This window comes from Mesorhizobium sp. M1328, from assembly GCF_040318075.1.
Classification (GTDB): domain Bacteria; phylum Pseudomonadota; class Alphaproteobacteria; order Rhizobiales; family Rhizobiaceae; genus Mesorhizobium.
On the sequence record NZ_JAMYLO010000003.1, the window covers coordinates 497,310 to 551,056 of the forward strand.

62 protein-coding genes and 1 pseudogene (1 of these 63 only partly in view) are annotated in these 53,747 nt (G+C 62.7%); 33 read left to right on the top strand and 30 right to left on the bottom strand.

What is annotated here, in order from left to right; genetic code table 11:
* Positions 1 to 2,511: the 3' portion of an alanine--tRNA ligase gene (alaS, locus tag NKH23_RS11010; RefSeq protein WP_353034662.1), read on the top strand. 156 nt of this gene lie to the left of the window's left edge; only the last 2,511 of its 2,667 coding nucleotides appear in the window; the start codon falls outside the window, past its left edge; the stop codon is at positions 2,509 to 2,511.
* A 64-nt stretch (positions 2,512 to 2,575) separates the two neighbouring features.
* Positions 2,576 to 3,370 (top strand): PhzF family phenazine biosynthesis protein, encoded by a 795-nt coding sequence (locus NKH23_RS11015; RefSeq protein WP_352714714.1) that lies wholly within the window; start codon positions 2,576 to 2,578, stop codon positions 3,368 to 3,370.
* 278 nt (positions 3,371 to 3,648) lie between these two features.
* On the opposite strand, the gene NKH23_RS11020 is transcribed toward NKH23_RS11015, so the two are convergent.
* A complete protein-coding gene (locus tag NKH23_RS11020; RefSeq protein ID WP_352910833.1) occupies positions 3,649 to 4,275 on the bottom strand; it encodes a glutathione S-transferase family protein in 627 nt (208 codons plus the stop codon).
* A gap of 9 nt (positions 4,276 to 4,284) precedes the next feature.
* Positions 4,285 to 5,496, bottom strand: a complete 1,212-nt coding sequence (locus NKH23_RS11025; protein WP_096445278.1) for an NADP-dependent isocitrate dehydrogenase — start codon at positions 5,494 to 5,496, stop codon at positions 4,285 to 4,287.
* Between the two features lie 206 nt (positions 5,497 to 5,702).
* Here NKH23_RS11025 and NKH23_RS11030 point away from each other — a divergent pair, with 206 nt between their 5' ends.
* The 4 genes from NKH23_RS11030 (at position 5,703) to NKH23_RS11045 (ending at position 8,527) form a co-directional block, all read left to right on the top strand.
* Positions 5,703 to 6,569 carry an RNA methyltransferase gene (locus tag NKH23_RS11030; RefSeq protein WP_352714712.1) on the top strand — a complete coding sequence of 289 codons (867 nt, stop codon included), beginning with the start codon at positions 5,703 to 5,705 and terminating at the stop codon, positions 6,567 to 6,569.
* A 79-nt stretch (positions 6,570 to 6,648) separates the two neighbouring features.
* Positions 6,649 to 7,293, top strand: a complete 645-nt coding sequence (locus NKH23_RS11035; protein WP_352714711.1) for a DUF805 domain-containing protein — start codon at positions 6,649 to 6,651, stop codon at positions 7,291 to 7,293.
* 156 nt (positions 7,294 to 7,449) lie between these two features.
* Positions 7,450 to 8,262 carry a glutamate racemase gene (gene murI / locus NKH23_RS11040; protein WP_352910830.1) on the top strand — a complete coding sequence of 271 codons (813 nt, stop codon included), beginning with the start codon at positions 7,450 to 7,452 and terminating at the stop codon, positions 8,260 to 8,262.
* Positions 8,263 to 8,338: 76 nt separating this feature from the next.
* Entirely contained in the window at positions 8,339 to 8,527 is a 189-nt protein-coding gene (locus NKH23_RS11045; RefSeq protein ID WP_023674705.1) for a DUF3008 family protein, read from the top strand.
* Between the two features lie 91 nt (positions 8,528 to 8,618).
* Here the strand turns inward: NKH23_RS11045 and NKH23_RS11050 are convergent, their stop codons facing one another.
* A complete protein-coding gene (locus NKH23_RS11050; protein ID WP_352714707.1) occupies positions 8,619 to 8,831 on the bottom strand; it encodes a hypothetical protein in 213 nt (70 codons plus the stop codon).
* A 380-nt stretch (positions 8,832 to 9,211) separates the two neighbouring features.
* Here NKH23_RS11050 and rpsD point away from each other — a divergent pair, with 380 nt between their 5' ends.
* The 4 genes from rpsD (at position 9,212) to NKH23_RS34560 (ending at position 12,145) form a co-directional block, all read left to right on the top strand.
* On the top strand, positions 9,212 to 9,829 hold the full coding sequence (gene rpsD, locus NKH23_RS11055; RefSeq protein ID WP_023717376.1) for a 30S ribosomal protein S4: 618 nt from the start codon (positions 9,212 to 9,214) through the stop codon (positions 9,827 to 9,829).
* Positions 9,830 to 9,983: 154 nt separating this feature from the next.
* A complete protein-coding gene (gene ttcA, locus NKH23_RS11060; RefSeq protein ID WP_352714705.1) occupies positions 9,984 to 10,871 on the top strand; it encodes a tRNA 2-thiocytidine(32) synthetase TtcA in 888 nt (295 codons plus the stop codon).
* A complete protein-coding gene (locus NKH23_RS11065) occupies positions 10,861 to 11,688 on the top strand; it encodes an inositol monophosphatase family protein (RefSeq protein WP_352714704.1) in 828 nt (275 codons plus the stop codon). The genes ttcA and NKH23_RS11065 overlap by 11 nt, the downstream gene beginning before the upstream one ends.
* A 49-nt stretch (positions 11,689 to 11,737) precedes the next feature.
* Entirely contained in the window at positions 11,738 to 12,145 is a 408-nt protein-coding gene (locus NKH23_RS34560; RefSeq protein ID WP_352467257.1) for a UCP034077 family protein, read from the top strand.
* Positions 12,146 to 12,164: 19 nt separating this feature from the next.
* Here the strand turns inward: NKH23_RS34560 and NKH23_RS11075 are convergent, their stop codons facing one another.
* Positions 12,165 to 13,364, bottom strand: coding sequence for a multidrug effflux MFS transporter (locus tag NKH23_RS11075; protein WP_502908380.1), 1,200 nt, complete (start codon positions 13,362 to 13,364; stop codon positions 12,165 to 12,167).
* A gap of 190 nt (positions 13,365 to 13,554) precedes the next feature.
* Complete coding sequence (grxD, locus tag NKH23_RS11080) at positions 13,555 to 13,890, bottom strand: Grx4 family monothiol glutaredoxin (protein ID WP_023674712.1); 336 nt, start codon at positions 13,888 to 13,890, stop codon at positions 13,555 to 13,557.
* A 162-nt stretch (positions 13,891 to 14,052) separates the two neighbouring features.
* On the opposite strand from grxD, the gene NKH23_RS11085 reads away from it, so the two are divergent.
* Positions 14,053 to 14,859 carry a phosphodiester glycosidase family protein gene (locus NKH23_RS11085; protein ID WP_352714698.1) on the top strand — a complete coding sequence of 269 codons (807 nt, stop codon included), beginning with the start codon at positions 14,053 to 14,055 and terminating at the stop codon, positions 14,857 to 14,859.
* Between the two features lie 12 nt (positions 14,860 to 14,871).
* Here the strand turns inward: NKH23_RS11085 and NKH23_RS11090 are convergent, their stop codons facing one another.
* The 3 genes from NKH23_RS11090 to NKH23_RS11100 all read right to left on the bottom strand — a co-directional run bounded on the left by NKH23_RS11090 (position 14,872) and on the right by NKH23_RS11100 (position 18,991).
* A complete protein-coding gene (locus NKH23_RS11090; RefSeq protein ID WP_023798252.1) occupies positions 14,872 to 15,105 on the bottom strand; it encodes a BolA/IbaG family iron-sulfur metabolism protein in 234 nt (77 codons plus the stop codon).
* A gap of 86 nt (positions 15,106 to 15,191) precedes the next feature.
* The gene (purL, locus tag NKH23_RS11095) at positions 15,192 to 17,429 is read right to left on the bottom strand and encodes a phosphoribosylformylglycinamidine synthase subunit PurL (protein ID WP_352715214.1); all 2,238 of its coding nucleotides are present in this window, start codon (positions 17,427 to 17,429) and stop codon (positions 15,192 to 15,194) included.
* Between the two features lie 149 nt (positions 17,430 to 17,578).
* On the bottom strand, positions 17,579 to 18,991 hold the full coding sequence (locus NKH23_RS11100) for an aminotransferase-like domain-containing protein (protein WP_352714696.1): 1,413 nt from the start codon (positions 18,989 to 18,991) through the stop codon (positions 17,579 to 17,581).
* 138 nt (positions 18,992 to 19,129) lie between these two features.
* On the opposite strand from NKH23_RS11100, the gene NKH23_RS11105 reads away from it, so the two are divergent.
* From NKH23_RS11105 to NKH23_RS11115, 3 genes are all read left to right on the top strand, one after another.
* Positions 19,130 to 19,336, top strand: a complete 207-nt coding sequence (locus NKH23_RS11105; RefSeq protein ID WP_502912339.1) for a DUF1127 domain-containing protein — start codon at positions 19,130 to 19,132, stop codon at positions 19,334 to 19,336.
* 165 nt (positions 19,337 to 19,501) lie between these two features.
* Entirely contained in the window at positions 19,502 to 19,753 is a 252-nt protein-coding gene (locus NKH23_RS11110; protein ID WP_352662547.1) for a type II toxin-antitoxin system prevent-host-death family antitoxin, read from the top strand.
* Positions 19,746 to 19,928 (top strand): hypothetical protein, encoded by a 183-nt coding sequence (locus tag NKH23_RS11115; RefSeq protein WP_352714693.1) that lies wholly within the window; start codon positions 19,746 to 19,748, stop codon positions 19,926 to 19,928. Before NKH23_RS11110 ends, NKH23_RS11115 begins: the two co-directional genes overlap by 8 nt.
* A 249-nt stretch (positions 19,929 to 20,177) precedes the next feature.
* On the opposite strand, the gene NKH23_RS11120 is transcribed toward NKH23_RS11115, so the two are convergent.
* The 7 genes from NKH23_RS11120 to purC are packed head-to-tail and all read right to left on the bottom strand — an operon-like array spanning position 20,178 to position 23,955.
* Positions 20,178 to 20,825, bottom strand: a complete 648-nt coding sequence (locus NKH23_RS11120) for a Pr6Pr family membrane protein (RefSeq protein WP_353034651.1) — start codon at positions 20,823 to 20,825, stop codon at positions 20,178 to 20,180.
* 4 nt (positions 20,826 to 20,829) lie between these two features.
* Complete coding sequence (locus NKH23_RS11125; RefSeq protein ID WP_352714689.1) at positions 20,830 to 21,240, bottom strand: hypothetical protein; 411 nt, start codon at positions 21,238 to 21,240, stop codon at positions 20,830 to 20,832.
* Between the two features lie 2 nt (positions 21,241 to 21,242).
* A complete protein-coding gene (locus tag NKH23_RS11130) occupies positions 21,243 to 21,908 on the bottom strand; it encodes a glutathione S-transferase family protein (protein ID WP_352714687.1) in 666 nt (221 codons plus the stop codon).
* Positions 21,909 to 21,939: 31 nt separating this feature from the next.
* Positions 21,940 to 22,608, bottom strand: coding sequence for a phosphoribosylformylglycinamidine synthase subunit PurQ (purQ, locus tag NKH23_RS11135; RefSeq protein WP_352714685.1), 669 nt, complete (start codon positions 22,606 to 22,608; stop codon positions 21,940 to 21,942).
* Positions 22,605 to 22,859 carry a hypothetical protein gene (locus NKH23_RS11140; protein WP_352467267.1) on the bottom strand — a complete coding sequence of 85 codons (255 nt, stop codon included), beginning with the start codon at positions 22,857 to 22,859 and terminating at the stop codon, positions 22,605 to 22,607. The genes purQ and NKH23_RS11140 overlap by 4 nt, the downstream gene beginning before the upstream one ends.
* A gap of 18 nt (positions 22,860 to 22,877) precedes the next feature.
* Positions 22,878 to 23,120 (bottom strand): phosphoribosylformylglycinamidine synthase subunit PurS, encoded by a 243-nt coding sequence (gene purS, locus NKH23_RS11145; protein ID WP_292659850.1) that lies wholly within the window; start codon positions 23,118 to 23,120, stop codon positions 22,878 to 22,880.
* Positions 23,121 to 23,160: 40 nt separating this feature from the next.
* Positions 23,161 to 23,955 carry a phosphoribosylaminoimidazolesuccinocarboxamide synthase gene (gene purC, locus NKH23_RS11150; RefSeq protein ID WP_023674725.1) on the bottom strand — a complete coding sequence of 265 codons (795 nt, stop codon included), beginning with the start codon at positions 23,953 to 23,955 and terminating at the stop codon, positions 23,161 to 23,163.
* 270 nt (positions 23,956 to 24,225) lie between these two features.
* On the opposite strand from purC, the gene NKH23_RS11155 reads away from it, so the two are divergent.
* Both NKH23_RS11155 and NKH23_RS11160 read left to right on the top strand, forming a co-directional pair.
* Positions 24,226 to 24,546 carry a DUF1476 domain-containing protein gene (locus NKH23_RS11155; protein WP_023674726.1) on the top strand — a complete coding sequence of 107 codons (321 nt, stop codon included), beginning with the start codon at positions 24,226 to 24,228 and terminating at the stop codon, positions 24,544 to 24,546.
* Between the two features lie 120 nt (positions 24,547 to 24,666).
* Entirely contained in the window at positions 24,667 to 25,440 is a 774-nt protein-coding gene (locus NKH23_RS11160) for an HpcH/HpaI aldolase family protein (RefSeq protein WP_352714683.1), read from the top strand.
* Here NKH23_RS11160 and NKH23_RS11165 read toward each other — a convergent pair.
* Positions 25,437 to 25,985 (bottom strand): RBBP9/YdeN family alpha/beta hydrolase, encoded by a 549-nt coding sequence (locus NKH23_RS11165; protein WP_352715211.1) that lies wholly within the window; start codon positions 25,983 to 25,985, stop codon positions 25,437 to 25,439. The genes NKH23_RS11160 and NKH23_RS11165 overlap by 4 nt on opposite strands.
* Positions 25,986 to 26,256: 271 nt before the next feature.
* Here NKH23_RS11165 and NKH23_RS11170 point away from each other — a divergent pair, with 271 nt between their 5' ends.
* Complete coding sequence (locus NKH23_RS11170; protein ID WP_352714681.1) at positions 26,257 to 27,069, top strand: VOC family protein; 813 nt, start codon at positions 26,257 to 26,259, stop codon at positions 27,067 to 27,069.
* 1 nt (position 27,070) lies between these two features.
* Here NKH23_RS11170 and NKH23_RS11175 read toward each other — a convergent pair whose 3' ends face one another.
* From NKH23_RS11175 to NKH23_RS11190, 4 genes are read right to left on the bottom strand one after another with little or no spacing between them, the layout of a single operon-like run.
* Positions 27,071 to 27,643 (bottom strand): RBBP9/YdeN family alpha/beta hydrolase, encoded by a 573-nt coding sequence (locus tag NKH23_RS11175; protein ID WP_352714679.1) that lies wholly within the window; start codon positions 27,641 to 27,643, stop codon positions 27,071 to 27,073.
* Positions 27,643 to 28,950: an adenylosuccinate lyase gene (purB, locus tag NKH23_RS11180; RefSeq protein WP_352714677.1), complete on the bottom strand. Its 1,308-nt coding sequence runs from the start codon at positions 28,948 to 28,950 to the stop codon at positions 27,643 to 27,645. The genes NKH23_RS11175 and purB overlap by 1 nt, the downstream gene beginning before the upstream one ends.
* Before the next feature lie 59 nt (positions 28,951 to 29,009).
* Positions 29,010 to 29,510, bottom strand: a complete 501-nt coding sequence (locus NKH23_RS11185) for a hypothetical protein (RefSeq protein ID WP_352714675.1) — start codon at positions 29,508 to 29,510, stop codon at positions 29,010 to 29,012.
* A gap of 11 nt (positions 29,511 to 29,521) precedes the next feature.
* Entirely contained in the window at positions 29,522 to 30,247 is a 726-nt protein-coding gene (locus NKH23_RS11190) for a DUF2259 domain-containing protein (protein WP_352714673.1), read from the bottom strand.
* A 247-nt stretch (positions 30,248 to 30,494) separates the two neighbouring features.
* Here NKH23_RS11190 and NKH23_RS11195 point away from each other — a divergent pair, with 247 nt between their 5' ends.
* Positions 30,495 to 30,749, top strand: coding sequence for a DUF2171 domain-containing protein (locus NKH23_RS11195; protein WP_023674734.1), 255 nt, complete (start codon positions 30,495 to 30,497; stop codon positions 30,747 to 30,749).
* A gap of 47 nt (positions 30,750 to 30,796) precedes the next feature.
* Here the strand turns inward: NKH23_RS11195 and NKH23_RS11200 are convergent, their stop codons facing one another.
* Entirely contained in the window at positions 30,797 to 31,816 is a 1,020-nt protein-coding gene (locus NKH23_RS11200; protein ID WP_352978934.1) for a P1 family peptidase, read from the bottom strand.
* A gap of 14 nt (positions 31,817 to 31,830) precedes the next feature.
* Complete coding sequence (locus NKH23_RS11205) at positions 31,831 to 32,904, bottom strand: branched-chain amino acid ABC transporter substrate-binding protein (protein WP_352714671.1); 1,074 nt, start codon at positions 32,902 to 32,904, stop codon at positions 31,831 to 31,833.
* 179 nt (positions 32,905 to 33,083) lie between these two features.
* On the opposite strand from NKH23_RS11205, the gene NKH23_RS11210 reads away from it, so the two are divergent.
* The 6 genes and pseudogenes from NKH23_RS11210 (at position 33,084) to NKH23_RS11235 (ending at position 37,540) form a co-directional block, all read left to right on the top strand.
* A complete protein-coding gene (locus NKH23_RS11210) occupies positions 33,084 to 33,578 on the top strand; it encodes a flavin reductase (RefSeq protein ID WP_352467274.1) in 495 nt (164 codons plus the stop codon).
* A gap of 89 nt (positions 33,579 to 33,667) precedes the next feature.
* Positions 33,668 to 33,908 (top strand): annotated as a pseudogene (locus NKH23_RS11215) (VWA domain-containing protein); the annotation flags it as partial.
* 25 nt (positions 33,909 to 33,933) lie between these two features.
* Positions 33,934 to 34,272: an XdhC family protein gene (locus tag NKH23_RS11220; protein WP_352714669.1), complete on the top strand. Its 339-nt coding sequence runs from the start codon at positions 33,934 to 33,936 to the stop codon at positions 34,270 to 34,272.
* A 6-nt stretch (positions 34,273 to 34,278) separates the two neighbouring features.
* Positions 34,279 to 34,983, top strand: coding sequence for an XdhC family protein (locus NKH23_RS11225; RefSeq protein ID WP_352714667.1), 705 nt, complete (start codon positions 34,279 to 34,281; stop codon positions 34,981 to 34,983).
* Entirely contained in the window at positions 34,980 to 36,590 is a 1,611-nt protein-coding gene (locus NKH23_RS11230) for an NTP transferase domain-containing protein (protein ID WP_352910821.1), read from the top strand. The genes NKH23_RS11225 and NKH23_RS11230 overlap by 4 nt, the downstream gene beginning before the upstream one ends.
* A 92-nt stretch (positions 36,591 to 36,682) precedes the next feature.
* On the top strand, positions 36,683 to 37,540 hold the full coding sequence (locus tag NKH23_RS11235; protein ID WP_352714663.1) for an alpha/beta hydrolase: 858 nt from the start codon (positions 36,683 to 36,685) through the stop codon (positions 37,538 to 37,540).
* Here the strand turns inward: NKH23_RS11235 and NKH23_RS11240 are convergent.
* Entirely contained in the window at positions 37,537 to 38,574 is a 1,038-nt protein-coding gene (locus tag NKH23_RS11240) for a DUF1176 domain-containing protein (RefSeq protein WP_352714662.1), read from the bottom strand. The two genes, NKH23_RS11235 and NKH23_RS11240, sit on opposite strands and share 4 nt — an antisense overlap.
* A 123-nt stretch (positions 38,575 to 38,697) precedes the next feature.
* On the opposite strand from NKH23_RS11240, the gene NKH23_RS11245 reads away from it, so the two are divergent.
* Positions 38,698 to 39,204 (top strand): DUF1993 domain-containing protein, encoded by a 507-nt coding sequence (locus NKH23_RS11245; RefSeq protein WP_352714660.1) that lies wholly within the window; start codon positions 38,698 to 38,700, stop codon positions 39,202 to 39,204.
* Positions 39,205 to 39,255: 51 nt separating this feature from the next.
* Here NKH23_RS11245 and NKH23_RS11250 read toward each other — a convergent pair whose 3' ends face one another.
* On the bottom strand, positions 39,256 to 39,420 hold the full coding sequence (locus NKH23_RS11250; RefSeq protein ID WP_023674744.1) for a hypothetical protein: 165 nt from the start codon (positions 39,418 to 39,420) through the stop codon (positions 39,256 to 39,258).
* A 383-nt stretch (positions 39,421 to 39,803) separates the two neighbouring features.
* Here NKH23_RS11250 and NKH23_RS11255 point away from each other — a divergent pair, with 383 nt between their 5' ends.
* Positions 39,804 to 40,871: an aldo/keto reductase gene (locus NKH23_RS11255; protein ID WP_352714658.1), complete on the top strand. Its 1,068-nt coding sequence runs from the start codon at positions 39,804 to 39,806 to the stop codon at positions 40,869 to 40,871.
* A gap of 47 nt (positions 40,872 to 40,918) precedes the next feature.
* Complete coding sequence (locus NKH23_RS11260; RefSeq protein WP_352714656.1) at positions 40,919 to 42,184, top strand: cysteine desulfurase-like protein; 1,266 nt, start codon at positions 40,919 to 40,921, stop codon at positions 42,182 to 42,184.
* Between the two features lie 18 nt (positions 42,185 to 42,202).
* On the opposite strand, the gene NKH23_RS11265 is transcribed toward NKH23_RS11260, so the two are convergent.
* From NKH23_RS11265 to NKH23_RS11285, 5 genes are all read right to left on the bottom strand, one after another.
* Positions 42,203 to 43,234, bottom strand: coding sequence for a histone deacetylase family protein (locus NKH23_RS11265; protein WP_352714654.1), 1,032 nt, complete (start codon positions 43,232 to 43,234; stop codon positions 42,203 to 42,205).
* The gene (locus tag NKH23_RS11270; protein WP_353034654.1) at positions 43,231 to 43,740 is read right to left on the bottom strand and encodes a GNAT family N-acetyltransferase; all 510 of its coding nucleotides are present in this window, start codon (positions 43,738 to 43,740) and stop codon (positions 43,231 to 43,233) included. The genes NKH23_RS11265 and NKH23_RS11270 overlap by 4 nt, the downstream gene beginning before the upstream one ends.
* Positions 43,741 to 43,949: 209 nt before the next feature.
* Positions 43,950 to 44,879 carry a 3,5-dioxohexanoate:acetyl-CoA acetone transferase gene (gene kce / locus NKH23_RS11275; RefSeq protein ID WP_352714651.1) on the bottom strand — a complete coding sequence of 310 codons (930 nt, stop codon included), beginning with the start codon at positions 44,877 to 44,879 and terminating at the stop codon, positions 43,950 to 43,952.
* 7 nt (positions 44,880 to 44,886) lie between these two features.
* Positions 44,887 to 46,254, bottom strand: coding sequence for an aminotransferase family protein (locus NKH23_RS11280; protein WP_353034656.1), 1,368 nt, complete (start codon positions 46,252 to 46,254; stop codon positions 44,887 to 44,889).
* 1 nt (position 46,255) lies between these two features.
* Positions 46,256 to 47,896: a N,N-dimethylformamidase beta subunit family domain-containing protein gene (locus NKH23_RS11285; RefSeq protein WP_352714648.1), complete on the bottom strand. Its 1,641-nt coding sequence runs from the start codon at positions 47,894 to 47,896 to the stop codon at positions 46,256 to 46,258.
* 154 nt (positions 47,897 to 48,050) lie between these two features.
* On the opposite strand from NKH23_RS11285, the gene NKH23_RS11290 reads away from it, so the two are divergent.
* The 5 genes from NKH23_RS11290 (at position 48,051) to NKH23_RS11310 (ending at position 50,816) form a co-directional block, all read left to right on the top strand.
* Positions 48,051 to 48,299 (top strand): ParB N-terminal domain-containing protein, encoded by a 249-nt coding sequence (locus NKH23_RS11290; protein WP_352492428.1) that lies wholly within the window; start codon positions 48,051 to 48,053, stop codon positions 48,297 to 48,299.
* A 123-nt stretch (positions 48,300 to 48,422) separates the two neighbouring features.
* On the top strand, positions 48,423 to 48,908 hold the full coding sequence (locus tag NKH23_RS11295) for an SRPBCC family protein (protein WP_352714646.1): 486 nt from the start codon (positions 48,423 to 48,425) through the stop codon (positions 48,906 to 48,908).
* A gap of 24 nt (positions 48,909 to 48,932) precedes the next feature.
* Complete coding sequence (locus NKH23_RS11300; protein WP_352714644.1) at positions 48,933 to 49,889, top strand: alpha/beta fold hydrolase; 957 nt, start codon at positions 48,933 to 48,935, stop codon at positions 49,887 to 49,889.
* A gap of 197 nt (positions 49,890 to 50,086) precedes the next feature.
* The gene (locus NKH23_RS11305) at positions 50,087 to 50,485 is read left to right on the top strand and encodes a GFA family protein (protein WP_352714642.1); all 399 of its coding nucleotides are present in this window, start codon (positions 50,087 to 50,089) and stop codon (positions 50,483 to 50,485) included.
* 118 nt (positions 50,486 to 50,603) lie between these two features.
* Entirely contained in the window at positions 50,604 to 50,816 is a 213-nt protein-coding gene (locus NKH23_RS11310; RefSeq protein WP_023717422.1) for a hypothetical protein, read from the top strand.
* A 13-nt stretch (positions 50,817 to 50,829) separates the two neighbouring features.
* Here the strand turns inward: NKH23_RS11310 and NKH23_RS11315 are convergent, their stop codons facing one another.
* Positions 50,830 to 51,744 (bottom strand): hypothetical protein, encoded by a 915-nt coding sequence (locus NKH23_RS11315; RefSeq protein ID WP_352910814.1) that lies wholly within the window; start codon positions 51,742 to 51,744, stop codon positions 50,830 to 50,832.
* Between the two features lie 259 nt (positions 51,745 to 52,003).
* On the opposite strand from NKH23_RS11315, the gene NKH23_RS11320 reads away from it, so the two are divergent.
* Positions 52,004 to 53,023, top strand: a complete 1,020-nt coding sequence (locus NKH23_RS11320; RefSeq protein WP_352714640.1) for a GH25 family lysozyme — start codon at positions 52,004 to 52,006, stop codon at positions 53,021 to 53,023.
* Positions 53,024 to 53,747 lie beyond the last annotated feature (724 nt).

The window sequence follows — 53,747 nt, forward strand, 5'->3', positions numbered from 1 at the left end:
CTGGAGAAGCGGCCCTATTCGCGCGCCACGACTGCCCAGAAGAGTGTTCGCGCCGGCGGCAAGCACAACGACCTCGACAATGTCGGCTACACTGCGCGCCACCTGACCTTCTTCGAGATGCTCGGCAACTTCTCCTTCGGCGACTATTTCAAGGAGCGGGCCATAGAGCTTGCCTGGAACCTGATCACCAGGGAGTTCGGCCTGAAGAAGGACAAACTGCTGGTCACAGTCTACCACACCGACGACGAGGCGGCCTCGTATTGGAAGAAGATCGCCGGCTTTTCCGACGATCGCATCATCCGCATCGCGACTTCGGACAATTTCTGGGCAATGGGCGACACCGGACCTTGCGGGCCGTGTTCGGAGATATTCATCGACCGTGGCGAGCATATCTGGGGCGGCCCTCCCGGCAGCCCCGAGGAGGATGGCGACCGTTTCCTCGAATTCTGGAACCTGGTGTTCATGCAGTATGAACAGGTGACGAAGGACGAGCGCGTCGACCTGCCGCGTCCGTCGATCGACACAGGCATGGGCCTCGAGCGCATGGCCTCCATCCTGCAAGGGGTTGAAAGCGTCTTCGAAACCGACCTGTTCCGCCACCTGATCGACGCTGCGTCGTCGGCGCTTGGCAAAGGTCCGGATGCGGACACCGTCGCATCGTTCCGCGTCATCGCCGACCATTTGCGTTCGTCCTGCTTCCTGGTGGCCGACGGCGTGCTGCCATCCAACGAAGGCCGCGGCTACGTGCTTCGTCGCATCATGCGCCGCGCCATGCGCCATGCGCAGTTGCTCGGCGCCCGCGATCCGCTGATGTGGCGCGTGGTGCCGGCGCTGGTCCGCGAGATGGGCCAAGCCTACCCGGAACTGGTGCGCGGCGAACAGATGATCACCGAGACGCTGAAGCTTGAGGAAACCCGTTTCCGCAAGACGCTGGTGCGCGGCTTGGGCTTGCTTTCGGAGGCGACGGAAAGGCTGGCCTCCGGCGACATGCTGGATGGCGAGACAGCGTTCAAGCTCTACGACACCTACGGCTTTCCGCTCGATCTGACGCAGGACGCGCTGCGCCAGCGCAACATCTCGGTCAACCTTGCCGGCTTCACCGAGGCAATGGAGCGGCAGAAGGCGGAGGCGCGCAAAAGCTGGGCTGGTTCCGGTGAAGCCGCAACCGAGACGGTGTGGTTCGCGGTGCGCGACAAGACCGGCGCCACCGAATTCCTGGGTTATGAGACCGAGCAGGCGGAAGGCCTCATCCAGGCGCTGGTCAGGTACGGCAAGACCGTCGACAGCGCCGGCAAAGGTGACGCCGTTGCCGTGGTTGTCAACCAGACGCCGTTCTATGGCGAATCCGGTGGCCAGATGGGCGATACCGGCGTCATTTCAGGCGACGGGTTCTCGATCGAGATATCCGATACCCAAAAGAAGGCCGATGGGCTTTTCGTCCATCTCGGCAAGGTGGCCAACGGCACCGTCAAGACGGGCGCGACCGTCGAGCTGAAGGTAGACCACGCGCGCCGCTCCGGGCTGCGCGCGAACCATTCCGCCACGCATCTGATCCATGAGGCGCTGCGCGAGGTGCTGGGTACCCATGTCGCGCAGAAGGGCTCGCTGGTCGCGCCCGAGCGTCTGCGCTTCGACATCTCCCACAACAAACCGATCTCGCCGGACGAGCTCGAAGAGGTCGAGCGCATGGCAAACGAGATCGTCGTTCAGAACGGCCCAGTGACCACGCGGCTGATGTCCGTCGACGACGCCATCGCCGAAGGCGCCATGGCGCTGTTTGGCGAGAAATATGGCGATGAAGTGCGCGTCGTTTCGATGGGCACGGGCTTGCATGGCGCCAAGGCCAACCGGCCTTATTCGGTCGAACTATGCGGCGGCACCCATGTCAGGGCGACCGGCGATATCGGTCTGGTGCGCATCGTGTCCGACAGTGCGGTCGCTGCCGGCGTGCGCCGCATCGAGGCGTTGACCGGCGAAGCCGCCAGAAAGCATCTCGACGAACAGGACAAGCGGCTGAAGGCAGCCGCTGCCGCGCTGAAGATTTCGCCGGCCGATGTGCCGGCCCGCGTCGAGGCGCTGCTCGACGAGCGCAAGAAGCTCGAAAAGGAGCTGACCGAGGCGCGCAAGAAGCTGGCGCTCGGCGATCGCTCGCCTGCCGGTGTGCCTGCGGAAAACGAAACCATTGCCGGTGTCGGCTTTCTCGGCAAGGCGGTATCGGGCATCTCGCCAAAGGATTTGAAGCCGCTGGCCGATGCCGGCAAGAAGTCGCTCGGCTCCGGCGTCGTCGTCTTTGTCGGCGCCGGCGAGGACAACAAGGCGAGCGTCGTCGTCGCCGTCACCGATGATCTGACCGGCCGCTTCAGCGCCATCGATCTGGTGCGCGTCGCGTCCGCGGCATTGGGCGGGCAGGGCGGCGGCGGGCGACCCGATATGGCTCAGGCCGGCGGCCCGGACGGCTCGAAGGCCGAAGACGCGATCGCTGCGGTGAAAGCGGCTCTCGAAGCGGCGTGAACCTGCACCGGGGGCGGCACGGCCTAAATGGCGCGCCGCCCAGCGGATATCTTTGAGGGCCGATATGCCGACGCTGACGATGTATCAGGTCGATGCCTTTGCCGAACGGGCCTTCCAGGGCAACCCTGCCGCCGTTCTCCTTCTGGAGGAGTGGCTGTCGGAGGAGGTAATGCAGGCCATTGCCAACGAAAACAATCTTGCTGAAACGGCGTTCGTGCGGCCGAATGGCAAAGGTTGGGATTTGCGCTGGTTCACGCCGGTCCATGAAGTCGACTTTTGCGGCCATGCCACTCTTGCGGCCGCCCATGTGCTGACTACGGAATACAATGGTCAGGGCGAAATGGCCTTCGCCACCCGGGTGGGCGAACTGCGGGTTTCCCGGCGGGAAGAGACCTATCAGCTCGATCTGCCGTGTTTTCCGCCGCAGCCCATCGAGGAAGAGCTGAACTCGGCGTTGCAAGCGATATTGCCTCAGCGGCCGGTTGCGAGCTTCCGCAATTTCGAGAACCTGTTTGTCGAGCTTGCCGACGAGACAACCGTGCGATCTTTTGTTCCCGATCTGCTCAGGATCGGAACCTTTCATCCTCTCGGCCTGGTCATTACCGCGGCTGGGCGAGCCCACGATTTCGTCTCGCGTTATTTCGTGCCCTGGGCGGGCATTCCCGAGGATCCGGTAACCGGCTCCATTCATGCGACGCTGGTGCCTTATTGGTCTGAAAAACTCGCCAAGACGCGTCTGTCGGCATTCCAATGCTCGCAGCGCGGCGGGCATTTGCAATGCGAACTGGCCGGAGATCGCGTGCTGATCACAGGCCGTGCGAAGACCTTCATGAAGGCGGAGATTTACCTTCCCGAATGAGCGGTATTTCGCAGTGGGTCGCCTTCGGCGAAGCTGTCGATCTCCCCCCTTGCGGGGGAGATGCCCGGCAGGGCAGAGGGGGGTGCTGTCCCTCCGACTTGCCAGCCCAATCGGAGCCATGTTCTCAGGCCGTTCCCAGTTGGAAAGGATCAGTCGAAGGTTGGCGATCCTTCACACCCCCCTCTGTCCTGCCGGACGTCTCCCCGCAAGGGGGGAGATTGGATGTCACTTCGGCTTTCGCTAATCACCAGAGGGCCTGTTGCCGAACGCTTGTCTCCTCATTCTGCCTTTTCGGTCTTCGCAAAACTCTCGCGTCCGGCGATGCGCGCATACCAATCCCGAATATCGGCAAACTCGGCCAGCAGTTTTCGCCCCTCGGCCACCTTGACGAAATAGCCGATGATTGGCGCGGCGTGCAGGTCGGCCAGCGTCAGGTCCGTCCCCAACAGCCAAAGCCCTTCGGCTTTCAGCGAAGACAGCGCCTGCAATGCCGTTCTCGCCTGCCTCAACCCGTTGGCGATCACGGCTTCGTCGGGCGGCGTTTTTTCCAGCCGCTCGACGGCGACATCCCAGACCATGGCCTTGTAGGCGTAGGCGTCGAGCATGCCGGTGATCTGGTTCATGCGTGCTCGAGGCCGGGCTTCGACCGGCTGCAGCGCCGGGCCGTCAAAGGCTTCGTCGACATAACGGGCAATCGCGCCGGTCTCGTAGAGGCGAAAGCCATCATGCTCGAAGGCCGGGATGCGGCCGAACGGCTGGTGCTCGAAGTACCAGCCGGGAATGCCGTCCGCGGCAAAGATGTCGACGGGCACCAGCTCGTAGCCGACGCCCTTTTCCTCGAGCACCAGCCGCACGATGCGCACATAGACGCTGTAGTCCGCACCGTAGACGACGGGCTTGCCCATGTCGCAGGCTCAGGCCATCGCCTTCTGCAAATTCTCGTCGATCTTGTCGAGGAAGCCGGTGGTCGAAAGCCAGGGCTGGTCGGGGCCGATCAGCAGCGACAGGTCCTTGGTCATGAAGCCGGACTCGACCGTCTGGATGCAGACCTTTTCCAGGGTCTCGGCAAAGCGCTTCAGTTCGGCATTGTCGTCGAGCTTGGCGCGGTGCGCGAGGCCGCGCGTCCAGGCGAAGATCGAGGCGATCGAATTGGTCGAGGTCTCCTCGCCCTTCTGGTGCTGGCGATAGTGGCGGGTGACGGTGCCGTGCGCGGCTTCCGCCTCGACGGTCTTGCCGTCCGGCGTCATAAGCACCGAGGTCATCAGGCCGAGCGAGCCGAAGCCTTGCGCCACCGTGTCGGACTGCACGTCGCCGTCATAATTCTTGCAAGCCCAGACATATCCACCCGACCATTTCAGGCTGGAGGCCACCATGTCGTCGATCAGCCGGTGCTCGTACCAGAGCTTCTTCGCTTTGAATTCTGCTTCGAACTCCGCCTCGTAGACCTCCTGGAAGATGTCCTTGAAGCGGCCGTCATAGGCCTTGAGGATCGTGTTCTTGGTCGAGAGGTAGACGGGGTAATTACGCAGCAGGCCGTAGTTCAGCGAGGCGCGGGCGAATTCGCGGATCGACTCGTCGAGATTGTACATGGCCATGGCGACGCCGGCGCCGGGTGCGTCGAACACATCGTGCTCGATCACCTGGCCATCCTCGCCGACGAATTTGATCGTCAGCTTGCCCTTGCCGGGAAAGCGGAAGTCGGTGGCGCGGTACTGGTCGCCGAAGGCGTGGCGGCCGACGATGATCGGCTTGGTCCAGCCGGGCACCAGCCGCGGCACGTTCTTCATGATGATCGGCTCGCGAAAGATGGTGCCGCCGAGGATGTTGCGGATGGTGCCGTTCGGCGACTTCCACATCTTCTTCAGCTTGAATTCCTCGACGCGCTGCTCGTCGGGCGTGATCGTCGCGCATTTCACGCCGACGCCGTATTTCTTGATGGCGTTGGCCGAATCGATGGTCACCTGGTCGTTGGTGGCGTCGCGGTGCTCGATGCCGAGGTCGTAATATTCGAGCTTGAGGTCGAGATAAGGGTGGATCAGCTTGTCCTTGATGAACTGCCAGATGATGCGGGTCATCTCGTCGCCGTCGAGTTCGACGACCGGGTTCGCCACCTTGATCTTCGCCATGGAAAGAATGCCTCGCTTTTGGGGAACGGAACGGCCTTGCCCGCACGGCTGCCGGCCCTGGGATGCGGCCCGTATATCAAAGGCTTTTTGGCCGCGCAAACGGCGAACCGCTCCGCAGGGACTGCATTCCTTGCGAAAGCTTCATTTTCGCCGCCGAATGTGGCAGGGGACTGCGAAATGCCGCAAACAGCAGTTCGTTGACAATCATGACCGCCACCCAGGATCCCGACAACCCTCTTGCCTCCGGAACTCCTGCGTCCGGACCGGCGATCATCCTGGTCGAGCCGCAGCTCGGCGAGAATATCGGCATGGTTGCACGCGCCATGGCCAATTTCGGCCTTGCCGAGCTGCGGCTCGTCAATCCGCGCGACGGCTGGCCGAGCGAGAAGGCGCGTGCCGCCGCAAGCCGCGCCGACCACGTCATCGATGCCGTCGTGGTGTTCGATGACCTCGCCTCGGCAGTCGGCGATTTGAACTTCGTCTTCGCCACCACGGCGCGCGCGCGCGACAATTTCAAGCCGGTGCGCGGTCCGGTCGAGGCGGGCAGGACGCTGCGGGCGCGGCAGCGGGCCGGCCAGCGCACCGGCATCCTGTTCGGCCGCGAGCGCTTCGGCCTCTATAATGACGAGGTCGGCCTCGCCGACGAGATCGTCACCTTCCCAGTCGATCCAGCCTTCTCCTCGCTCAACATCGCCCAGGCGGCCCTGCTGATGTCCTATGAATGGATGAAGTCCGGCCTGGAAGACGAGACCAGGACCAACTTCTCCGGCCCCGAAATGCTGCCGGCTGCCAAGGAAGAATTGCACGGCCTGTTTGCGTATCTGGAAGGTGCACTGGAGGCGCGCGGCTATTTCCGCCCGGCAGCGAAGAAGCCGAAGATGGTCGACAATTTGCGCGCCGTGCTGACCCGCCCCGGCTTTGCCGAGCCGGAGCTCAAGGTGCTGCGCGGAATAATATCATCGCTGGACAGGTTCTCGCCGGCCATGCCGCGCGGCGACGGATCGCCCGGCGACGATCCAAGGCGGCTTCCGGCAGCGGCGGCACGCGCCGGCAAGGCGAAAGACAAAGACTAGGCTTGCGAATGCAGCTGTCTTACCAGTAACCGAATTTTATTTGGTTTGATCCATGGTTTTCAAAACGATGGATCCTCGGATGTTTAGCTCGGATATCGGTCGTCTTCGCTTTTTCTTCTATTCCGTGGCTCTGCTGGTTGCGGAAATCGTGACCTTTGTGCTGTGCGTCGTGCTGACCATCGGCATCGAGGGTTTGGCCAATTCGAAGCCGGGACCTTCCAGGGAAGGGCTGGCCGCGGCCGTTCTCGTTACCTCGCTGGTGATCGTTCTGTTCCGCGCGAATTTCGCCTGGCGTCGAAGCCGCGACGCGCAAGGGTCGGGTTGGATCCTTTGGTCGTATATCGTGTTCTCGACCCTGTTTGCGATTCTGCAGGCCGGCACTGTTCTTGTCGTAAAATTCGACGGCGAAGATTCGCATTCCAGCCTTAACCTGCTGGGACTCGCTCTCGTCGGGCTGTGGGCCGTCATCTTGGCGGCCAAGCCGGCGGGCGGTGGCTCTTCGGATATGGCGTCATCCCTGAGTTTCGACGATTTCGACCCGCCCGGGCCGCTGCGCGGTACCGCGGCGCCCCATTCAGGGTCAGCCGCCGGCGTGACGGCCCTGGCTCCGCCCTACGCCATGCGCGCCGCACCGGTGCCGTCGAACCGCCCTGCATCTCAACCTGCATCTCCGGCAACCGGCCGGCCGCGGGCCGGCGGCTTCGGCAAGCGGGGCCTTGTGTAACCGGCTCGCCGCATCAAGGCCACGATGGTTCCACATAGAAGCGGCCGGGATAATGCATCATTGGCCGAAGCAAAATGCATGGGCCGGCCTTCTCTCGTGATCTCGTTTGTGATTCCCAGTCCTTAGTGATTCCCAGCCCCTAGTGACTCAATGACAATGACCAATCCATCGAGCGCCCGTCCGATCCTGATGTTCGATTCCGGCATTGGCGGCCTCACCGTGCTGCGTGAGGCGCGCGTCCTGATGCCTGACCGCCGCTTCATCTATGTCGCCGACGACGCGGCGTTCCCCTTCGGCGCCTGGGAGGAGCCGGCGCTGAGAACACATATCCTGGAGTTGTTCGCCAGGCTGCTCGACCGGTTTTCGCCGGCCATTTCGGTCATCGCCTGTAACACCGCCTCGACACTGGTCATCGATGCCTTGCGCGAGAGGTTTCCCGGCCACCCTTTCGTCGGCACCGTGCCGGCCATCAAGCCGGCGGCGGAACGCACGCGCTCAGGCCTGGTTTCGGTGCTGGCGACGCCCGGCACCGTCAAGCGCCAGTACACGCGCGATCTGATCAGCAAATGGGCGCAGAAATGCCATGTCCGCCTGGTCGGCAGCGACAGGCTGGCTGGATTGGCCGAAGCCTATATGCGCGATGGTTTTGTCGACGAGGAGGCCGTGCGCGCCGAGATCGCGCCGTGCTTCGTCGAGCATGACGGGCTACGCACCGACATCGTCGTGCTTGCCTGCACTCATTATCCTTTTTTGGCCAACCGCATGCGCAAGACAGCACCTTGGCCGGTCGACTGGCTCGACCCGGCCGAGGCGATCGCACGCCGGGCGCTGTCGCTGCTTGCCGATACCGAGGCTGGCTATCGCAGAGAGGCACTGCCGGAAGGCGCCGACCTTGCATTCTTCACCTCGAACAGCGCCGATTTTCCGACGCGCCGGCTGATGCAGGGATTTGGCCTGGCCATATCCTGACCGCAGGCAATTGTCGCTTTGGGAACATCGCACCAGACAATGCGTTTTCCTCTCATCGGAAACGGGAGAAACCATCATGCCAGCCACCTCAAAAGCCCAGCAGAAAGCGGCCGGCGCGGCATTGTCAGCCAAGCGCGGCGAGACCAAGAAGGGCGCGCTCAAAGGCGCGTCGAAGGGAATGTATAAATCCATGAGCGAAAAACAGCTCGAGGAATTCGCCGAGACCAAGCGCAAGGGCCTGCCGGAAAAGAAGTCGAAACACTGATCGACTGACCATTCTGGCGGCGGATGCCGGTCAATAAAAGGCCCGCGGCTGAGCCGCGGGCCATGAAGTCTCAACGGGCGAGGGCGAAAAATTACCAGTTCCAGCCCCAGCCGCAGCGCCGCACTTTGTAACGGATGACCTTGCGATAACCGTGGCGCCACACCACCTTCTTCTTGACAACGATGCGGCAGACCTGGTGATGTCTGTGCCCATGCCAATGCCGGGCCTGCGCCGGCTCGGGCGCGACCGCCATCGTGCCGGCCATCACCGCGGCTCCTACCAACGTAAGGAAGAACTTCTTCATGCGAATTCCAGCTCCTCTGACTTCAGTCCCTTCCTGATGCCGCTGGCGCAACCTGCCGCCACATCCGGCACGTTCTACAACCATAACACTATCCGGTTCGGCGATTCGCGCCAGCCGGAAGCTTGACAGCGGTTAAATCTCCGTTTAACCAGCCCACCAACACCGGGCCGCAATGCCCGGTGGTTTTCTTTATGTGTGCAAGACGTTTGGGAAGCCGGTTTTACTTTCCTTGTGTCTTGTTTGAAATGACGTGTCCCGTGGGTTTTCCGTCGCGTTGCGTGGAAAACCCTGTCAGGTCTCGAAAACGGAGGCCAGAGGAGGGCGCGTTTCCTTCACCCGGACCATGAGGTTCCGGGTGTGTTGTTTTGAAAGGGAATGCGATGAGCAAGCGCGAATCCGCGAAGTACAAGATCGACCGCCGTCTTGGCGAAAACATCTGGGGCCGCCCGAAGTCCCCGGTCAACAAGCGTGAATACGGCCCCGGCCAGCATGGCCAGCGCCGCAAGGGCAAGCTTTCCGATTTCGGCCTACAGCTGCGCGCCAAGCAGAAGCTGAAGGGCCACTATGGCGACGTTTCGGAGAAGCAGTTCCGCAAGGTCTATGAAGAGGCGGACCGCCGCAAGGGCGACACCTCGGAGAACCTGATCGGCCTGCTCGAATCGCGTCTCGACGCGGTCGTCTATCGCGCCAAGTTCGTGCCGACGATCTTTGCGGCGCGCCAGTTCGTCAATCACGGCCACGTCAACGTCAACGGCAAGCGCGTCAACATCGGCTCGTACCGCTGCAAGCCGGGCGACGTCATCGAAGTGCGCGAGAAATCGAAGCAGCTGGTCATCGTGCTGGAATCGGTGGGCCTGGCCGAGCGCGATGTGCCCGATTACATCGAGGCCGACCACAACAAGATGACCGCGGCCTTCACGCGCATCCCCGGCCTGGCGGACGTTCCGTTTGCCGTGCAGATGGAACCTAACCTGGTCGTCGAATTCTATTCGCGCTGATCGGCGCGTTTCGTCGCGATACAACCGAAGGCCGCCCGTCCAGGCGGCCTTTTCTTTTTTCGTTCCTTTTCGGCGGCGTGATTCCGAAATCGATTTCGATCTTCGGTCCGATGCGCTACTGCGGGCGGCAACAGGACTTTAGGGCCGACGCGCCGTGAACATGCAGCCAGACGCCGAAACGCTTGAACCGGTCGCCGATGCCAAAGGCGGCTTTCATCCGCTGTTTGCCGATGTGCCGTCCTCCGTCGAGTTCAACAAGCTGCGCAAACGGCTGTTGCGGCTTGCACGCCAGGCGATCGACGATTTCTCCATGGTGAGGCCCGGCGACCGTTGGCTGGTCGCTCTGTCGGGCGGCAAGGATTCCTACGGCTTGCTTGCCGTGCTGCTTGATCTCAAATGGCGCGGGCTGCTGCCGGTCGAGCTGTTGGCCTGCAATCTCGACCAGGGCCAGCCGAACTTTCCCAAGCACATATTGCCCGACTATCTCGACAGCCATGCCATTCCGCATCGCATCGAATATCAGGACACCTATTCGGTGGTCACCGACAAGCTGCCCGAAGGCAGCACCTATTGCTCGCTGTGCTCGCGGCTGCGGCGCGGCCATCTCTATCGCATTGCCCGCGAGGAGGGCTGCTCGGCGCTGGTGCTCGGCCACCACCGCGAGGACATACTGGAAACCTTCTTCATGAACCTATTCCATGGCGGGCGCCTCGCCGCCATGCCGCCGAAGCTGCTCAACGACGAAGGCGATGTCATGGTGCTGCGGCCGCTCGCCTATTGCGCGGAAGCCGATCTCGAGAAATTCGCCGGCGCCATGAAGTTCCCGATCATTCCGTGCGATCTGTGCGGTAGCCAGGAAGGCCTGCAGCGCAACGTCATGAAGGCGATGCTGGACGACATCGAGAAACGCATGCCCGGCCGCAAGGATACGATGATCCGCGCCATGAGCAATGTGCGGCGCTCGCATCTGCTCGACAGGACGCTGTTCGATTTCGCCGCCCTCAACGAAACCCTCACCACCAGGCGTCCCGATGACATTTGACGATAGCGCGATCGACTGGCTTGCCGACCTTCTGTCGGACGCCGCCGTCGCCGAGATCATGCCGCGCTTTCGCCGGTTGAGTGAGGGCGACGTCCGTCGCAAGACCTCGGCCGCCGATCTTGTGACCGAGGCCGACGTGAATGCCGAACGGCTCATCACCGCCAGGCTGCGCCAGCGTTATCCCCACGCAATGATTGTCGGCGAGGAGGCCTGCTCCGACGACCCGACGCTGCTCGACGGTCTTGGCGATGCTGAACTCGCCTTCGTCATCGACCCGGTCGACGGCACCTTCAACTTCGCCTCCGGCGTGCCGCTGTTCGGCGTCATGCTTGGCGTCGTGGTCAAGGGCGAGACGGTCGCCGGCATCATCCACGATCCGGTCGGCAAGGACTGGCTGATCGGCGTTCGCGGCGCCGGCAGCCATATCCGCCATGCCCATGGCAATCTGGAAAAGGTTCATGTCGCCAAACCCGCGCCGATGTCGGAAATGACCGGTGCAGTCTCTTGGCACTATGTGCCCGAGCCGGACCGCTCACGTTTGGCGCGCAACCAGACCAAGTCGCTATCGCAGTTCAACTATCGCTGCGCCGCCCACGAATACCGCCTGCTGGCCAGCGGCCACGGCCATTTCGTCGTCTACAACAAGCTGATGCCCTGGGACCACCTGGCCGGCGTGCTGATCCATGCGGAGGCCGGCGGCCATGCCGCGCGCTTCGATGGCAGCGCCTATCTGCCATCGCATGTCGGAGGTGGCCTGCTGGTCGCGCCGGACCGGGAAAGCTGGCGAGAGCTGCGCCGCGAGCTCTGGGCGGAATAACTATTCACTGCCAAAGTTGTCCAATCTTGTGCGAAACCGGAGACCTCGAATGAAACCTCGGTCCGCAATTGTTGCAACGGCCTTTGCCCTTGCCTTGGTTGCCGGTGTCAATGAAGCAAGATCTGGGGAACGCGCATGTCGCAGTCCCGACCCCGTCGACACCATAGACGAGATGTTCTCCGCGATCGTCGCCTGTTGGAAGCCGCCGCCCGGAACCGCGGGCATGACCCTGACGCTGCAGTTCTCAATTCGCCGAAACGGCACGCTTATTGGCAAGCCGCGCGCCACTTACTCCCATCTAGGGGACGATGGCTCGCTCAACCGGGCCTTCGTGGCTTCCGTCCTCGAGGCGCTCGACAAGGCTCTTCCATTGCCCGTTTCGGACAGCATGGGTGGAGCAATCGCAGGACGTACGCTGTTCCCTCGCTTCACCGCGGTCAGTGAGGGTGCATCCTAGGCGCGCCCGGCAATGTGCATTAAACCGGCGGGTTATGCGGCTGGAATAGTCTGCCGCGCTCGGCCAGGAGGATCATCAGCAGCGCCGCCACCGACACGCTGCAGAACCCGGCGGCCAGCGGCGTCACCGTGCCGTTGAAGGCTTGGCCGATCAGCGTGCCGAGGATGCCGCCAAGAAATGTCTGCATGAACCCGAGGATCGACGATGCAGTGCCGGCCAGGTGACCCAGCGGCTCCATGGCGAGCGCGTTGAAGTTCGCGCCGAGCGCGCCGAACGGGACCATGGCGCAGGCAAAGAAGGTAATGAAGAGCCAGAGCGGCATCTTCATTTCGATGGAAACGACCAGCCAGGCAAAGCTGATGGCCAGAAACAGCAGCAGCGCGCTTTGCGACAGACGGCGCATGCCGATGCGGCCGACGAGACGCGCGTTGAGGTAGTTCGAAAAAGCAAGCACGCCGGCAACCCCCGCGAAGATGACCGGGAACATCTCGCCGACATCGAACACGCTGACATAGATCTGCTGGGCCGAGGCGATGAAGCCGAACATGGCGCCGAAGATGAAGGTGCTGGCGAAGGCGTAGCAGAGCGCGATGCGGTTGGTGAGAACGATGCGGAAGCCGCCGATGATGGAGGACAGCGTCAGCGGCCGGCGATATTCGGGGTGTAGCGTCTCGGGCAGGCGCAGCAGCGACCAGGCGGACACGATCAGTGCGCCGGCTGCCATGGTGACGAAGATCACGTGCCAGGTCGCAAACAGCATGATGAACTGGCCGATACCGGGCGCCACCACCGGGATGGCCATGAACACCATGAAGATCAAGGACATGACTTCGGCCATACGCCTTCCGTCGAACGTATCGCGCACGATCGAGACGGCAATGACGCGCGTCGCCGCCGCGCCGATGCCTTGCACCGCCCGGCATAGCAGAAGCGTGGCGAATGACGGGGCGATTGCCGCACCGCCGGCCGCCACGACGTAGATCACCAGCCCTGCGACAAGAGGCGCGCGGCGCCCGAAGCGGTCCGAGATCGGCCCGAAGAACAGCTGTCCGCCGCCAAAGCCAAGGATATAGGCGGTGACCACATATTGCCGGTGGTTTTCATTTGCGACGCCAAGCGAGGCGCCGATCTGCTGCAGTGCCGGCAGCATGATATCGATGGCCAGCGAATTGAGCGCCATCAGCGCCGCGCACAGCGCAATGAATTCCCAGCGCGGAATAGGCAAGGTGCTTGCCTTTTGCTGCGCTTGTGCTTGCTGATCCACGGCCAGTCCGATCCTCAAACGAAAATGCGCCGGCTGACCGAGGCCCCGACATCGGGCAGAACTTTTTGCCAAGGTGGGGCTGCCCCGGCGCTTAGCGCATGACCCCCGAAAATCGCAGTCGGAAGCTCATACGCAGAAACAGAAGTCAGGCGGCGCCTTTGACGCTGACGCCCTTTTCGACGAGGAAGGTCTGCAATTCGCCCGCCTGGAACATCTCGCGGATGATGTCGCAGCCGCCGACGAATTCGCCCTTGACGTAGAGCTGCGGGATGGTCGGCCAGTTGGAATAGTCCTTGATACCTTGCCGCAGTTCGGCCGACGTCAGCACGTCGACCCCCTTATAGTCGGCGCCGATGTAGTCGAGGATCTGCACGACCTGGCCGGAAAATCCGCATTGCGGAAAGCCGGGCGTGCCCTTCATGAAGAGAACGACGTCGTTGCCCTTCACTTCATTGTCAATGTAGTCGTTGATGCCGCTCATGGAATACCCTTTCATGCCTGTGGGAGTCAGGCTCGAACATTACCCTTCAAATAAACCCATGGGTTGCGCGAAACAAGATGTTTGCCGCCTTGCCATGCAAATGGCGCAAAGGAACGTCTGATCTTGGGCCAAGCCGTTGGCCACCATCTTTCCCGAGGCGTGATGAAAAGACGATATCTCGCCGGGTTCCTCCTCGCCGTTCTGCTCGCCGCACTGGCCTTGATTTGGTGGGCCAGGTCGCCGAGACAGCCACCGCTTGTCGTCGGCGGTGAATTGCCGGCGCCGTGCCGCGACGCGAGCTTCGAGGCGGTCGCCTATGTCGTCTGCGAAATCGATCTGCGCCGCTATGACGTCGGTGTGTTCCACACAGGCCTCGACGGCAAGGCTTTCGGCTCGCTGGACAAATTCGACAAGGCGATGGCGGATCAGGGCCGCCCGGTGCTGCTCGCCATGAACGCCGGCATGTATCACCAAGACCTGACCCCAGTCGGCCTTCTCGTCGAAGACGGCCGGGAGAAGGCGCCGATCAACGTCGCCGGCAGCGAAGGCAATTTCTTCCTGAAACCGAATGGCGTGTTCCTGGTCCGCAAGGACGGCAAGGCGGCTGTCATGGAGACAAGCGCCTATGCCGCCGCCAGGCCGGACGTGATGTTCGCCACGCAATCCGGCCCGATGCTGGTGATCGACGACCGGCTTCATCCTCGCTTCGAGCAGAACGGCACATCGCGCTATATCCGCAATGCCGTCGGTATGCGTGACGAAAACACCGTCGTGCTGGCGATCTCGCGCTCTGAAGTCAGCCTCGGCAGCTTCGCACGGCTGTTTCGCGATGGGCTCGACTGCCCCAACGCGCTTTTCCTCGACGGGGTCGTTTCGGCGCTGTCGAACGGCGAGAGGATGATTGTTGGTGGAAACTATCCTGCCGGGCCGATCATTGCCGTGACCGGTAAGAAGATCGCGAGTCGGTAACTGCAAGAGAGCTCACTCAGGCACGCTGGTCTGCAGGGCAAGCGCGTGCAGCACGCCGCCCATATTGCCCTTCAGCGCGTCATAGACCATCTGGTGCTGCTGGACGCGGCTTTTGCCGCGAAAGCTTTCGGCCACCACCTCGGCCGCATAATGGTCGCCGTCGCCGGCCAGGTCGCGAATCGTCACCTTGGCGTCCGGAATGCCTTCCTTGATCAGCCGTTCGATATCATGGGCGTCCATTGCCATGTGAGGATTCCTTGTTCAGGTCGTGATCTCATAGATATGGTCGAAATGGCGGATGAACCACAGCGAAAGGGCCCCGCTCGATCACATCACGGGTCCACGACCTCATTTGCCATGAAGCGAGGGAACCAGGATTCGTGGGCGGCGGTCAATTCGCCGACCGGTATCGCACGTGCCTCGCCCAGCTTCAATTCGCTGCCGCCTGTCGAGCCGATCCACGGTGCAAAAATGCCGAGCTTGCTTTGCTGTTCGCGAATGGCGTCCCAAGCCTCGCTCTGCGGGTCGATCGACAGCGTCAGCAGATAGCGGCCCTGATCCTCGCCGAACCAGACCGGGACCGGATCTGTACCGATCAGGCCGGGGATGGTCGCGCCGATGCCGGAGGCCATCGCCATCTCGGCCAGCGCCACCGCGATGCCGCCATCGGAAACGTCATGCGCCGCGGTAACGACACCGGAGCCGATCAGCGCCCGCACATGGTCGCCGACCCGCTTCTCGTGGTCGAGATCGACCGGCGGCGGCGGGCCGTCGGCGCGGCCATGGATGTCGCGCATATAGACCGATTGGCCAAGATGCGTGCCCCACATCGTCGGCGCGCCGACCAGCACGATCATCTGGCCTTCGGCGGCAAAGCCGATGCGCACCATTTTCGACCAGTCGGCAATCAGCCCGACGCCGCCGATGGTTGGCGTCGGCAGGATGCCTTGTCCGTTGGTCTCATTGTAGAGCGAGACGTTGCCGGAGACGATCGGGAAGCCGAGCGCCCTGCAGGCATCGCCAATACCTTTCACCGCGCCGACCAACTGACCCATGATCTCCGGCCGTTCCGGATTGCCGAAATTTAGGTTGTCGGTGGCCGCGAGCGGCAGTGCGCCAGTGGCTGTCAGATTGCGCCAGCATTCCGCAACCGCCTGCTTGCCGCCCTCGTAGGGGTCGGCTTCGCAATAGCGCGGCGTCACGTCGGAGGAGAAGGCGAGCGCCTTGGTCGGGTGGCCGTCGACGCGCACGACACCGGCGTCGCCGCCGGGAAGCTGCAGCGAATTGCCCTGGATCAGCGTATCGTACTGCTCCCACACCCAGCGGCGCGAGGAAAGGTCCGGTCCGCCCAGCAGCTTGAGCAGTGCGTCGGCCACATCGGCTTGCGGTGTATCGCCAGCCAATGGCGCCGGCTTGTTCGGCTCGACCCAGGGACGGTCATATTCCGGCGCCTGGTCGCCGAGATCCTTGATCGGCAGGTTGGCGACCTCGTCGCCCTGGTGCAGCACGCGGAAGCGCAGATCGTCGGTGGTCTTGCCGACGATGGCAAAGTCGAGGCCCCATTTGTGGAAAATCGCCTCGGCCTGCTTTTCCTTTTCGGGGCGCAGCACCATCAGCATGCGCTCCTGGCTCTCCGAAAGCATCATCTCATAGGCGCTCATGCGCTCTTCACGCACCGGCACCTTGTCGAGATCGAGCTCGATGCCGAGGTCGCCTTTGGCGCCCATTTCGACTGCCGAACAGGTGAGGCCGGCGGCACCCATGTCCTGGATGGCGATAACTGCGCCGGACGCCATCAGTTCGAGGCAGGCTTCGAGCAGGCATTTTTCGGTGAACGGATCGCCAACCTGCACGGTGGGCCGCTTCTCGTCGATTTTGTCGTCGAACTCAGCCGAGGCCATGGTGGCGCCGCCGACACCATCGCGCCCCGTCTTGGCGCCGAGATAGACGACCGGAAGGCCGACGCCCTTGGCCTCGGACAGAAAGATTGCGTCCGTCTTCGCGAGGCCCGCGGCAAACGCATTGACCAGGATATTGCCATTGTAGCGGCCGTCGAAATTGACCTCGCCGCCGACCGTCGGCACGCCGAAGGAATTGCCATAGCCACCGACGCCGGAAACGACGCCGGCAACGAGGTGCCTGGTTTTGGGATGGTCCGGCGCACCGAAGCGCAGCGCGTTCATCGCCGCGATCGGCCGCGCGCCCATGGTGAAGACATCGCGCAGGATGCCGCCGACGCCGGTCGCCGCTCCCTGATAAGGCTCGATGTAGGAGGGATGGTTATGGCTCTCCATCTTGAAGACGACGCAGTCGCCATCGCCGATGTCGACCACGCCGGCATTCTCGCCCGGGCCCTGGATGACTTGCGGCCCGGTGGTCGGCAGCGTGCGCAGCCATTTCTTCGAGGATTTATAGGAACAATGCTCGTTCCACATGGCGGAAAAAATACCGAGTTCGGTAAAGCTCGGCTCGCGCCCGACCAGGTCGAGGATGCGCTGGTACTCGTCGGGCTTCAGCCCGTGCGCTGCAATGAGTTCCGGAGTGATCGGCACGGAATTGGAAATGGTCATGATCGGCAATTTGTGTCCTTGGGATCGAGTCCCGTCTTATCGCAAGCTTTGCAGCCGATACACCCCGTCGGATGACTAAAACGACGGAAAGCAACAGCTTGCCGCAAGTAGCGGAAGATCGCCACTCGACCCGCCGGTTTCAAGCCGGTTCAGGAAAAGCTGTCGTAGCCGGCGCGGCCTTCGTCCAGAAGCCGCCGGATCACCGCGACGCCGTGCGCAATATCGTCCCGCTGTCGCGGCTGCGAGATGCCAAACCGCACGCCGTGAAAGGCCTGTTCGGAACGCCCGGCCTTGAACTCGTCCTCGTCGTCGATGAGCACGCCATGTTCGAGGCAAGCCTGTTTGAAAGTGCCGGAAAGCCATGGGTCGGGCAAAGTGAGCCAGACGAACGGCACATTGTCCAGCGCCTTGAAGTCGAAGCCGTCGAGTGTCTCGCGCACGATCGCGATGCGCGCACCGATCTCGGCAATGCTGCGCTTGCGCATCTCGGCGGCCTGACCGGACAGCACCAGCCGGCAGCCCACCTCCGCCAGCAGAAAGGGCAAGCCGCCCGTCATCATCTTGTGGGCAACCCGGATGCGGTGACGATAGGCCGGCGGGCAAGCGAGCCAACCGCCGCGAACACCCGCCGCAACCGATTTCGACAGGCCGCCGGCAACGATGGTCCGTTCGGGAGCATATTCGGCCATTAAAGGCGTTGGGTCGTCGGTCAGTCCGCCATAGAGGTCGTCCTCGATCAGGACGACGTTATATTGACGGGCGACACGCGCGATTGCCTCGCGGCGCGATGCCGACAGCGTTATCAGCGTTGGGTTCTTGGCCGTCGGCATCAAAAACATCATCTTCGGATGCTTTTGTGCGCAGACGCGCTCGAAATCCTGGGGATCGATGCCCCCGTCGTCAGCCGCCACCAATGCGGTCCGGCGACCGATCAGGCCGGCGCTGCGGGAAATCTGTGAATAGGTGAGGTGCTCGAAGACGACATAGTCGCCGGGGGCGGTGAGCCCCGCAATGGTTGCCATCACCGCGGCGTGGGTGCCGAGCGTGGGAACGATTGCATCTGCGGCCGGGCGAAAGGAATTGCGCGACAGCCAGCGCCTGCCGGCTTCGAACCAGCGGTCCGGGAAATCACGAGTATAGCTTGAAATCTCATGCGGATGGTCTTGCGCCGTGCGTGTCAACACGTCGGCGACGATGGCACCCTGGCCGACATCCGGTGCGGCCGTGCTATCGAAGCGCAGCTTGTCGCCGGGCGCATCCATATAGCGCGTGCCTTGTTCGACCGGCCCCAGGAACTCCGGCTTTGCGCTCTCCGACTGTTGAGCGAGAACATAGGTTCCGCGGCCGACCTCGCCGCTCACCAATCCCCGCTCGCGCAGCAATTGATAGGCCCTGCCGACGGTGCCGACGGTCGTGCCGATGTCGTATGCCAGATCACGCTGCGGCGGCAGCTTTGCCCCTGCACCGATCAGGCCGCGGTCGATGTCCGTCTCGATGGAATCGGCAAGCCGCTGATAGAGCGGGCCAGTACCGACGGTAAGATCTGGAAGCCAAGTTGTCATGGTGACAATTTTTTACATTGCACCGACATGGGAGTCAATACATATCAGATCGGCGGCGAGACGGGTACAATCCGAAGTTTTGGCAGAAAGAAAATGGCTACAATTGAGACAATCCGCTCCGTTACGGCTGAATTGCAGATGCAGGTGGCACCTCCGTTAGGCCGGCCAACCTATGTTAGTCGGCTGGTGCGTACGCTCGGATCCTTCGCGAGGTGGCTCGGCAGGCTAATGGATCGTCGGCGCAGCCGGCTGGTCCTGCTCGAGATGACCGACGACCAGCTCAAGGACATCGGCATTACGCGTTGCGATGCCCATCGTGAAGGCCTCAGGCCGTTCTGGGACTGAAAGTCCTTGGACGAGGTCGTCATTCGGCCTTGAGAGCTACGGTTCATCACGGCTGAGATGCGATCGTCCTCTCGCCTTCAGGTCTCGCTAGACGCTATCCGATGAAATAGGGATATTGCTGAAAACAGCTGTTTCATCTATTTTCGGGGTGTGAAGGAGATGACTATGGCGAGTTTCACGCTCACAGATCTCGGCAATAAATCCGGCGAGGTCGTCGAGGCTGCGTTCCGTGGTCCCGTCGACATCACCAAGCGCGGCAAACGAAAGTTCGTGCTCCTGACGGCGGAGCAGTTCGACCGCATCACCGGCCGCAGCGCTCAGCGGGCACACCGCGTTGAGGATCTGTCGGCCGAGGAACGCGACGAGCTTCTAGCCGGCCTCGACGCAATCGCGCGAGATGATGTCCGGGATGACTGAGCTTGGTCACGGACAGATCATTCTCTACTCCTATCTTTGGGCAAGGAAATATGACCGCGGCGAGGAGAGCGGACGCAAGGCGCGGCCGACTTGCGTGATGCTGATCGTTGCCGGTAAGAATGGCCGCAAGCAGGCCCTGCTCATTCCGATCACAAGTCAGCCCGCCACGCCCTGACGCATACTATGTCGAGATTCCTGAGACGGAGGCCCGTCGCGCCACGCTCTATACGCCAGCCTGGGTTATCGTCGATGAATTCAACACCGATGATCTCGCGACGAGCTGGGCGCTCGAGGATGCCAAGCCGCTTGGCCAATTCACGCGCAAGTTCATGTCACGGATCGCCGGTGAAGCTGCTGCGGCGATCCGTGCAGGGCGCCGCGCGAACCGTGCCAAGACGCTAAAGGCGACCAGGGCGGGAGATCGTCATCGCGGACGGACGCGTTCCGCCCTGATCCGCGTGACACCGTGGTCCACAAGCACCGCCACAATGCACAGCATCAGAAAAAGCCCGGTGATGGCCAGAGCTGAGACCGCGACGCTGGCCGCACTGTGTTTGGAGACGTCGAGGAACGGGTAGGGCACTTCGCCGGCGATCGGCGCCCGCAGCAATGCGTAGGCCAGATAGGCGATCGGATAGATCATCCACCAGGAGATGTCGCGCCATCGCGTCGAGCCGTCGGCGCCCGCCACAAGCCGCCACAGCACGAACAACAGCGGCGTCACATAGTGCAGGAGAACGTCGCAGAGCAGGAACAATCCTTGCGGCTGCCAAAGCTGCGCCAGGACCGTTGCATAAACGATGAGGACCAGGGTTATGGCGACGGCTACGCCCGCCCGCATCCGTGGCGCGGCAAAGGCCGGAAACCAGGCATAACCCGTCGACGACAGCAACGAGGCATGGACGAGCACCGCGCCGATGTTGGTCAGGATGGTGAAGAAGCTGAAATAGAAGACCAGCGAGCCGACAAAACCGCGGCCGGCTTCCATTGACGCCGGGACGGTGATGCAGAGCTGCAGGACGAGCCCGGCCAGGCCGACGACCAGACCAGTGATCTGCAGCAACCGACCCATTGGGCTAGGCAGCAGCGCCGCAGGCCGGATTGCCCGCCTGCCAGCGGGCAATGTCCGAGCCGATGCGCGTGCCGAGCGGTTCCGCCATCAATGGGCCGAACACGTCGACGCGGCTCGAACTGCCTTGCGCCTGCACGACCAGCAGCGGCTTTCCGCCATAATGTTTGGCCGGCACCAGCAGGAAGCGCGGCGTGCCGCTGAACGAATTCAGTTCGTTGGCCATCTGATAAGATTTGAAGGCAGGGTCCTTGCTGGCGATCCAGCATTTGTGGGCTGCGATCGCCACCTGTTCCATGGCAAGCAGTGACGCGCTCTTGCCCGCCGGCGCCGGCGTACTCTTCGGGCCAGACTGGCAGGAGGCGAGTACAAGACCGGCGGCAGCGGCGAGGGCGAGGCGCGTGGTCGTCGGTCTCATGTTCACGCGGCGCCCATCTCGAGTTCGGACAGAAAGATCTTCAGACCGTCTGTCATCTCACCCCAGACGCGCGACAGCGCCGGATGCTGCAAGGCGATTTGCTCGTAGGCATCGAATTTCGGATAGGCCTCAAGCAAATCGGGGCGGCCGATCGTCGCCCTGAAATTGTTGAAGACGAAGCGGGTCGGCGTCAGCCAGGCATCGGCAAAGGAGATATCGTCGCCGAGCGCGAACGGGCCATGCGCCATGCGGGCCTCGATTGCCGCAAGCCCGTGATGCAATCGGGCGAACTGTGCCTTGATCTCCGCCTCGTTGCGCTGCGGCACGAAATAGAGCTCGAACAGCTTCATCATCGGCGCGAGCACGTCGAGGTCGGTGATGCGGGCGAACATGCGCACCAGCGCCCGGTCCTTCGAATCGTTGGGCAGCAGTGCGGGCTCGGGAAAGCGCTCCTCCAGATATTCGGCAATGACCACCGATTCGACGATCGTTTCGCCCGAGCCGGTGATCAGCACCGGAATCCTGTTGAGCGGCGAGATGGCGCGAAATGCCTCGGGGATGGGAAACCCCGGCGGCGGTGCAATGAGCTTGAGCGGCACGTTCTTGATGTAGGCCAGGGCCCGCACGATCGACGAATAGGGCGACAGCGGTCGCGAATAGAGTTTCATGGCCGTCGCTCCAGGAGGAAAATTGAATGCATCAAGCGGCGATGCCCAGCGCGCTTTCGAACAGCGCCCGGCCGTCGCTGCCGCCATGCGCCGCTTCGATCAGGTTCTCGGGATGCGGCATCAGGCCGAGCACATTGCCACGGCCGTTGAGGATGCCGGCAATGTCGTTGATCGAGCCGTTGGGATTGGTGCCTTCCGCGTAGCGGAACACCACCTGGCCTTCGCCTTCGAGGCGGGCCAGCGTTTTGGCATCGGCAAAATAATTGCCGTCATGATGCGCCACCGGCGCGCGGATGACCTGGCCCGGCTGATACCGGCTGGTGAACATCGTGTTGGCATTGGCGATCTGCAGCTTGACTTGCCGGCAGACGAATTTCAGCGAGGTGTTGCGCATCAGTGCGCCCGGCAGCAGGCCGGCCTCGACCAGGATCTGGAAGCCGTTGCAGACGCCGATGACCGTGACGCCCTTGGCCGCTTTTTCGGCGACAGCCCGCATCACCGGCATGCGCGCGGCAATAGCGCCGCAGCGCAGATAATCGCCAAAGGAAAAGCCGCCGGGAATGGCGATCAGGTCGACATCGGGGATTTCAGTGTCGGTCTGCCAGACGGTGACCGGCGGCGTGCCGGAAATCTTGGTCAGCGCCGCGATCATGTCACGGTCGCGATTAAGGCCGGGGAGCAGGACGACGGCTGATTTCATTTTGGTTCGTAGGGCCTCTGGGCTTCGGCGAGTTCGCGCAATTCTAGGCGGCGTTCGATATGTTCGAGGCGATCGTCCTGCCGCGCCAGCACGCCGTAAATGTTCTTCACATCGCCCTCGGTGGCGACGAGATGACCACGGATCGAACCCAACTCGGACTTTACCTCGCCAAGTGTCAAATCCATCGTGTCCAGCCGCAACTGAATGGATTTGAGGACTTCAAAAATCAGGCTTCCATTGATCTCGGTCATCTACCCTCGGGCACAACCTCAGGTAATGGCCACACTATAATTCTCAATCACCGTATTCGCCAGAAGCTTGTCGCACATGGCTTTCAGATCCGCCTCGGCCTTGGCCCTGTCGCCCTCGGCAAGCTCGATATCGAAAACCTTGCCTTGCCGCACCTGGCCGACGCCGCCGAAACCCATTCCGGAAAGCGCATGCTCGATTGCCTTGCCTTGTGGGTCGAGCACGCCGTTCTTGAGGGTTACGGTAATGCGGGCCTTGATCACGCTGGACATGCTCCTGTTCACCTGTTGAGCGGGTAAGCCGTCAGTGCGGCTTGCCTTTGACACCGTCGGTCGAAGCGACGAGCACCGGTCCGGCAGGGCGCGGCGGCTCGTTCTCGTTCATGATGCCGAGGCGGCGGGCAACTTCCTGATAGGCTTCAACGAGCCCGCCCATGTCGCGGCGGAAGCGGTCCTTGTCGAGCTTGTCCTGGGTCGCCACGTCCCACAGCCGGCAGGAATCCGGCGAGATCTCGTCGGCGACGACGATGCGCATCATGTCGCCTTCGAACAGGCGGCCGCATTCGATCTTGAAGTCGACGAGCTGGATGCCGACACCCATGAACAGACCGGAAAGGAAGTCGTTGACGCGGATGGCCAGCGCCATGACGTCGTCGATCTCCTGCGGGCTCGCCCAGCCGAAGGCGGTGATGTGCTCTTCCGAGACCATCGGATCGTCGAGCGCATCGGCCTTGTAATAGAATTCGATGATCGAGCGCGGCAGCACGGTGCCTTCCTCGATGCCGAGACGTTTGGCCAGCGAGCCGGCGGCGACGTTGCGCACCACCACTTCGAGTGGGATGATCTCGACTTCCTTGATCAGCTGCTCGCGCATGTTGAGCCGGCGGATGAAGTGGGTCGGAATGCCCATCCGGTTGAGGTGGTTGAAAATGTGCTCGGAAATACGGTTGTTGAGCACGCCTTTACCATCAACGATTTCATGCTTCTTCTTGTTGAAAGCGGTGGCGTCGTCCTTGAAGAACTGGATCAGCGTGCCAGGCTCCGGTCCCTCATAAAGGATCTTGGCCTTGCCTTCATAAATGCGGCGGCGATTTTTCATCTGATTTTTCTCTGGATTTGCGGGCAGGCGGCAAGCGACCAGTTCCTGTCCGTCTGCCTAAAATAAGATGGCGACGGTGGGGTTCAATGCCGGTGTCTATCCCAATCGCACTGTTTGCTCAATCGGCAAATCCTTTCAATCAACCGCTTTCGGGGACCGAAATGCCGCAGCGCAGCAAGCAATGTAGCATATTGACCGGCCGGCGCCCTTTTGGTTTGTGCTCCGGCAACACATATTGGCACAACGAATCGGATTTCACGGAGGGATGCCATGAGCAGCATGAAAGACCGCGAAGAGGGCTTTGAGCGCAAATTCGCATTCGACGAGGAACTTCGGTTCAAGGCTGCGGCACGCCGCAACAGAGCGCTCGGCCTGTGGGCTGCCGAAAAGCTCGGCAAGTCAGGCGCCGATGCCGACGCCTATGCCAGGGAAGTGGTCGTCAGCGACATCGAGGAAGCAGGCGATCACGACGTTTTCCGCAAGATACGCAAGGATTTCGATGCAGCCGGCATCGACCAGTCGGACCATCAGATCCGCCGCACCATGGATGAATTGATGGCGCAGGCGATCGAGCAGATCAAGAACACCTGATCCTTCCGCTCGTTCCGATCGCATTCTGGACCAATCGACCGCCCGGCCTAGCCGGGCGGTTTTTCTTTGCCTTTGCGGTCATTTCCGGCTGAATTGCTGCAACCAAAGAGGAAATCGCCAATGTCCCTGAAGTCACGCCTTGCGGCCGACGAGACGCTGTTCACTGCATGGTCCGGCGTGCCGGATGCCTTGACGGTCGAGATACTGGCCAGACAAGGGTTCGACGCGGTTACGCTCGACATGCAGCATGGTGGCCATCACGAGGACAGCGTGCTGCGCGGGCTTGTGCCGGTGCTGGCCGCCAACAAGCCGGCTTTGGTGCGCATTCCGGTCGGCCGCTTCGACATGGCCAGCCGTGCGCTTGACTTCGGCGCCGAGGCGGTGATCGCCCCGATGGTGAATTCGGTGGCGGACGCAAAGCTGTTTGCCGCCGCCATGAAATACCCGCCGCTAGGCGAGCGCTCCTGGGGCCCCACCTATGCCTTTCCGCGCCATGGCAAGGGCGATTATGCCGACTGGCTGCGCGACAGCAACCAGCGCACCATGGCGTTCGCCATGGTCGAAACGCGCGCCGCGCTTGATGCACTCGATGGCATCCTCGACACGCCGGGCATCGACGGTATCTTCCTGGGCCCTTCGGATTTCTCGATCGCCTGGTCGAAGGGCACCACCGTCAGTTCGACGCTGGAGAGCATGATGGAGACCGTCGCCTCGATCGCCGAGCGCACCCGCAAAGCCGGCAAGCATGCGGCGATCTATGTGATGGAACCGGCCATCGCCGGTCGCGTGGTGTCGATGGGTTACCGGCTGCTGGCGATGGGTTCCGAGCATTCGCTGATTTCGCTTGGGGCAAAGACCCTGCTGAACAGCGTCAGGGATTCGATCGCTTCCTAAAGATCCGTCAGGAATTTCGCGAACGTCATCGAGCCTTCGGGCCAAGGGCCAAAGCCGGAATCTGCGTTGAGATGGCCGGCATCGCCGGCGTCGATGAACAGCGACCCCCAAGCCGCGGCAATGTCCTCGGCGACGCCGAAGGCGCAGAACGGGTCGTTGCGGCTGGCGATCACCACCGACGGAAACGGCAGCGGGTCGCGCGGATAGGGGCCGAAGGTCATCAGGTGCCTGGGCTTTATCTTTGGATTGGCGACATCGGGCGGCGCCACGAAAAAAGCGCCGGCGACCGGCCGCTCAAACCGAGGCAAGGCCTGGATGACCGCTGCGACGCCAAGCGAATGAGCGACGATGACGACCGGCCGCTCGGCCTCGTTAACCGCCTTGGCGACACCGGCCGTCCAATCCTCGCGCACCGGCTTCGACCATTCCGTCTGTTCGACGCGGCGCGCTGTCGACAGTTTCGACTGCCAGCGGCTCTGCCAATGATCGGGGCCGGAATTGGTGTAGCCCGGCACGATGAGAATATCTGCTTCCCTGACTTTCATGGCGCGCATGTAGCGAGAGGCGCTGTCGGGTGCAACCGGGTATGAACTCAACAGCGACACGCAAACGGCCTCTCACGAACCCGGTTCTGATCGCTATTGTGAACACCATGTTCGCTTCTTGCGCTCTTGTGTGAACGATCGCGATCGACGATCTGTCGCCGGGAAAGAATGGCTGTTCCGAGATTTTGGCACGGACACGGCGTAGAATGATTGATGGCGCCGGGTTCCTCTGTTGGAAGCTTGTCGAGCGCCGCCTGAACGGAGCACTTTGATGAGCGAACTGCCTTTTGCCGCGACGACCCCGGTCAGCGTTGCCCGCGTCGGCTTGCGGGCGCGCGATGCAGAAAATCTCGCTGCCTACTATCGCAAAGTCGTCGGTTTGCAGGAACTGAGCCGCGCCGGCGGCACGATTACGCTCGGCGCAGTCAATCGCCCTTTGCTCGACATCGAGGCGGATCCGGCCGCGAAACCCGATGACCCGCGCAGCGCCGGTCTTTTCCACACCGCCTTCCTGCTACCCAGCCGTGCCGATCTCGGCCGCTGGATCAACCACGCCATCGCCGGCAAGATCGGCATCGAGGGTGCATCCGATCATCTGGTCAGCGAGGCGCTTTATCTTACCGACCCGGAAGGCAACGGCATCGAGATCTATGCCGACCGCCGCCCGCAGGATTGGAAATGGAACGGCGACAAGATAGCGATGGCGACGGAGCGGCTGAACATTCCGTCGGTCGTTGCCGAGGTGCCGGCCGGCGACACCGGCTGGCAGGGCGCGCCGGAAAACAGCATTATCGGCCACGTCCATTTGCGGGTTGGCAGGCCGGAAGAAGCCGAAGCATGGTGGCATCAGGAGTTCGGTTTCGACACGGTGGCAAAGTACGGTGGCGCGGCGGTATTCCTGTCGTCCGGCGGCTATCATCACCACATTGGCGCAAATGCGTGGCAGAGCGCGGGCGCCGGTCGCCGCGATCCCGCCCGCTCCGGCCTGGCCTGGGTCGAGATGCGTTCGGACAATGCCGCAAGCGAGACCACCCGCGAGGATCCGTGGGGCACGGTGATAAGGACGGTTCCCGGTAAGGCGTAGGTTAGAGGTTTGCTTTTTCGAGCAAGCGGCCAAGCATGAGCAGGCCCGCTGGCCATAAGCCGAGGCCGGCCTCGTTCCCCATATGGCCAAGATCGCCGGCATCGGCGATATCCGCGCCCCAGGCGGCGGCAAAAACGGTCGCCTTGTCGAAGGTGACGCGTGGGTCGCTGCGGCTCGCCACCACCAATGTCGGGAAGGGCAGGCGCTTCAGCGGCATCGGCGCGAACGGGCGCACCGCGTCGAATGAGGGATCGGCATCCTCGACATTGGTCGCGGCAACCAGGAATGCCGCCGCGACCTTGTCGAGTTGGCTTTGACTGGCGCTAGCAGCCCACTTCACCGCCGTCGCCACCGCTAGCGAATGCGCAAGCAGCACGATGCGGCGCGGTGCGGCGGCCACCGCGGCATCTACCTGGCCGATCCAGTCTTCAGGCTTCGGCCGGTCCCACTCAGCCTGCAGCACGCGGCTCGAATTGGGGAACACCCGGCACCAATGCGACATCCAATGATCTGGCCCGGAATTGCCGCGCCCGGGCAGGGCAAGGAAATCGAAATCTCCGGCCGCCGAAATCATCAGGCTTCTCCAAACACTCGGCTGAAGATCGTATCGACGTGCTTGGTATGATAGCCCAAGTCGAATTTCTCGCGGATCTCGGCCTCGGGCAAGGCTGCGACAACGTCCTTGTCGGCCAGAAGTTCCTCAAGAAAATCAGCGCCTTGCTCCCATACCTTCATCGCATTGCGCTGCACCAGCCGGTAGGCGTCCTCGCGCGAAACGCCGGCTTGCGTCAGCGCTAGCAGCACGCGCTGCGAATGCACAAGGCCGCGGAATTTGTTCATGTTCTTCAGCATGTTGTCGGGGTAGACGAGCAGTTTATCGACAACGCTGGTCAGCCGTGAGAGCGCGAAATCGAGCGTCACCGTCGCGTCGGGCCCGATCATGCGCTCGACCGAGGAATGCGAGATGTCGCGCTCGTGCCAGAGCGCCACATTCTCCATTGCCGGCAATGCGAAGGAGCGCACCATGCGGGCAAGGCCGGTGAGGTTCTCGGTCAGCACCGGGTTGCGCTTGTGCGGCATCGCCGACGAACCCTTCTGTCCGGGTGAAAAGTACTCTTCTGCCTCGAGCACCTCGGTGCGCTGCAGATGGCGCACCTCGATCGCCAGCCGCTCGATCGACGAGGCGATGACGCCGAGAGTGGCGAAGAACATCGCATGGCGGTCGCGCGGGATCACCTGCGTCGACACCGGCTCCGGTTTCAGTCCGAGTTTCTTGGCCACATATTCTTCGACATAGGGGTCGATATTGGCGAAGGTGCCGACCGCACCGGAGATGGCACAGGTGGCGATGTCCTCGCGTGCGTGCACCAGCCTCTCGCGGCAACGCGAGAATTCGGCATAGGCCTGCGCCAGCTTGACGCCGAAGGTGGTCGGCTCGGCATGGATGCCATGGCTGCGGCCGATTGTGATCGTGTCCTTGTGCTCGAAGGCGCGGCGCTTGAGCGCCGCAAGCAGCCCGTCAATGTCGGCCAGCAGGATGTCGCTGGCGCGGGTGAGCTGCACGGCAAAACAGGTGTCGAGAACGTCGGAGGATGTCATGCCCTGGTGGATGAAGCGGGCATCCGGCCCGACGAATTCGGCAAGATGGGTGAGAAAGGCGATGACATCGTGCTTGGTGACGCGCTCGATCTCGTCGATCGCCTCGACATCGAACTTCGCCGCCCCGCCTTTCTGCCAGATGGTCTTGGCGGCCTCCTTCGGGATGACGCCGAGCTCCGCCAATGCGTCGCACGCGTAGGCCTCGATCTCGAACCAGATGCGGAACCGGGTTTCGGGCGACCAGATGGCCACCATTTCCGGCCGGGAGTAGCGAGGGATCATCAGTCGGTCCTGACTTGCGAGAGCATTTGCCCGCGTCCTAACAGAGGCAGGCAAAATGCTCAACGTTGCTGGCGTGCAAACCAGACACTGGCGACAGCGAGCGCAATGAAACCGAGCGGAAAATACAGCCGGATGCCGAGGACGACGAACTGATAGAGTGCCGTCAACATCGTGAACACGAACTGGAAAACCCAGGTGATGGTGAACACGGGCGCATGCCATTGGACATAGTAGGAGCGGTATTGCAGCCCAAAGAGGCCGCCGGTGCAGGCGATCGTCGCTGCGAGAAGGCAGACGAAGGCGGCGGCGAGGGCGATCTCCCAGTGGCGTCCGAGCGAGACGAGCCGCGCCAGGAACAGCCCAATCGGGAAAGCGAGCGCACCGCCGGCAGCATAAAGCAGCGAGACGAAGCGGATCTTTGCCGGGGTCTCCCAATCGTACTGCAGCAGATTGAGCAGCGCGCTGGCGCCCATCGCTGTGGCCCACAGCAAGGCACCGGCAAATGCGGCGCGCAGCGACGGCAGAGCGCGGCGGAGACGGCGCAGAGCGCTATAGCGCATGGCGGGGAACGTCAAAGGCGACCGGTTACCGCGATCCAGCGATAGTCCGGCCCTTCGAAGCCGTATTGGCGCACCGCGATCAGCACGGCATAGGCGCTGAGGCTATCCAGCGAAAATGTCTGAACCGCGCCGATCTGGTAGCCATTCGGACAGCCTCTGCTTTGCGGGATCGATTTGTCCTCGTGGATAATCCTCGTCTGGCCGCCGTCCTTCGCCTCGATGCGCAGCAGGCGAAAGCCATTGATCTCGCCCTGGCTCTGGCAGCGTTCGGTGTCATTCATGCCGATCTGGTCGAGCCGGAACTCAAGCGGATCGTCGACCGGCGAAAAGATCGGGCGCGGATTGACCACCATCCGGAAGGGATCGGCAGAAAGCTCGGTCACCGGGTTGAGGCCGGCGGTGATGCCGCGATTTGCCGTCAGTTCCGCCTGACTGACGATCGCTTCGCCCTTTTGCCGGGCCTGCAGCCGCGCTGCGTCCACCGCGGCATTCTCGTCGTCGAGCCGGACATGGATCGGCGAACCCTTCAGGAAACTGTCGTCGGCCGTGTCGATATAATAGCGGTTCGCATAGGGAAATCCCGATCCGTCCTGGACGCCGTATTCCTCGAAGGCAAAGACCCCGCCATCACGGCTGAAGCCGAGGATCTCAAGCTCGGCGACATCGCCTGCGTGGGCGGCGGCCAAGGTTGCAAGCGGGGCAAGCAGGCAGACGGCAAACAGGGCAAGATTTCGCATGGGGCTTTCCATTCAGGCGGTCGACGCCGTTAAATTCCTATCACGATGCCGTCAAAAGATCGTGCTGACTGAAACACAAAGTCGATGCATCCAATCCGGCCGTCGTTTGTTATTGTCGGCAGCTTCACCGCATCGTGCCTTCCGAAAATCAGGATCGATTTTCGGAAGGCACGGTGCATTGATTAAAAATGTTTAGAGCGTCCTTTGCGCGTTCAAAAGGACGCGCGGCGCTCTAAGGGAGACCCCCATGACAGATGCAGCCAAGATTCGCGAACGTATGGAAGTGATCGGCGCCGACGGCGTCCATGTCGGTACCGTCGACAAGGTTGACGGAGATCGTATCAAGCTGACCAAGCGCGACAGCGGCGAGGGCGCTCACAGGGGCCATCACCACTTCATTCCTCTCAGCCTTGTCGCCGAGGTCGAGGGCCAGAAGGTGCGGCTCTCAGCAAACTCGGATGTTGCGGTCACGTTCGAAGAAGAAAAATCCGAACCCACCTGATCATAAGTCCAGTCTGATTACGGCTCACCCGAATGAGCGTGGCGCGGTCAGCGCGACGACCAGACCGGGAACAGATCGCCCTCGGCCGGCGTCGCGGCAAAGACGCCGCGGCTGATGGCCCGCGCCATCGTGGCGCCGGCCGCGGCGTAGAGATCGATGGCATCGTTGGGTGCGAGCTCGATGCCGCTCTTGCCCGTTGCCAGCGCGAAGACCAGATCGCCGTCTGCGGGCGTGTGCGTCGGCCAGATGGCACGGACAAAGCCGTCATGCGCTGATATCGCCAGGCGTTTGGCGGCGGCCTTGGTGAGTACCGCATCGGTGGCGATCACGGCAATGGTCGTGTTGGCGCCGGTTTCCGCCTGCTCTCCGGCATGCCTGTCACGGAACTTCAGCAGGATCTTTCTGGCATCGTCAGGCATCGGGTGGGGATAGCCTAAGCCGCCGAACTCGTCGCCGATCTCGAACGGCGCCGCCCAGAAATGGCGGGTCCCGGCGACCGTCACCGAGCCGGTTGGGTTGACGGCGGCGAGCGCGCCGATGGTGACGCCGCTGTCCAGCACTGTCGAGGCCGAGCCGAGCCCGCCCTTCAGGCCGGAGCTCAAAGCCCCGCTACCTGCGCCGGCAGTGCCGAGCGCAAAGTCGATCGCGGCGGCTTGCCCGGCTTCGTAGCCAAGGTCACGGTAAGGCGGATACCGGTCCCAATCCTTGTCGCCGCCATTGCGCAGGTCGAACAGGATCGCCGCCGGCACGATCGGCACCCGAAAGCCGCCGACCTCGACGCCGATGCCTCTTTCGCGCAATGACGCCTGCACCCCCGACGCGGCGTCAAGGCCAAAAGCCGAGCCGCCCGAAAGCACCACGGCATGGATGGCGTGGATCGAATTGTGCGGCTCGAGCAGGTCGGTTTCGCGGGTGCCCGGCGCACCGCCCAGGATTTGCACGCCGGCGACGGCCGGTTCGTCGCAGACAACGGTGGTCACACCGGATTTCAGCTTGGCATTAGCCGCATTGCCGACACGCAGGCCGGCGACGTCGGTGATGAGATTGCGCGGACCCGTATGGAACATCCCTGTGCTGGACATCATTGGCTCTCCACCGGCACGAAACGGCCGCCGTCGAAACGGTAGGCGCGATAAGGATTTTGCGTCAGGTCACCTTTTTCGTCAAAGCGGATCGGTCCGATCGCCGTGGTGAAGTCGTGCGCGGTCAACACGTTGGCCAGCCTCTCGCCGGAGCTTTGCGTCAATGCTGAGGCCGCCTTGGCGATCTCGACCGCGGCATAGGCGGGCAGCGTGTAACCTTCCGGCACGATGTTTTGTCCGGCAAAGCTTTGCAGCACCTTGGGGTCGGCGACATCGGCCCATTCGGGCGGCGCGATCATCAGCGTGCCGGCGGCATAAGGCGCGTCGCCGAGCGGCGCCCGCAACGCTTCGCCGCCGGCAAACACCATGCCGGTGTCGAGCTGGCCGGCATCGCGGCCCATAATGGCGACATCATCGCCGTCGCCGCCGGCAAAGACATGCGTTGCGCCGGCTTTCTTCAGCCGGCCGATCAGGCCGATCTGGTTGTCGAGCTGCGGCCGGAACGTGTCGACGAACACCGGCTTCAGAGCCGCCTGCTCGGCGGCTGCCCGAAACGTCTCGGCCATTTCGCGGCCGTAGATGGTGCCATCGTCGACGACGGCGAACAGCTCGTTCTGCCATAGGCGGGTGAGGATGGCTGCGACGGCATTGCGCTCGTCGTCGCCGCGCGGCCCGAGACGATAGATCGGCCATCCCGTCTTGGCGCGCCGGTCGGTCAGGCTTTCCGTGCGGACGCCGACGGTGATCACCGGGATGCCAGCGTCCTTCAGGATCGGCAGCGCCGCCTCGATTGCGTCGGTGCAGAGAAAACCGACGGCGACATTGACTTTCGCCGCGGCGAATTCCCTCGCTGCGGCGGCGCCACCATCGGCCGTGCAGGCGTCATCGATCGTCCTGATCTCGGTACCGTCAGCTTCAGCCGCCATTTTCGCGCCTGCCTCGATCTGTTTGCCGAGCATAGCCGACGGCCCCGACAAAGGTGCCGCGACGCCGACCAGCAGCGTCTCGGCATTTGCACTGCAGGCGACCGAGAGCCAGGCCAGCACCGCTATCGTGGTTGTCCAAGGTCGCATGCGAGCGAAGAATTCCTCCGCGCCGATCGCGTGTTTTGCCGGCGCCAATGCCGTCAAGACCTAAAGGCTGGCCAGCTTTGGCGCAACACGGGAATTCGGGATATAGCTCAAGCACTTCGCTTGTGGCATGCAATATCCCGCCATATATAACGGTTGGTTCTGACTAGTGGAAATCATCGGTGCTGAAGAAGAATGACATCGGGCCGCAGGCCTACCGCGACGCGATGGCCCATTTTGCCGGCCATGTACATGTAGTCACCACCGATGGCCCCGCCGGCAGGCGCGGCGCGACGGTGATCGCGGCCTGCTCGGTGTCGGACACGCCGCCGACCATCCTGGTTTGCCTCAATCGTGAAAATTCCAAGAACGAGCCGTTCGTGGAAAACGGCAAATTTGCCCTGAACACGCTGGCTTCGGATCAGGAGCCGCTGTCGATCGGCTTTTCCGGCATTACCGGCCTACCGGTCGAGGAGCGTTTCGCGCTGGCCGAATGGGATGTGATCTCGACCGGTTCACCGACGTTGAAGGGCGCCCTTGCCGTCTTCGACTGCGAGTTGGTCGACACCAAGGATCTGGCCACGCACCGTGTGCTTTTTGGCAACGTGACAGGTTTGCGCATCGGCGATAATTTGCGGCCACTGATCTATCACAACCGCGGCTATCACGCTCTGTAGAGGCTTTAGATGGCCGCGCCCACGGAGACAGAATGACCGAGTTGAAACAGTGTCCGGCGCCGCGGACGATCGACGAGACGCCTGTCGGAGAAATGGAACGGCTGCATAAATCCTGCCGGCGGCCGATCTGGTTGAACCCGCTGCTGCGCTTCGACGGCTTCGAGGCGCGTGCCCGCGGCGTCAAGGCGATGCTGCCGCATGTCGACGAATTCCGTTCGGTGCACAATCTCGATGCGCTCGCCGATCTCTGTGCGTCGCTGGATAAAAAATTCGGTCCGTTCGGTCGACCCGCGCAGATGGATCGAGGCTGGTGCGAAGCGCGTGGCATAACCACATGTCTCCCTGGGAGAAAATCATGGAACACAGCATCTATCTCGATGAGGCCCGCGACCCGCTGATCATCGCGGAGAGCTGGATGAAGGACGGCAAGGATGTCGCCATCGCCACCGTGGTCGAAACCTGGGGTTCGGCACCGCGTCCCGTCGGCAGCCACCTGGTCATCGACGCCGAAGGCAATTTCCATGGCTCCGTCTCGGGCGGCTGCGTCGAAGGCGCCGTGGTGACCGAGGCGGTCGATGTTATCGATAGCGGCAAGGCGAAGATGCTGGAGTTCGGGGTCGCCGACGAAACCGCCTGGCAGGTCGGCCTGTCCTGCGGCGGCCGCATCAAGGTCTATGTCGAAAGGCTGGGCTGATTCTCGATGGATCCTTACGCGCTGAAGACACTCAACGCCGAACGCCGCGCACGCCGCGCGGCGATCCTGGTCACCGACCTCGGCGACGGCCGCGACCGTGTCGTGCGCGAGGGCGACCGGGTAGCCGGCGAACTCGGGGCGGCCATCGCCAAGGCATTTCGCACGGGCAATTCCGGTTCGGTCGAAGCTGAGGGGCGGACGTTCTTCCTCAACGCACATCTGCCGCAGCCGCGCCTGGTGGTGATCGGCGCCGTCCACATCAGCCAGGCGCTGGCACCGATGGCCAGGATCGCCGGCTATCCTGTCGAGATCATCGATCCGCGCACGGCCTTTGCCACGTCCGACCGCTTTCCCGACATCGCGCTGCATGCCGAATGGCCGGAGGATGTGCTGAAGCGTCAGCCGCTCGATAGCTATACGGCGCTGGCTGCTCTCACCCACGATCCGAAGATCGACGATTTCGCGCTGAAGGCGGCGCTCGACGCCGGCTGCTTCTATGTCGGCGCGCTCGGCAGCCGCAAGACCCACACCAAACGTGTGGAACGCCTGCTGGCTTCGGGGGCGACCGCCGACCAGATCGCTCGCATTCATGCCCCGATCGGCCTCGACATCGGCGCCGCCAGCCCGGCCGAGATCGCCGTCGCGGTCTTGGCGCAAGCGATCCACGCCTTTCGCTCCCGCGGCCTCGAATCCAAAGGCGCGGTCGCGTGAAATTTGGTCCCGTTGCGATCGATGCGGCCGAAGGGGCAGTGCTTGCGCACGCCACCACAGCCGGAGAGCGCCGCTTCCGCAAGGCGCACAGGCTAAGCGCCGAGGATTTGTCCCTGTTGAAGGCCGCTGGCATTTCCGAGGTCGTCGCGGCGGTGTTGGCGCCCGATGATCTTAGCGAGGATGCGGCCGCCGAAAAGATCGCCGCATGTATGGTCCACCGCAACATCGAGGCGAAGCCCGCCGCGACCGGCAGGGTCAACCTCCACGCGCACGCTGCCGGCATGTTCACCGTCGACGCGGCGATGATCGACGCTATCAACGCTGTTGATCCGACGATCACCATCGCCACGCTCGCGCAGCATGCGCCGGTCGAAAAAGGTCAGATGGTAGCAACGGTGAAGATCATTCCGTTTGCGGTCGCCTCCGCTTTGGTCGATGCGGTGGCAAGGATCTGCGCCGGCGGCGAGATCTTTGCCGTCAACGCCTATCAGCCGGTGCGCGTCGGCGTCATCCAGACGGTGCTGCCCGGCATCAAACCCAGCGTACTCGATAAGACGCTGCGCGTCACCGAAGCACGCCTGGCGCGTTCGGGCGGCAGGCTGACGGCGGAGCGTCGAACGCCGCATGAAATTATTCCCGTCGCCGAGGCTGCGGCCTCGCTGATCCGTGACAACGATATGGTGGTTATCTTCGGCGCCTCGGCGATGGCCGATTTTGGCGACGTCGTTCCCGCTGCCATCGAAAAGGCAGGCGGCACTGTCATCCGCGCCGGTATGCCGGTCGATCCCGGCAATCTGCTGGTGCTAGGCACTCTAGGCGGCAAGCGCATCATCGGTGCGCCAGGCTGCGCCCGCAGCCCCAAGGAGAACGGCTTCGACTGGGTGCTCGACCGGCTGATCGCCGGTCTCGACGTGACCGCCAGGGATATTGCCGGCATGGGTGTCGGCGGGCTGTTGATGGAAATTCCGACGCGGCCGCAGCCGCGCGAGCCATTGCCGGCCAAAGCCGAACCAAAGGTCGAGATCGTGCTTCTGGCCGCCGGTCGCTCCAGCCGCATGGGCGGGCCGAACAAGCTCTTGGCGCTCTTCGACGGCAAGCCGCTGGTCCGTCGCACTGCCGAACGCGCGATCGCTTCGAAAGCCGCGGCCACCATCGTCGTCACCGGCCACCAGCGCGAGCGCGTGCGCGATGCACTGTCGGGCATGGATGTGACCTTCGCGGACAATCCGGATTTCGCCGAGGGCCTGTCTTCGTCGCTGAAGGCAGGCATCGCAAAGATTTCCGGAGACGCCACCGGCGCCATGATCGTCCTCGGCGATATGCCCGGCGTCGCCTCGGCCGACCTCGACAGGCTGATCGAGGCGTTCCGCAAGTCCGAATGGCGATCGGTGGTGCGCGCCTCCCATGATGGCCGGCGCGGCAACCCGGTGGTGCTGCCGCGCTCGCTGTTCGCCGCGATCGCTCACCTCGGAGGCGATACCGGTGCCCGCCATCTGGTCGAGGCCGAAGGGCTCGACGTCATCGATGTCGAGATCGGCGAAGGGGCAGCCGTCGATGTCGACACGCCCGAGGCGCTGGAAAGCGCCGGCGGCGTGCTGCAGGATTGACAAACCAAAGCCGAAAAACGCATGGCTGCGGGATGGCCTTTCGTTCCTGCTTCCGGTTCCGCTTGCCTCCCTCTGGCCTCCCAGCCCTGCTGATGGCGATTCTTTTGCCGCTCTCTTGCGCCGCCTACGCCAACGCTCTCGAACTCAAACCCTTCAAGGATGATCTCTTCGCCTATCCGGCGACGCTCTCATCCGAAAACAACGGCGCCTATTCGGTTATCGATTATCGTGAGATGCGCGACATCAACGCCCGCGACGAAGTGCCTGAACGTCGTGTGCATGCGCAATACACCGACACCGGCGTGCGTAAGGTGCAGCAGGATCTGTTGCTGCCGACCGATGCAGGCAATGTCCGCCACATCGCCGTCGGCAAGGTCGGGGGCGCCAGCATCATCGTACTTTATCTGCACGGACAGGGTGGCAGCCGTAAGCAGGGCACCGACGACTTCACCTTCGGCGGTAATTTCAACCGCATCAAGAACTTGATGGCCGGCAATGGCGGCCTCTATCTGTCGCCGGATTTTTCCGACTTCGGCGACGCCGGTGCCGCCCAGATCGCCGCATTGATCGGCCACTATGCCGAACAATCGCCGCGCGCAAAAATCTTCGTCGCCTGCGGCTCTATGGGAGGCGCGTTGTGCTGGAAGCTGGCCTCCCGCAAGGATACCGGCGGGCGCATCGACGGGCTGCTGCTGCTCGGCTCGCTGTGGGATGAGAGTTTCTTCTCAAGCCCGGCCTTCAAGCGCCGTGTTCCGGTCTTCTTCGGCCAGGGCAGCAAGGATCCGGTGTTTCCGGTCGAGAAACAGGAAGGCTTCTTCCGCTCCATCCTGGCCAAATCGAAGAGCTATCCCACGCGCTTCGTCCGCTTCGAGACCGGCACGCATGGCACACCGATCCGCATGACCGACTGGCGCGGCACACTCAACTGGATGTTGTCGAAGGCCCCTTAGGGCGCGGTGTTGTAGTCGACGACCGTCTGCGGATTTTCCTCGCCGTCGTAAGACGCGTCGACATCGTACTGGACCAGGGAAAAATCGCCGTTGCGGAACAGATAGGTTCCTGATGAAGAGGCATCGCCGATGCCACGCCATTTGTTGAAGGTGGTGATCGTCTTGGTCTCTTCGTCGTAGTCGGAATTAGTTGCCCAGTCGGAGGTCTGGAAGCCAACTATGGTCATGCCCAGCAATTTGCCGTCGCTGTCATTGTTCTCGTAGCGGATGTCCATTTCAGGTTCGGCGAACTGCAATTGTCTCACGCCAAGCACGTCGTCGCTCATGTAATAGATCGAGTTTTCGTTGTAGGCCGCGGCCGAGCAGGCGAAATGGAAAAGCCGCGTTTCGCTTTCGGGATCGCTGGCAGCCGCATCCTTGTCCTTATAGTGGATCGAGAAAATGTCCGGCTCCTGCGCCAAAAGATCCTTGTCGCACTGGTCGCCATAAGTCGCGGCAAACGCCTTGTTGGCCTGCTCAAGCGCTGCGTCCTTCTTAGGCGGCGGCGGTCCTTCGCCGCAGCTTGCCGGCACGGCATCCTCGAAATCGGCCTTTGACGGTTTCAGCGCACCCTTGTCGATGAAGATCGCGCGAAATGGCGGTTCCTGGATCGAGGCGTTGATCTGGCGCAGCGTATAGCAGCCGGCAAAGACATTCTCGCTGCCGTCCTTGGCCGTCGCCCGGATGGCGACCGGAACGCTGTAGTAGATGCTGCCGGCAGCCCCATCTTCGGATACGCCACCGGTTTTGACTTCGACCGTGTCGGTGCTGTCATAGCCTTTGACGAAGGAATTGAAATCCTTGGCCGGCTTGGTGTCGCCGAAATAGTCCCAGGCGCGCGCGAATTCGTGCCGGCTGATGGCACTATAAAGCGACCGGATGACCGCTTCGGCATTCGACCTGTCGTCGATATAAGGCGCGTCTGCGGCGAGCGCCGATTGGCCAGCAACGGCAAGCGAGATAAAAGCGGTCGCTGCAAAAAGGGCGCGTCTCATCGGGAACCTCCACTCGATGAAAAATCCTATCATATCGATTGCGGCGACGTGGTGACGCTTGAACAATCGCCTGCGAAAGCGCTACCTCTCGCCGTCGGCAGTCGGGCCGCGTGGAGATTTCTTGTGACCATATCAATGTATGAAGCATCCGTGCCGGTATTTTCGGCGAGGCTGAAGGCACTAGCCAATGTGCTGGACATTGCCGAGCAAAATGCGGCTGATCGCAAGATCGATCCGCAGGTGTATCTGACGGCGAGGCTGGCGCCGGACATGTTTGCGCTGACCAGGCAGGTACAGATTGCCACCGATCACGCCAAGGGCGCGCCGTCGCGGCTTGCCGGGCGTGAGGTGCCAAAATACGAGGACAATGAGGCGAGCTTCGCCGATCTGCAGGCGCGCATAGCCAAGACGCTCGATCTACTCGCCACGTTCTCGGCAGCCGAATTCGATGGTTCAGATGACAGAATGGTCGAACTGCGGCTTGCGGGACGCGAGGTTTCGATGCCGGGAATGCAGTATCTGCTGCATGCCGCCATGCCTAATTTCTATTTCCACCTGACCACCGCCTACGACATCCTGCGCCACAACGGCGTGCCATTGGGCAAGTCGATCTTCCTCGGATTGCGTTGAGGTCCGCTCGTGAGATTTCCCGCTGCGGCGGGATATCTCACGGTGCGCTGTTTAGCGCAGGGACATTTCTCGGGCGATGCGCGGGAAATCGGCCGGCTTGACGCCGATATCGGCGCGATCGGCATTGCTCATCGAATGGAGCAGCGCCAGTGCCGCACGATAGCGCAGCTGTTCCCGCGGACGCGGACGGGCGAACATTTCAGTGAAGAATCCCATGATTCAAGCCCCTTATTGAACCTCCACGGCCGTCAATATAGGCAGATCATGACAATTGTGCAGTGCAGCATTCGCATGGCAGCCATGCTGCCCTGATCTTTTTTGACATAATTCGGCTGTTCCGGCGAAACTTCTGCGGTGCTTCGACCGTAGGCCTCAGTGCCGGCCCTTGGCCGGTTTTTCCTCGCCATTCCTGGCGAACTTCCGGACTGCATTCACATGCAGTCCGGCTTTTTATTGGCCGCTGGGATGAACCCCGTCCGCCGGCGTCCTGGGAAAGTCGCCTGACCTGCCGTCGGTGGGCTTGGAAGCGGGCGGCGCTTTCCTGTATGCTATTGCTTCCTCCTCGCGCAGCCGCGCAAAATTCCCGCCGGAGAAACTCCATGCACAAACGCCGTCTCGGCCAGACCGATCTTTTCGTGTCGAAGATCTGCCTCGGATCGATGACCTGGGGCCAGCAGAACACCGAGGCGGACGGTCACGCCCAGCTGGATCTGGCGTTTGCGCGCGGCGTCAATTTCATCGACACCGCGGAACTCTATCCGATCCCGCCCAAGGCGGAGACACAAGGCCGTACCGAGACAATCATCGGCAATTGGATGAAGGAGAAGCGCAATCGCGGCCAGGTGATCATCGCCTCGAAGGTGGTTGGTCGCACCGCCAACACCTGGTTTCGCGGCGACCGCCCGTCTAAGCTGGTGCGCGCCGATATCGTCGACGCTATTGAAAAGTCACTCGCCAGGCTCAACACCGATTACATCGACCTCTATCAGATCCATTGGCCGGAACGCGACGTGCCGTGGGGCGCCAATCCGAACCGCATCGGGGCCGTACCGCGACGATCCGATGCCGCCGGCGTGCCGGAAGGCGAGACGCCGATCGCCGAGACGCTTGCCGTATTCGATGAACTGGTGAAGGCCGGCAAGATCCGCCATTTCGGCCTGTCGAACGAGAATTCCTGGGGCGTCATGCGTTTCATTGCCGAAGCCGACAAGGGCCTCGGCCCGCGCGTCGCCTCGCTGCAGAACGCTTATAATTTCGTCAATCGCACCTTCGAGGTGAACCTTGCCGAAGTCTGCGAGCGCGAGCAGGTGTCGCTGCTTGCCTATTCGCCGCTGGCGCAAGGCTATTTGACCGGCAAATACGATCATGGCGCGCGGCCGCAGGGCTCGCGCTCGCAATTGTTCAACCGCGGCCAGCGCTACGAGACGCCGAATGCTGCCGAGGTGCAGCTCGAATATAACCGGTTGGCGCGCACCTTCGGCATGGAGCCGGCGCTGTTTGCCAATGCCTATGTCTCGAACCGGCCCTTGGTCACCTCGAACATCATCGGCGCCACGACCATTTCGCAACTCGAAATGGCGCTCTCTTCCGCCGACGTGGTCTGGACCGACGAGATGCAGAAAGCCGTCGACGCGATCCACCAGCGCGTCGGCAATCCGTGCCCTTGATGCGTCGGGACGTAGTTGTCCGATAGTCATAAGGGGAGGGAACAGCCATGGACTTCCGGATCGACGCGGTGCGCGCGAAATTTCCGGCCTTGTCGTTGACCGACAAGGGCCGCAGGCGCATTTATCTCGACAATCCTGCCGGCACGCAGGTGCCGCAGGCGGTGGCGGACGCAGTATCGCGTTGCTTACTGACCACCAATGCCAATCTCGGCGGCTTCTTCGAGACCACCATTGCGGCACAGGACATTGTCGACGAGGCCCATCTGGCGATGGCGGATTTCCTTGGCGCGGCAAGTCCGCAGGAAGTCATTATCGGCGCCAACATGACGACGTTGACCTACCAGATGTCGCGAACGCTTGGCCGTACGATGAAACCCGGCGACGAGATCATCCTCACCCGCATGGACCATGAGGGCAACATCTCGCCCTGGCTGCAACTGGCTGAAGACCTTGGCCTTGTCGTGCGCTGGCTGCCTTTCGACCAGCAGAGCTGGCAGGTCGAGGAGGCAGCACTCGCCGCGCTGCTTTCCGAGAGGACGCGGCTCGTCGCGCTCAACTATGCCAGCAATCTCACCGGGTCGATCAACCGGGTGAAGGCGTTGACCGGCATCGCGAGGCAGGCTGGTGCGCTGGTCTACGTCGATGCCGTCCAGTTCGCGCCGCATGGCCTGATCGACGTCCAAAACCTCGGCTGCGATTTTCTGATCTGCTCGGCCTACAAGTTCTTCGGCCCGCATATGGGAATTTTGTGGGCCAGGCTGGACGTCGTCGATGCACTGCAGCCGTACAAATGCCGCTGCTCGTCCAATGCCCTGCCGGAGCGCTTCGAGCTCGGCACGCCGCAAATTGAATTGATGGCCGGCCTGTCGGCGGCTGTCGATTATTTTGCCGACCTGGGCGCGGCAGCCGGCGCGCAAGCGTCGCGTCGGCAGAAAATCGCCAAGGCCTTCGAAGTTTCAATCGCTTACGAGAACCCGCTGGCGCAACAGCTGATCGATGGTCTGTCGGATATTACCGGCCTGACCATCCACGGCATCACCGATCCGAAGCGGATCAATGAGCGTGTGCCGACGGTGTCGTTCACTGTCGAAGGCATCGTGCCGGAGACGATCGTGCGGCAGACGAATGCCGAAAACATCTTCCTGTGGTCCGGCCACAACTACGCCTGGGAGATCGTGCACCAGCTCGGCATTCCGGCCGAGCAGGGCGTGGTGCGCATCGGCATCGCTCATTACAACACTGCAGCCGAGATCGAAGAGACGCTGGAGAGCGTGCACCGCGTTGTCGCCATGCTGAGGCAGGAGCGATCCTGAGCGGGCCACGCGGGCGGATCATCGCTTGTGGGCGCCGCCAAAACCGGTGAGGAAGGCGGTGAGATTGTCGCCGAGTTCGTCGCAGAGATAACCGCCTTCCTGGACGATGACCGTCGGCAGGCCGAGCCCGGCGATCGCCTCGCCAATGCGCGAAAAACCAGACGTGCTCACCGACAGTCCGCCGAACGGATCGCCTTCGAAGGCGTCTAGCCCCAGCGCCACCACAAGCGCATCGGGCGAGAAGGCGTTGATGCGCTGGAACGCTGCCGCGAGCGCTTCGAGGAAAGCCGCATCGCCGGATTTGCGCGGCAGCGGCAGGTTGAGATTGTAGCCGAGGCCGGCGCCTTCGCCGCGCTCGTCGGCATAGCCCCAGAAAAACGGATAGAACCGCACCGGATCGGCATGCAGCGACACGGTGAGCACGTCCGGCCGGGCATAGAAGATGCCTTGCGTGCCGTTGCCGTGGTGCAGGTCGACATCGAGGATCGCCACCCGCGCCGCCTGCTTGCGCAGAACCTGTGCGGCGACCGCCGAATTGTTGATGAAGCAGAAGCCGCCGGCGACATCGGCAAAGGCGTGATGGCCGGGCGGCCGGCACAGCGCATAGGCGGCCGGCGCTCCCGACATCACCGCCTCGGCGGTTTCAACCGCGCTCCAGGCGCTCCAAAGCGCGCTCTGCCACGTCTCCCCGGAGATCGGGCAGGCGGTGTCGGCCATGTGGTAGCCGGCTTGGCCGACCGCCGAGGCCGGATAGGAGCCGTTCCGCGCGATCGGGTGGATGTTGGGGATGACCTCGGCCGAGGCGCCCTCGATGCGCTGCCAGCGCGCGAAGATATGCTGGAGGAAATCGAGATATTCCGGCGTATGCACCGCCGCAATCGGGCCGAGCCCGTGATCCCGCGGCCGTTCGATCGTGCAGCCGGCAGCCTTTGCGCCGGCTAACAATCGCTCGACCCGTACCGGCTTTTCCGGATTGGGCTGCGGCGCGCCGCTTGAGAGGAACGCCTTCGGGTCGTGGCGCTTCTGTTCTTCGGCATAGAAGGCTTTCATGTTGGCTCCTCCGGTGCGTCGGCAAAGGCGAAAAAGGCCTCGCCGACGATCTTTTGCACCTGCTCGTAGCTCGACCAGGCAATGCCCAACCGTTCGTAAAAAGCCTTGGCGGTCTCGTTGTCGGTGTCGACGGACAGCCTGAGGTAAACGCCGCCGTCTTTGCGGCATTGCGCCGCGACCCGGCGCAGCAGGCGCTCGCCGATCCTGCGGCCGCGAAACCGGTCCTCGATATAGAGGTCCTGCACATAGATGCCGGGCCGGCCCATCCATGTCGAGAAGATCGGAAAATAGAGGCACAGCCCGGCAAATTCGCCGCCGACTTCGGCGATCAAGGTCGAGAAGGCAGGCTTTTCGCCAAAGCCATAGGTGCGGAGATCCTGAGCTGTCGAGGCGATCTCCTGATGGGCGCCGACATGCGCGCCCAGCCGTAGGAGCGCGGCGTGGATGGTTTCGACGTCTTCGCTGGTGCCGGGGCGGATAAGTACGTTTGTCGATGGCGTACTCACGGCAGGCAGAGTGCCCAGGCACCCCCCTCTGTCCTGCCGGACATCTCCCCCTCATGGGGGGAGATTGGTAGCTTCGATCTTGTCGCCCATCCTGCAACATCGGCAATTGGCGAAGGCCGCAGTGATGTCCAATCTCCCCCCTTGAGGGGGAGATGTCCGGCAGGACAGAGGGGGGTGTGACGGATCACAATCATCTCAGGCCACAACCATCAGAACGCCACACGGTCGCCGCCCTTGAGCGCCAGCATCTGCCGCGCCTCGGCCGGCGTTGCAACGTCCAGCGACAATCCGTCGAGCACGCTGCGGATGCGGCGCACCTGGTCGGCATTGGACTTGGCGAGCTGGCGCCCGTCGTAGAGGCTGTCCTCCAGCCCGACGCGGACGTTGCCGCCCATCGCCGCCGCAATCGAGATCATCGGCATCTGGTGGCGTCCGGCGGCCAGCACCGAAAACTGGTAGCTGTCGCCGAACAGTTTGTCGGCGATGTGCTTCATGTGGACCAGGTTTTCGGGATCGGCGCCGATGCCACCGAGGATTCCGAACACGAACTGGATGAACAGCGGTCCCGACACCAGCCCGCGGTCGCGGAAATGCGCCAGCGAGTAGAGATGGCCGACATCGTAGCATTCGAATTCGAAGCGCGTGCCGCATCCGCGCGCAAGCTTTTCGAGCACCGTCTCCATGTCGGCAAAGGTGTTCTTGAAGATCGTGTCGCGGGTCGCTTCGAGCAGCTTCGGCTCCCATTCGTGCTGCCACTCCCGCGGCCGGTCGAGCATGGGGAACAGCGCGAAATTCATCGAGCCCATATTGAGCGAGCACATTTCCGGCGCGGCCCTGAGCGGGGCGGCCAACCGCTGGTCGAGCGTCATCAGCGAGGAGCCGCCGGTGGTGATGTTGATCACCGCATCGGTCGCCTGCTTGATGCGCGGCAGGAACTGCATGAACACCTCGGGGTCGGCGGTCGGCCGCCCGTCCTTAGGGTCGCGGGCGTGAAGATGCAGGATCGAGGCACCGGCTTCGGCGGCGGCGATCGCGTCGGCGGCGATCTGGTCCGGCGTCACCGGCAGATGCGGCGACATCGACGGCGTATGCACCGACCCGGTGACGGCGCAGGTGATAATGACTTTTCGCGGTGCCATGGTCGCCTCAACCTTCGACCGGCAGGTCGAGCTCGCCGGCCAGCACCTCGAGCGAGTCGCCGATGATGGATACGATCTCGCCGATCTGCGCGGCGGTGACGATCATCGGCGGCGCGACCATGAAATTGTCGCCGTCGACACCGCCCTTGACCTTGCGTCCGTAGATGATCAGGCCGCGCTCATAGGCGAGGTCGAGCAGGCGCTGGGTGGCCATTTTCGCGGGCTCGATCGGCCTCAGAGTGTCGGGATCGGCGACCATTTCGGCACCGGTGAGCAGGCCCTTGCCGCGGACATCGGCGATGAATGGAAACCGTTTGGCCAATCCCTTCAGTTCGTCCATCAAAAGGTCGCCCATGACAGCCGCGTTGGCGATTAGGCCGAGGCGGTCCATTTCGCCGAGTACGGCGAGCCCGGCGGCGCAGGCGAGCGGATTGCCGGCATAAGTATGGCCGTGCTGGAAGCCGCCCGATGCGAGCAATGGCTGCACCAGCCGCATCGGTGCCGCCAGCGCGCCGAGCGGCGCGTAGCCCGAGCCCAGCCCCTTCGATAGCGCAACGATGTCGGGCTTGCAGTTCCAGTGGTCGCCGCCGAGGAATTTTCCGGTGCGACCCGCACCGCTCATCACTTCGTCATGGATGAGCAGGATGCCGTAGCGATCGCAGATCTCGCGGATGCGCGGATAATAGCTGTCCGGCGCCACAAGTGCTGCCGTGGCAGCGCCGCCGACCGGCTCCATGATGAAGGCGAGCACGCTTTCCGGCCCCTCGGCGAGGATCTTTTCTTCCAGCATATCGGCGTAGCGGATGCCGCGCTGTTCCATCGATAGATTGTCGCGGTCGCGCCAGGCGATGGGCGCCGGCACGGTCGGCATGACCTGCATCATCGGCGTAAAATTTTCGGCCAGCGCATCGTCGCCGGTGACGGCGAGCGCACCCAGTGTGCCGCCGTGATAGGAGGGAAAGCGCGTGATCACCTTCCAGCGGCTGGGCTGGCCCGTGGCGACCGCCCATTGCCGCGCCAGCTTAATGCAGGATTCCGTAGCTTCCGAGCCGCCGGAGACAAAGAAGATGCGGTCCAGGCCCTCGGGGAGTTTGGCCGCCAGTTGCCGCGCGAGCTCCTCGGCCGGTTCGTTCTCGAAATGCAGGCGGTAAGCGAAGGTGGCGCGGTCCATCTGCCGTTTCATCGCGTCGAGCACGTTGCGGTTGGAATGGCCGATATTGGCGACCATCGGCCCGCTCGATCCGTCGATGAAGCAGCGGCCGTCCTGCGTCCACATGTAGATGCCTTCGGCGCGGTCGATCAACGGCCGGCGCAGGCTGAACAGATAAAACAGATGCGAGGCTTCGCGGGCTTCCGGGGCAGGGGACTTCAGCATGTCATGACTTTCCAAGATAGCGGTCGAGGACATTTCTGGTGACACGCTCGACCATCGCATCCTGCCTTAGCAGGCCGGCAACCCATTCGCAGCTTCCGGCGTGAAACACCTCGCCCTTGCCGCGCCGGAAATTGACGATCATGCCGTTGCCGCGTTTGACCTTGTCGAGATTGGCATCGCTTGCCTCGCCGAACAGCGTTTCGGCGGTGAAGCGCCCGTCCTCGTCGCCGAGAAACTGGTCCTTGAGCGGAATGTCGGCGCTTTCCTCGACCTGGCTCGCCATGCCGACGGCCAGCACTTGCAGGCCGTCCGGTGCGCCGCTGTCGGGCTCGGGGTAGGGCAGGCCGCCGCGGATCTCGAAGTCGAGCCCGTCGACCTCGTAACCATAGACATGGCTGTCGGCGCCGAGCAGGTCGCCATAGTAGATGCCGGTACCGGCAAAGGCCCAATGCTCCGGCCGGTAGACCGGAAAGCCGCGCACGCCGCGCGGCGCGCAGCCGCCCCAGCCGGCATAGACGCCTCTTGTCGCGTTGAGGCCGAAGGTCGCCGCACCCGGCCGGCCGATTTCCGGCGCCTCCCAGGAGTTAGTGGCGCGCCTTATGTCGCCGCCGCGATAGGCCGGGTCCTCGGCGCGGGCGCGGTATTTGTAGCAGACCTGCCGACGCCCTTCGTCCTCCAGCCTGGTCTGCCACATGAAATTGCCGGCAAAGCGCGCTGCATGGCCGCCGCGCTCGACATAGGTGTCGACCGCATCGCGCATTTCCCAGGTCCAATATTCGTCGTGGCCGACGAAGACGACGCAGTCATAGCCGTCGAGGATGTCGGGCGAAAAATGCAGATCGTGCTGGCTGGCGAGATCGACGGCGTAGCCGGCACGCTCGGCGAAGCGGAAGAAATGGCTGTCGTAGCTTGCCCAGCCCGACGAGGCGTATTTCTTGGAATGGCCGGTAGCAAAGGCCCATTCCATATGCGGATAGCGCGGCACGGTTTTCGGCTGCACGGCGACTTCGAGCGGCACGCGCGGCGCGTCCTTGGGCAGCACGACGAAGCCGCGGCACCACGGCCGCTGCGTCGATACCATTCGTGCATACTGGTCGCGGCCTGGCCCGGTGATGCCTTCGTAATGGTTGGAACCGCCCCATGTGTTGTAGGCGAGCCAGGTGCCGGTGGCCGCGACCTGCAGCACGCGGCCGGGTTTCTTGCCGGGTTGCGGCGCAAGGACGAAAAGATGGTGGCAGCGGATCACCTCGCCGTCCCGGCCATCTGCCGTCAGTGTGACGCGATAGGCGCCGGACGGCCAATCGTCGCCGATGCGAAACTCGAACGACACTTGCCAGCCGCAGCCTTCGACCGAACATTGATCCGGCGTATCCTGCCAGCGCGCCGCGATACCGGCCTCCTCGAACATTGTCGCTTCCGCGCCGCCGTCGCGGATGATCGCGATGCCGAAACTGGCGGCTGTCGAACTGACATGCAGCGCCATCATGTCGCCAGGACGGTAGGAAAAACGGTCGCTGTAGCACCAGATTTCGCCACGCCCGCCATCCATCCCCGGCCATTCCCAGTAATGGCTGCGCACCGCCTGGCGTCGCTGCTCCGGCGTCAGTCCGAAATCGGGAAACTCTGTCGGCAGATGGTTCATGGACACCGCTAAGGTCGAAGGCCGCCATTTCGGCCATCGGCCGGCCAAGCGTCAATTGGAAACGATCGGGCCAGCCATTGCCGGGCCGCTCCCTTGGCCTTGCCGGCCAAACAGACTATCTCACAAGGGCGGCCTTGTCCGCATGGGAGCCGATATGCTGAGAGTGCAAAAGGTCAGGGTCGACGACATCTACGTGCCGACCGCGCGCAAGAAGACGCTGCATCCCGAAACCGTCCGCCATCTGGCCGAGGACATTCTGGAAAACGGCATGAAGATGCCGATCCAGGTGCGCCATGACGGCAAGCGCCACATCCTCGTCGAAGGGTTGCATCGGCTGGAAGCGGCCAAGTGGCTCGGCGAGACCGAGATCGACGCCTATCTGGTGCAAGCCAAGCGTCACTGAAGCCACTCATTTCCGTCGTTCGAATCTCCGGTCCCGCGGATTTTTTCTCGCGAACCGTGTCGGCTTGCGTCTTGTCGGTTCGTCCTAGACACGAAAGCCAAAACCGACATGTGAGGAAACACCATGACCACCAAGCTCGACATCGCCCCCAACTCCGACCGCGAGTTGGTTCTCGCCCGCATCATCGATGCGCCGCGCGAGAACGTCTATCGCTGCTGGACCGAGCCGAAGCTCTTGACGCAATGGTTCGCGCCGAAGCCGTGGACGACGCCGCGCGCGGAGATGGATGTTCGGCCCGGCGGTACCAGCCTCGTCGTCATGGCCGGTCCTGACGGCAACGAGTTTGCGAACCCCGGCGTCTTCCTCGAAGTCGTGCCGGGCAGGAAGCTCGTCTTCACCGATGCCTATACCAAGGCGTGGGAGCCTTCCGCCAAACCGTTCATGACCGGGATTGTGACACTCGAGGACGAGGGCACGGGCAAGACCCGCTACATCGCCCGGGTTGCGCATTGGTCGGTCGCCGACCGCGAACAGCACGAGAAAATGGGTTTTCACGAGGGCTGGGGCCAGTGCGCCGAACAGCTCGAGGAGGTCGCAAAGCGACTTTGATGCAAACGGGAGAGGGAGACTGATATGTCCAGATCTATATTTTTTGCCATTTTCGCCTCGGCCGCCGCGCTCTTTGCGGCGCCGGGCACCATCAACGCAGAGGAGGCCAAGCCCGCCATGACGACCGCAACCGCAACACTGCCGACGCCGGAAAAATCCGGCCTGCTGCCGATCAACGGCCTGAACTATTATTACGCCGTCTATGGCAAGGGCGAGCCGCTGCTCCTGCTGCATGGCGGTCTCGGCACGACCGACATGTTCGCGCCGATCCTGCCGAAGCTTACCGAAAACCGCACCGTCATCGGGGTCGACCTGCAGGGCCATGGCCGCACCGCGCTCGGCGATCGGCCGCTCAGCCTGGAGGCGATGGGCGACGACATGGCGGCGATCGTCAAGGCGCTCGGCTACGACAAGGTCGACGTCATGGGTTATTCGCTGGGTGGCGGCGTCGCCTTCCGCATGGCCGTGCAGCATCCCGACGTGGTGCGACGGCTCGTCCTGGTCTCGACCGGCTACGCCGCGGACGGCTTCTATGCCGAGATGCGTGGCCAGCAGGCACAAGTCGGCGCGGCGATGGCCGACATGATGAAGGACACGCCGATGTACAAATCCTACGTCGCGGTCGCGCTGCATCCGGAGGATTTTCCGAAACTCCTTGACCAGCTCGGCGCCTACATGCGCAAGGACTACGACTATTCGGCCGACGTGCCGAAGCTGAAAATGCCGGTGATGCTGGTGTTCGGCGACAGCGACATGTACCGGCCCGAGCACGAGATCAAATTCTATCAGATGCTTGGCGGCGGGCTGAAGGACGCCGGCTGGATGCGCGAGAACCTGTCGCAGAACCGTCTGGCGATCGTGCCGAACCGCACCCATTACGACGTGTTCTTCGCGCCGGAACTGACAGCTGCCGCGCTGCCGTTCCTCAATGGCGAGACCAAGGTCAAGACCTGGGATGAGGTCGTCAACGAAACTAACTGACGCCCGGTCAATTGTCTGCCGGCCGTCTCTCGCGAGATGGCCGGTTTTCGCGGCATGAGGCCTTGGGCCCGGCGCGTCGGGCATCGTGTATCGGCCGGATCACAGGAACCGATGGCGCCCTATCAAAGCTTTTCAATTGACGCTGCCATGCCCGTCGCTACGGTTCGCCGATCTTCTCCAAATGACGGATCGGAGCAATGGCAAGATATCAGGGTGGATGTTTATGCGGGGCGGTGCGCTACCGCGCCGAGGCGGCACCGATCAATGAGCGCGTCTGCCATTGCCGGATCTGCCAGAAGGCGCTGGGTGCCGCCTTCAACGCGCGCGTGCTGTTCCGCATCGACGATGTGACGGTCGAAGGACCGCTGGCGATGGTGAATTCCTCCCCCGATCTCAAGCGCGGCTTTTGTCCGCGCTGCGGCACGACGATGTTTTCCCGACGCGATTCCGCCGGCATCGTGGGCGTCACCACTGGCTCGCTCGACGATCCCTCAGTGTTCAGGCCTGAGATGCACATCTGGACCGCCTCGAAGCAGCCCTGGGTTCAGATCGACGACGGCCTGCCGCAATATGAAGGCGCGCCACCGCCGGTTTGAGGTGAAATCTGGACAAAATTTAATCCGAAGCGACACGAGATAGCCGGCAAAGCGTCATTGGTGGGCCATCATTGCTGCCTATCTATTGTGTGCGGGCAGGCAGTCGAGGAGGCGACGGATGAACGACAGCATCAACACCCTGGACGAACTCTTGAGCGATCCGATGATCAAGCTGGTGATGGAGCGCGACCGCGTGCAGCCGGCGGAACTTCGCACTCTGCTCGAGGAAAAGGTCCGCCGGGCGGACGATGATGTGGCGGTCAACGATCGTTTTGTACCGCCGGCCCACTTGATGGCCACGACCTGCCACAAGCTGTGGCTGTGCGGCTAGGGTCTTGAAGCGGTCAGCCGGAATTTGCCGGCAAATAGCTGTAATGGCTGCGGAAATAAGCGAGCCTGAAGCCGAGGCGCGCATAGTTGCGATACGCCGGCCCGTCGCGTTCGGCGTGCGGCGCCTCGATGTCGGCCACGAACAGTTTTGCACCGGCCGCAAGTCCGTCGCGCACCATCGGTTCGCCGAGCATTGCATCGAGGTCGAAGCTCGGCGCCATGATGCCGGGCACCGGTGCGTCGATGCCGCTCCAGGCCATGCCGTCGGCACCGATGAACATCGAGCGCACCGCCGCCACCGTGCCCTCCCGCCGCAGCATGTAATGATGCCAGCCGCGCCGGCCGGCCAGCACCAGCAACCACGGTGAGGTCGGCAACCGATATTGGCTGTCGATGAACCCAGCCCATTCTCTTGCCGTTGCCGGCGTCACCCGCTCGACCGAGACATCCTTCGTCGGGAAAAGCGGCTCCGTTGGCAATGGCGTGGCGTCGCGAAAGATGCGTTCCCAGCCGCCCTGACGCTGCAGGCCGCGTGCCTCGAGCCAGCAGCTGAGCGTCGCGGGCTCGGTATGCGGATTGGTGTAGAACCAGGGCCGCAGAATACCGGCCTCGCGATAATGCGTCAGAAGCGCATCGAGCCGGCTCTCGGTGGCCGCGCTATCGACACCGAAATTCTTGACGCAGTTGAAATGGATGAACGGGATCGTCGTGCAGGTGGTCCAGACGAGATCGCCATCTTCGGCGATGGCCAAGCCTTGCCTTGCGGCAAAGTCTGCCGGAGCGGCGCGATAGAGATCGAGCCAGGCATTGACCTCGGCGCGTTCGATAACGCGGCTGAGGTCGCGGGATATCTCGTCAATCCTGATGGCAGGCGAGTGCGGCTCCGGCGGGACGACGGGCTGCAATTCTGACAAGGCGGCAGGCTGCATGACGTCCTCCCAAGTATGGCCTTACACTGTAAGATTAGGGGAGACTAATCTCATGCAGTGAGTTGTCAAGCGGGATTGCGAGGCAGCGACGTGGCCGAACGTCGGAGGGATAGCGCCCCTCTGTCCGGCCGATTTCCCGATACAAAGCCCTAACAAGTCGATTCAAACTTTGTTGGTAGTTTCTTGTTAGGAATCCAGCTTGGTTTGTCCGGCGGCGTTGTCCTGCCTTCGGTCTGTTGTGTTTTGCGTACAGGTCCAGATGCGGATATCAGGCGTCGTCATCTTTTCGATCGCAGCGCTGTGCCTTGCCGGCTGCACGTCGACCTCCGGCGTCGATGCGCTGCAAATGCCGTCCAGCGAGACCACCAGCTCGGTTGTACGGCCACCCGCGCCGGTGGCATCCGTGGCGAAAACTGATGCCGCGCCCGCTTTTGCCGAACAGGAGCAGGACGAACAGCCGGTCGCGATGGACGTACCCGATCAGGGCGTCGAACCGCCGGCCGAGGTGATCGCGCTGATGTCGCCGCCGAAGCGGCTGGCACGCGCAGCACCGGCGATGCTTGCCGAGCCGGTCACGCGCTATGGCTTTCGCGACGCCAAGCCGATCAATTTCGGCAAGTCCTCCTCGCCAAGGCGCCTTGCCGTTCACGGCGTCGACGTTTCGCGCTGGCAGGGCAATGTGAACTGGCAAAAGCTGCGCGCCCAGGGCGCCAACTTCGCCTACATCAAGGCCACCGACGGCGGCGATCATATCGACCCGATGTTTACCAGGAACTGGCGCAATGCCGACGCCGCCGGCCTCAAGCGCGGCGCCTATCACTTCTTCTACTGGTGCCGCACCGCCGGCGAGCAGGCCGACTGGTTCATCCGCAACGTGCCGAGGGTCGAGGGCGCGCTGCCGCCGGTGATCGACGTCGAGTGGAACGGCGAATCGAGCTGCAAGCGCCGCCCGTCGCGGCAAAAGGTGCTGGAAAAGATGCAGGTGTTCATGGACAAGCTCGAGCGCCACTACGGCCAGCGCCCGATCATCTACACCGCGCCCGACTTCTACCGCGACAATCTCAGGGGCGCCTTTCCCGATTACCCATTCTGGCTGCGCGCCGTGGCGGCGCACCCATCAAAGGTCTATCCCGACCGCAAATGGCTGTTCTGGCAATATTCCGGCTCTGGCCTGTCGCACGGGGTGAGGGGCCGCATCGACCTCAACGTCTTCCACGGCGATGAGAAGGCTTGGCGAGACTGGACTGGCGGCCGGCAGATGGTGGCCGAGGCGGAGTAGCGCGGCGGGTCGGGTGCTTGGCTTCCACCGTCGGTATCCCGCCGCGGTCACGGCGTGGATCCTAGGGTCTCCGCAACGTCGCTTCGCTCCTGCTCCGCCCTAGGATGACGAAGGAAGGGATGTTCCCGCTAGTTACCGGCCTTGGCGATTGGCCTTCGGCCTCCGTGTCTTCGTCATCCTAGGGCGGAGCGAACGCGAAGCGGAGCGCAGACCCTAGGATCCATGCCGTGCCGTCGAAGAGAAACGCGCGGTGATAGCTACCAGCCCTTGGTTCGGCTGGCGGCTCTACGCCTCTATATATTCGCCAAGCTGACCCCTTTGGGCACATCCAGTCCATCGGCTCGCAAGCCTCCGATGTGAAAGCGTATTGCGTCGCGAATTTCGGTTTCCACCTCGAGCACCGATCGCAATGCAGCCGGGTAGGTCCGGCAGCTAAGCGGAAAAATTGTTTCCGGCTTTTTCGATGACCGCCGCGTAACGCATTGCGCAACCTCTTCGGTTGGAAATGTCATTATGGCCAGCGGCCGATCATCTACACTGACGTAGTTGAATAGCAGCTCCTCCTGACATCCTTCCTGCTCGAAAGAGCACATCGTCGCGGATATCGAGGACGGCTTCGAGTCAACGCTGAGCGCAGGGCGCCGTTCGGTGGGCGAGGGCGTCTACTCCCTCATGCCAGCCTCTTCACCACCAAATCCTCGCTGCGGTCCACTGAGAGCACAGG

Excerpts from the sequence above, each read along its gene's own strand:
- NKH23_RS11090 (WP_023798252.1), bottom strand. The coding sequence starts at position 15,105 with ATGGCAATGGACGCCCATGATATCGAACGGCTGATCAAGGAAGGCATT.
- NKH23_RS11030 (WP_352714712.1), top strand. The coding sequence starts at position 5,703 with ATGACCGCCACCCAGGATCCCGACAACCCTCTTGCCTCCGGAACTCCT.
- NKH23_RS11165 (WP_352715211.1), bottom strand. The coding sequence starts at position 25,985 with ATGAAAGTCAGGGAAGCAGATATTCTCATCGTGCCGGGCTACACCAAT.
- NKH23_RS11175 (WP_352714679.1), bottom strand. The coding sequence starts at position 27,643 with ATGATTTCGGCGGCCGGAGATTTCGATTTCCTTGCCCTGCCCGGGCGC.
- NKH23_RS11160 (WP_352714683.1), top strand. The coding sequence starts at position 24,667 with ATGTCCCTGAAGTCACGCCTTGCGGCCGACGAGACGCTGTTCACTGCA.
- NKH23_RS11320 (WP_352714640.1), top strand. The coding sequence starts at position 52,004 with ATGCGGATATCAGGCGTCGTCATCTTTTCGATCGCAGCGCTGTGCCTT.
- NKH23_RS11015 (WP_352714714.1), top strand. The coding sequence starts at position 2,576 with ATGCCGACGCTGACGATGTATCAGGTCGATGCCTTTGCCGAACGGGCC.
- NKH23_RS11265 (WP_352714654.1), bottom strand. The coding sequence starts at position 43,234 with ATGAAAGCCTTCTATGCCGAAGAACAGAAGCGCCACGACCCGAAGGCG.
- rpsD (WP_023717376.1), top strand. The coding sequence starts at position 9,212 with ATGAGCAAGCGCGAATCCGCGAAGTACAAGATCGACCGCCGTCTTGGC.
- NKH23_RS11295 (WP_352714646.1), top strand. The coding sequence starts at position 48,423 with ATGACCACCAAGCTCGACATCGCCCCCAACTCCGACCGCGAGTTGGTT.
- NKH23_RS11250 (WP_023674744.1), bottom strand. The coding sequence starts at position 39,420 with ATGGGATTCTTCACTGAAATGTTCGCCCGTCCGCGTCCGCGGGAACAG.
- NKH23_RS11220 (WP_352714669.1), top strand. The coding sequence starts at position 33,934 with ATGGAACACAGCATCTATCTCGATGAGGCCCGCGACCCGCTGATCATC.
- NKH23_RS11085 (WP_352714698.1), top strand. The coding sequence starts at position 14,053 with ATGAAAAGACGATATCTCGCCGGGTTCCTCCTCGCCGTTCTGCTCGCC.
- purC (WP_023674725.1), bottom strand. The coding sequence starts at position 23,955 with ATGAAAAATCGCCGCCGCATTTATGAAGGCAAGGCCAAGATCCTTTAT.
- NKH23_RS34560 (WP_352467257.1), top strand. The coding sequence starts at position 11,738 with ATGAAACCTCGGTCCGCAATTGTTGCAACGGCCTTTGCCCTTGCCTTG.
- NKH23_RS11280 (WP_353034656.1), bottom strand. The coding sequence starts at position 46,254 with ATGCTGAAGTCCCCTGCCCCGGAAGCCCGCGAAGCCTCGCATCTGTTT.
- NKH23_RS11110 (WP_352662547.1), top strand. The coding sequence starts at position 19,502 with ATGGCGAGTTTCACGCTCACAGATCTCGGCAATAAATCCGGCGAGGTC.
- NKH23_RS11105 (WP_502912339.1), top strand. The coding sequence starts at position 19,130 with ATGCAGGTGGCACCTCCGTTAGGCCGGCCAACCTATGTTAGTCGGCTG.
- NKH23_RS11035 (WP_352714711.1), top strand. The coding sequence starts at position 6,649 with ATGTTTAGCTCGGATATCGGTCGTCTTCGCTTTTTCTTCTATTCCGTG.
- NKH23_RS11315 (WP_352910814.1), bottom strand. The coding sequence starts at position 51,744 with ATGCAGCCTGCCGCCTTGTCAGAATTGCAGCCCGTCGTCCCGCCGGAG.
- NKH23_RS11120 (WP_353034651.1), bottom strand. The coding sequence starts at position 20,825 with ATGGGTCGGTTGCTGCAGATCACTGGTCTGGTCGTCGGCCTGGCCGGG.
- NKH23_RS11190 (WP_352714673.1), bottom strand. The coding sequence starts at position 30,247 with ATGCGAAATCTTGCCCTGTTTGCCGTCTGCCTGCTTGCCCCGCTTGCA.
- NKH23_RS11240 (WP_352714662.1), bottom strand. The coding sequence starts at position 38,574 with ATGAGACGCGCCCTTTTTGCAGCGACCGCTTTTATCTCGCTTGCCGTT.
- NKH23_RS11290 (WP_352492428.1), top strand. The coding sequence starts at position 48,051 with ATGCTGAGAGTGCAAAAGGTCAGGGTCGACGACATCTACGTGCCGACC.
- NKH23_RS11125 (WP_352714689.1), bottom strand. The coding sequence starts at position 21,240 with ATGAGACCGACGACCACGCGCCTCGCCCTCGCCGCTGCCGCCGGTCTT.
- NKH23_RS11225 (WP_352714667.1), top strand. The coding sequence starts at position 34,279 with ATGGATCCTTACGCGCTGAAGACACTCAACGCCGAACGCCGCGCACGC.
- purL (WP_352715214.1), bottom strand. The coding sequence starts at position 17,429 with ATGACCATTTCCAATTCCGTGCCGATCACTCCGGAACTCATTGCAGCG.
- NKH23_RS11260 (WP_352714656.1), top strand. The coding sequence starts at position 40,919 with ATGGACTTCCGGATCGACGCGGTGCGCGCGAAATTTCCGGCCTTGTCG.
- kce (WP_352714651.1), bottom strand. The coding sequence starts at position 44,879 with ATGGCACCGCGAAAAGTCATTATCACCTGCGCCGTCACCGGGTCGGTG.
- NKH23_RS11195 (WP_023674734.1), top strand. The coding sequence starts at position 30,495 with ATGACAGATGCAGCCAAGATTCGCGAACGTATGGAAGTGATCGGCGCC.
- NKH23_RS11140 (WP_352467267.1), bottom strand. The coding sequence starts at position 22,859 with ATGACCGAGATCAATGGAAGCCTGATTTTTGAAGTCCTCAAATCCATT.
- NKH23_RS11170 (WP_352714681.1), top strand. The coding sequence starts at position 26,257 with ATGAGCGAACTGCCTTTTGCCGCGACGACCCCGGTCAGCGTTGCCCGC.
- NKH23_RS11115 (WP_352714693.1), top strand. The coding sequence starts at position 19,746 with ATGACTGAGCTTGGTCACGGACAGATCATTCTCTACTCCTATCTTTGG.
- NKH23_RS11020 (WP_352910833.1), bottom strand. The coding sequence starts at position 4,275 with ATGGGCAAGCCCGTCGTCTACGGTGCGGACTACAGCGTCTATGTGCGC.
- NKH23_RS11130 (WP_352714687.1), bottom strand. The coding sequence starts at position 21,908 with ATGAAACTCTATTCGCGACCGCTGTCGCCCTATTCGTCGATCGTGCGG.
- NKH23_RS11050 (WP_352714707.1), bottom strand. The coding sequence starts at position 8,831 with ATGAAGAAGTTCTTCCTTACGTTGGTAGGAGCCGCGGTGATGGCCGGC.
- grxD (WP_023674712.1), bottom strand. The coding sequence starts at position 13,890 with ATGAGCGGCATCAACGACTACATTGACAATGAAGTGAAGGGCAACGAC.
- NKH23_RS11065 (WP_352714704.1), top strand. The coding sequence starts at position 10,861 with ATGACATTTGACGATAGCGCGATCGACTGGCTTGCCGACCTTCTGTCG.
- NKH23_RS11205 (WP_352714671.1), bottom strand. The coding sequence starts at position 32,904 with ATGCGACCTTGGACAACCACGATAGCGGTGCTGGCCTGGCTCTCGGTC.
- NKH23_RS11305 (WP_352714642.1), top strand. The coding sequence starts at position 50,087 with ATGGCAAGATATCAGGGTGGATGTTTATGCGGGGCGGTGCGCTACCGC.
- NKH23_RS11155 (WP_023674726.1), top strand. The coding sequence starts at position 24,226 with ATGAGCAGCATGAAAGACCGCGAAGAGGGCTTTGAGCGCAAATTCGCA.
- murI (WP_352910830.1), top strand. The coding sequence starts at position 7,450 with ATGACCAATCCATCGAGCGCCCGTCCGATCCTGATGTTCGATTCCGGC.
- NKH23_RS11255 (WP_352714658.1), top strand. The coding sequence starts at position 39,804 with ATGCACAAACGCCGTCTCGGCCAGACCGATCTTTTCGTGTCGAAGATC.
- NKH23_RS11300 (WP_352714644.1), top strand. The coding sequence starts at position 48,933 with ATGTCCAGATCTATATTTTTTGCCATTTTCGCCTCGGCCGCCGCGCTC.
- NKH23_RS11045 (WP_023674705.1), top strand. The coding sequence starts at position 8,339 with ATGCCAGCCACCTCAAAAGCCCAGCAGAAAGCGGCCGGCGCGGCATTG.
- NKH23_RS11185 (WP_352714675.1), bottom strand. The coding sequence starts at position 29,510 with ATGCGCTATAGCGCTCTGCGCCGTCTCCGCCGCGCTCTGCCGTCGCTG.
- purB (WP_352714677.1), bottom strand. The coding sequence starts at position 28,950 with ATGATCCCTCGCTACTCCCGGCCGGAAATGGTGGCCATCTGGTCGCCC.
- NKH23_RS11025 (WP_096445278.1), bottom strand. The coding sequence starts at position 5,496 with ATGGCGAAGATCAAGGTGGCGAACCCGGTCGTCGAACTCGACGGCGAC.
- NKH23_RS11285 (WP_352714648.1), bottom strand. The coding sequence starts at position 47,896 with ATGAACCATCTGCCGACAGAGTTTCCCGATTTCGGACTGACGCCGGAG.
- NKH23_RS11200 (WP_352978934.1), bottom strand. The coding sequence starts at position 31,816 with ATGTTCCATACGGGTCCGCGCAATCTCATCACCGACGTCGCCGGCCTG.
- NKH23_RS11310 (WP_023717422.1), top strand. The coding sequence starts at position 50,604 with ATGAACGACAGCATCAACACCCTGGACGAACTCTTGAGCGATCCGATG.
- NKH23_RS11235 (WP_352714663.1), top strand. The coding sequence starts at position 36,683 with ATGGCGATTCTTTTGCCGCTCTCTTGCGCCGCCTACGCCAACGCTCTC.
- NKH23_RS11100 (WP_352714696.1), bottom strand. The coding sequence starts at position 18,991 with ATGACAACTTGGCTTCCAGATCTTACCGTCGGTACTGGCCCGCTCTAT.
- purQ (WP_352714685.1), bottom strand. The coding sequence starts at position 22,608 with ATGAAATCAGCCGTCGTCCTGCTCCCCGGCCTTAATCGCGACCGTGAC.